Source organism: Yinghuangia sp. YIM S10712 (assembly GCF_051388935.1).
Taxonomy (GTDB): Bacteria; Actinomycetota; Actinomycetes; order Streptomycetales; family Streptomycetaceae; genus Yinghuangia.
Genome location: NZ_JBPKBI010000001.1, coordinates 95283 through 152293, shown reverse-complemented (window position 1 = coordinate 152293; position 57011 = coordinate 95283). Strand labels below are relative to the sequence as shown.

General features: G+C 70.3%; 50 protein-coding genes, 2 tRNA genes, 1 pseudogene and 1 riboswitch (1 of these 54 only partly in view). Of the genes and pseudogenes, 22 read left to right on the top strand and 31 right to left on the bottom strand.

Going from position 1 to position 57011, the window contains the following annotated elements; all coding sequences use genetic code 11:
* A protein-coding gene (locus ACRX5W_RS00755; protein ID WP_436785903.1) for a DUF397 domain-containing protein crosses the window boundary here: on the top strand, positions 1-71 show its 3' end. The gene continues 115 nt to the left of window position 1, outside the view; 71 of the gene's 186 nt are visible here — the last part of the coding sequence; the start codon falls outside the window, past its left edge; its stop codon occupies positions 69-71.
* 218 nt (positions 72-289) lie between these two features.
* Here the strand turns inward: ACRX5W_RS00755 and ACRX5W_RS00750 are convergent, their stop codons facing one another.
* Together ACRX5W_RS00750 and ACRX5W_RS00745 are read right to left on the bottom strand one after the other, a co-directional pair.
* A complete protein-coding gene (locus ACRX5W_RS00750) occupies positions 290-1141 on the bottom strand; it encodes a helix-turn-helix domain-containing protein (protein WP_436785902.1) in 852 nt (283 codons plus the stop codon).
* A 184-nt stretch (positions 1142-1325) separates the two neighbouring features.
* The gene (locus ACRX5W_RS00745; protein ID WP_436785901.1) at positions 1326-1724 is read right to left on the bottom strand and encodes an SseB family protein; all 399 of its coding nucleotides are present in this window, start codon (positions 1722-1724) and stop codon (positions 1326-1328) included.
* Between the two features lie 130 nt (positions 1725-1854).
* Here ACRX5W_RS00745 and ACRX5W_RS00740 point away from each other — a divergent pair, with 130 nt between their 5' ends.
* The 3 genes from ACRX5W_RS00740 (at position 1855) to ACRX5W_RS00730 (ending at position 6357) form a co-directional block, all read left to right on the top strand.
* On the top strand, positions 1855-3690 hold the full coding sequence (locus tag ACRX5W_RS00740) for an acyl-CoA dehydrogenase (protein WP_436785900.1): 1836 nt from the start codon (positions 1855-1857) through the stop codon (positions 3688-3690).
* Between the two features lie 136 nt (positions 3691-3826).
* Entirely contained in the window at positions 3827-4972 is a 1146-nt protein-coding gene (locus tag ACRX5W_RS00735) for a hypothetical protein (RefSeq protein ID WP_436785899.1), read from the top strand.
* 95 nt (positions 4973-5067) lie between these two features.
* Positions 5068-6357 carry a M18 family aminopeptidase gene (locus ACRX5W_RS00730; protein ID WP_436785898.1) on the top strand — a complete coding sequence of 430 codons (1290 nt, stop codon included), beginning with the start codon at positions 5068-5070 and terminating at the stop codon, positions 6355-6357.
* Between the two features lie 6 nt (positions 6358-6363).
* Here ACRX5W_RS00730 and ACRX5W_RS00725 read toward each other — a convergent pair whose 3' ends face one another.
* Entirely contained in the window at positions 6364-8265 is a 1902-nt protein-coding gene (locus ACRX5W_RS00725; protein ID WP_436785897.1) for an NHL domain-containing thioredoxin family protein, read from the bottom strand.
* A gap of 70 nt (positions 8266-8335) precedes the next feature.
* On the bottom strand, positions 8336-9112 hold the full coding sequence (locus ACRX5W_RS00720; RefSeq protein ID WP_436785896.1) for a carbon-nitrogen family hydrolase: 777 nt from the start codon (positions 9110-9112) through the stop codon (positions 8336-8338).
* Between the two features lie 174 nt (positions 9113-9286).
* Here ACRX5W_RS00720 and ACRX5W_RS00715 point away from each other — a divergent pair, with 174 nt between their 5' ends.
* On the top strand, positions 9287-10105 hold the full coding sequence (locus tag ACRX5W_RS00715) for a maleylpyruvate isomerase family mycothiol-dependent enzyme (protein ID WP_436785895.1): 819 nt from the start codon (positions 9287-9289) through the stop codon (positions 10103-10105).
* A gap of 34 nt (positions 10106-10139) precedes the next feature.
* On the opposite strand, the gene ACRX5W_RS00710 is transcribed toward ACRX5W_RS00715, so the two are convergent.
* From ACRX5W_RS00710 to hisC, 7 genes are all read right to left on the bottom strand, one after another.
* Positions 10140-11612, bottom strand: a complete 1473-nt coding sequence (locus ACRX5W_RS00710) for a dihydrolipoamide acetyltransferase family protein (RefSeq protein WP_436785894.1) — start codon at positions 11610-11612, stop codon at positions 10140-10142.
* A gap of 23 nt (positions 11613-11635) precedes the next feature.
* Entirely contained in the window at positions 11636-12604 is a 969-nt protein-coding gene (locus tag ACRX5W_RS00705) for an alpha-ketoacid dehydrogenase subunit beta (protein ID WP_436786740.1), read from the bottom strand.
* Positions 12605-12636: 32 nt separating this feature from the next.
* Complete coding sequence (gene pdhA, locus ACRX5W_RS00700) at positions 12637-13899, bottom strand: pyruvate dehydrogenase (acetyl-transferring) E1 component subunit alpha (protein WP_436785893.1); 1263 nt, start codon at positions 13897-13899, stop codon at positions 12637-12639.
* A 260-nt stretch (positions 13900-14159) separates the two neighbouring features.
* Positions 14160-17681 (bottom strand): thiol reductant ABC exporter subunit CydD, encoded by a 3522-nt coding sequence (gene cydD / locus ACRX5W_RS00695; protein WP_436785892.1) that lies wholly within the window; start codon positions 17679-17681, stop codon positions 14160-14162.
* A gap of 64 nt (positions 17682-17745) precedes the next feature.
* Entirely contained in the window at positions 17746-18762 is a 1017-nt protein-coding gene (gene cydB, locus ACRX5W_RS00690; protein ID WP_436785891.1) for a cytochrome d ubiquinol oxidase subunit II, read from the bottom strand.
* 48 nt (positions 18763-18810) lie between these two features.
* Positions 18811-20253, bottom strand: a complete 1443-nt coding sequence (locus ACRX5W_RS00685; RefSeq protein WP_436785890.1) for a cytochrome ubiquinol oxidase subunit I — start codon at positions 20251-20253, stop codon at positions 18811-18813.
* A gap of 262 nt (positions 20254-20515) precedes the next feature.
* A complete protein-coding gene (hisC, locus tag ACRX5W_RS00680; RefSeq protein WP_436785889.1) occupies positions 20516-21604 on the bottom strand; it encodes a histidinol-phosphate transaminase in 1089 nt (362 codons plus the stop codon).
* Between the two features lie 221 nt (positions 21605-21825).
* Between hisC and ACRX5W_RS00675 the strand changes: the two genes are divergently transcribed.
* Both ACRX5W_RS00675 and ACRX5W_RS00670 read left to right on the top strand, forming a co-directional pair.
* The gene (locus ACRX5W_RS00675; protein ID WP_436785888.1) at positions 21826-22890 is read left to right on the top strand and encodes a LacI family DNA-binding transcriptional regulator; all 1065 of its coding nucleotides are present in this window, start codon (positions 21826-21828) and stop codon (positions 22888-22890) included.
* Positions 22891-23163: 273 nt separating this feature from the next.
* The gene (locus ACRX5W_RS00670) at positions 23164-24087 is read left to right on the top strand and encodes a metallophosphoesterase family protein (protein WP_436785887.1); all 924 of its coding nucleotides are present in this window, start codon (positions 23164-23166) and stop codon (positions 24085-24087) included.
* A gap of 66 nt (positions 24088-24153) precedes the next feature.
* Here ACRX5W_RS00670 and thiC read toward each other — a convergent pair whose 3' ends face one another.
* Complete coding sequence (gene thiC, locus ACRX5W_RS00665; protein WP_436785886.1) at positions 24154-25902, bottom strand: phosphomethylpyrimidine synthase ThiC; 1749 nt, start codon at positions 25900-25902, stop codon at positions 24154-24156.
* Positions 25895-26003: riboswitch (TPP riboswitch) on the bottom strand. (Overlaps the previous gene by 8 nt.)
* An 85-nt stretch (positions 26004-26088) precedes the next feature.
* On the opposite strand from thiC, the gene ACRX5W_RS00660 reads away from it, so the two are divergent.
* A complete protein-coding gene (locus ACRX5W_RS00660) occupies positions 26089-26289 on the top strand; it encodes a hypothetical protein (protein ID WP_436785885.1) in 201 nt (66 codons plus the stop codon).
* Between the two features lie 37 nt (positions 26290-26326).
* On the opposite strand, the gene ACRX5W_RS00655 is transcribed toward ACRX5W_RS00660, so the two are convergent.
* A complete protein-coding gene (locus tag ACRX5W_RS00655; RefSeq protein ID WP_436785884.1) occupies positions 26327-27220 on the bottom strand; it encodes a LysR family transcriptional regulator in 894 nt (297 codons plus the stop codon).
* A 91-nt stretch (positions 27221-27311) separates the two neighbouring features.
* Here ACRX5W_RS00655 and ACRX5W_RS00650 point away from each other — a divergent pair, with 91 nt between their 5' ends.
* The gene (locus ACRX5W_RS00650; RefSeq protein ID WP_436785883.1) at positions 27312-27713 is read left to right on the top strand and encodes a YybH family protein; all 402 of its coding nucleotides are present in this window, start codon (positions 27312-27314) and stop codon (positions 27711-27713) included.
* A gap of 259 nt (positions 27714-27972) precedes the next feature.
* Here the strand turns inward: ACRX5W_RS00650 and ACRX5W_RS00645 are convergent, their stop codons facing one another.
* Positions 27973-29352 carry an MmgE/PrpD family protein gene (locus ACRX5W_RS00645; protein WP_436785882.1) on the bottom strand — a complete coding sequence of 460 codons (1380 nt, stop codon included), beginning with the start codon at positions 29350-29352 and terminating at the stop codon, positions 27973-27975.
* Between the two features lie 345 nt (positions 29353-29697).
* The gene (locus ACRX5W_RS00640) at positions 29698-31185 is read right to left on the bottom strand and encodes a VWA domain-containing protein (protein ID WP_436785881.1); all 1488 of its coding nucleotides are present in this window, start codon (positions 31183-31185) and stop codon (positions 29698-29700) included.
* A gap of 336 nt (positions 31186-31521) precedes the next feature.
* On the opposite strand from ACRX5W_RS00640, the gene ACRX5W_RS00635 reads away from it, so the two are divergent.
* On the top strand, positions 31522-31755 hold the full coding sequence (locus tag ACRX5W_RS00635; protein WP_436785880.1) for a hypothetical protein: 234 nt from the start codon (positions 31522-31524) through the stop codon (positions 31753-31755).
* Between the two features lie 135 nt (positions 31756-31890).
* Here ACRX5W_RS00635 and ACRX5W_RS00630 read toward each other — a convergent pair whose 3' ends face one another.
* Positions 31891-32637, bottom strand: coding sequence for a transglycosylase family protein (locus ACRX5W_RS00630; RefSeq protein ID WP_436785879.1), 747 nt, complete (start codon positions 32635-32637; stop codon positions 31891-31893).
* 783 nt (positions 32638-33420) lie between these two features.
* A complete protein-coding gene (locus ACRX5W_RS00625) occupies positions 33421-34425 on the bottom strand; it encodes a Ku protein (protein WP_436785878.1) in 1005 nt (334 codons plus the stop codon).
* 62 nt (positions 34426-34487) lie between these two features.
* On the opposite strand from ACRX5W_RS00625, the pseudogene ligD reads away from it, so the two are divergent.
* Together ligD and ACRX5W_RS00615 are read left to right on the top strand one after the other, a co-directional pair.
* Positions 34488-35423 (top strand): annotated as a pseudogene (gene ligD, locus ACRX5W_RS00620) (non-homologous end-joining DNA ligase); the annotation flags it as partial.
* Positions 35424-35537: 114 nt separating this feature from the next.
* A complete protein-coding gene (locus ACRX5W_RS00615) occupies positions 35538-36383 on the top strand; it encodes an ATP-dependent DNA ligase (protein ID WP_436786739.1) in 846 nt (281 codons plus the stop codon).
* 70 nt (positions 36384-36453) lie between these two features.
* Here the strand turns inward: ACRX5W_RS00615 and ACRX5W_RS00610 are convergent.
* Positions 36454-36586 (bottom strand) — tRNA-OTHER (locus ACRX5W_RS00610).
* Positions 36587-36899: 313 nt separating this feature from the next.
* Between ACRX5W_RS00610 and ACRX5W_RS00605 the strand changes: the two genes are divergently transcribed.
* Positions 36900-37169, top strand: a complete 270-nt coding sequence (locus ACRX5W_RS00605) for a phosphatase PAP2 family protein (protein WP_436785877.1) — start codon at positions 36900-36902, stop codon at positions 37167-37169.
* Position 37170: 1 nt separating this feature from the next.
* On the opposite strand, the gene ACRX5W_RS00600 is transcribed toward ACRX5W_RS00605, so the two are convergent.
* The 3 genes from ACRX5W_RS00600 to ACRX5W_RS00590 all read right to left on the bottom strand — a co-directional run bounded on the left by ACRX5W_RS00600 (position 37171) and on the right by ACRX5W_RS00590 (position 39995).
* On the bottom strand, positions 37171-37989 hold the full coding sequence (locus ACRX5W_RS00600; RefSeq protein ID WP_436785876.1) for a phosphotransferase family protein: 819 nt from the start codon (positions 37987-37989) through the stop codon (positions 37171-37173).
* A 709-nt stretch (positions 37990-38698) separates the two neighbouring features.
* On the bottom strand, positions 38699-38881 hold the full coding sequence (locus ACRX5W_RS00595) for a hypothetical protein (RefSeq protein ID WP_436785875.1): 183 nt from the start codon (positions 38879-38881) through the stop codon (positions 38699-38701).
* Entirely contained in the window at positions 38874-39995 is a 1122-nt protein-coding gene (locus ACRX5W_RS00590) for a radical SAM protein (RefSeq protein ID WP_436785874.1), read from the bottom strand. The genes ACRX5W_RS00595 and ACRX5W_RS00590 overlap by 8 nt, the downstream gene beginning before the upstream one ends.
* A gap of 367 nt (positions 39996-40362) precedes the next feature.
* Here ACRX5W_RS00590 and ACRX5W_RS00585 point away from each other — a divergent pair, with 367 nt between their 5' ends.
* Positions 40363-40776: a DUF4259 domain-containing protein gene (locus tag ACRX5W_RS00585; RefSeq protein ID WP_436785873.1), complete on the top strand. Its 414-nt coding sequence runs from the start codon at positions 40363-40365 to the stop codon at positions 40774-40776.
* 30 nt (positions 40777-40806) lie between these two features.
* Here the strand turns inward: ACRX5W_RS00585 and ACRX5W_RS00580 are convergent, their stop codons facing one another.
* From ACRX5W_RS00580 to ACRX5W_RS00565, 4 genes are all read right to left on the bottom strand, one after another.
* Positions 40807-41514, bottom strand: coding sequence for a RibD family protein (locus ACRX5W_RS00580; protein WP_436785872.1), 708 nt, complete (start codon positions 41512-41514; stop codon positions 40807-40809).
* Positions 41515-41517: 3 nt separating this feature from the next.
* Positions 41518-42366, bottom strand: coding sequence for a hypothetical protein (locus tag ACRX5W_RS00575; protein ID WP_436785871.1), 849 nt, complete (start codon positions 42364-42366; stop codon positions 41518-41520).
* Positions 42367-42510: 144 nt separating this feature from the next.
* Positions 42511-43029, bottom strand: a complete 519-nt coding sequence (locus tag ACRX5W_RS00570; protein ID WP_436785870.1) for an NUDIX domain-containing protein — start codon at positions 43027-43029, stop codon at positions 42511-42513.
* A gap of 29 nt (positions 43030-43058) precedes the next feature.
* Entirely contained in the window at positions 43059-44423 is a 1365-nt protein-coding gene (locus ACRX5W_RS00565; protein ID WP_436785869.1) for a helix-turn-helix domain-containing protein, read from the bottom strand.
* A 179-nt stretch (positions 44424-44602) separates the two neighbouring features.
* Between ACRX5W_RS00565 and ACRX5W_RS00560 the strand changes: the two genes are divergently transcribed.
* The 3 genes from ACRX5W_RS00560 to ACRX5W_RS00550 all read left to right on the top strand — a co-directional run bounded on the left by ACRX5W_RS00560 (position 44603) and on the right by ACRX5W_RS00550 (position 45930).
* Entirely contained in the window at positions 44603-45007 is a 405-nt protein-coding gene (locus ACRX5W_RS00560) for an ATP-binding protein (RefSeq protein ID WP_436785868.1), read from the top strand.
* Between the two features lie 42 nt (positions 45008-45049).
* Positions 45050-45418, top strand: a complete 369-nt coding sequence (locus ACRX5W_RS00555; RefSeq protein WP_436785867.1) for a hypothetical protein — start codon at positions 45050-45052, stop codon at positions 45416-45418.
* Positions 45419-45579: 161 nt separating this feature from the next.
* Positions 45580-45930, top strand: coding sequence for a hypothetical protein (locus tag ACRX5W_RS00550; RefSeq protein ID WP_436785866.1), 351 nt, complete (start codon positions 45580-45582; stop codon positions 45928-45930).
* A 316-nt stretch (positions 45931-46246) separates the two neighbouring features.
* Here ACRX5W_RS00550 and ACRX5W_RS00545 read toward each other — a convergent pair.
* The 3 genes from ACRX5W_RS00545 to ACRX5W_RS00535 all read right to left on the bottom strand — a co-directional run bounded on the left by ACRX5W_RS00545 (position 46247) and on the right by ACRX5W_RS00535 (position 48565).
* Positions 46247-46335 (bottom strand) — tRNA-Ser (locus tag ACRX5W_RS00545).
* A gap of 131 nt (positions 46336-46466) precedes the next feature.
* On the bottom strand, positions 46467-47987 hold the full coding sequence (locus ACRX5W_RS00540) for a S1C family serine protease (RefSeq protein ID WP_436785865.1): 1521 nt from the start codon (positions 47985-47987) through the stop codon (positions 46467-46469).
* 176 nt (positions 47988-48163) lie between these two features.
* Positions 48164-48565 carry a zf-TFIIB domain-containing protein gene (locus ACRX5W_RS00535; protein WP_436785864.1) on the bottom strand — a complete coding sequence of 134 codons (402 nt, stop codon included), beginning with the start codon at positions 48563-48565 and terminating at the stop codon, positions 48164-48166.
* 190 nt (positions 48566-48755) lie between these two features.
* Between ACRX5W_RS00535 and ACRX5W_RS00530 the strand changes: the two genes are divergently transcribed.
* The 3 genes from ACRX5W_RS00530 (at position 48756) to ACRX5W_RS00520 (ending at position 51505) form a co-directional block, all read left to right on the top strand.
* Complete coding sequence (locus ACRX5W_RS00530) at positions 48756-49571, top strand: glycerophosphodiester phosphodiesterase (protein ID WP_436785863.1); 816 nt, start codon at positions 48756-48758, stop codon at positions 49569-49571.
* A 284-nt stretch (positions 49572-49855) separates the two neighbouring features.
* Positions 49856-50338: an ATP-binding protein gene (locus ACRX5W_RS00525; protein ID WP_436786738.1), complete on the top strand. Its 483-nt coding sequence runs from the start codon at positions 49856-49858 to the stop codon at positions 50336-50338.
* Between the two features lie 201 nt (positions 50339-50539).
* The gene (locus ACRX5W_RS00520; RefSeq protein WP_436785862.1) at positions 50540-51505 is read left to right on the top strand and encodes a DUF5926 family protein; all 966 of its coding nucleotides are present in this window, start codon (positions 50540-50542) and stop codon (positions 51503-51505) included.
* Between the two features lie 367 nt (positions 51506-51872).
* Here ACRX5W_RS00520 and ACRX5W_RS00515 read toward each other — a convergent pair whose 3' ends face one another.
* The 3 genes from ACRX5W_RS00515 to ACRX5W_RS00505 form a co-directional block, all read right to left on the bottom strand.
* A complete protein-coding gene (locus tag ACRX5W_RS00515) occupies positions 51873-52571 on the bottom strand; it encodes a hypothetical protein (RefSeq protein WP_436785861.1) in 699 nt (232 codons plus the stop codon).
* A gap of 104 nt (positions 52572-52675) precedes the next feature.
* Positions 52676-53437 carry a hypothetical protein gene (locus ACRX5W_RS00510; RefSeq protein ID WP_436785860.1) on the bottom strand — a complete coding sequence of 254 codons (762 nt, stop codon included), beginning with the start codon at positions 53435-53437 and terminating at the stop codon, positions 52676-52678.
* Between the two features lie 182 nt (positions 53438-53619).
* Positions 53620-54366: a bifunctional DNA primase/polymerase gene (locus tag ACRX5W_RS00505; protein WP_436785859.1), complete on the bottom strand. Its 747-nt coding sequence runs from the start codon at positions 54364-54366 to the stop codon at positions 53620-53622.
* 574 nt (positions 54367-54940) lie between these two features.
* On the opposite strand from ACRX5W_RS00505, the gene ACRX5W_RS00500 reads away from it, so the two are divergent.
* Positions 54941-55771: a glycosyltransferase gene (locus ACRX5W_RS00500; RefSeq protein ID WP_436785858.1), complete on the top strand. Its 831-nt coding sequence runs from the start codon at positions 54941-54943 to the stop codon at positions 55769-55771.
* 35 nt (positions 55772-55806) lie between these two features.
* The coding region (locus ACRX5W_RS00495) for a glycosyltransferase 87 family protein (protein ID WP_436785857.1) at positions 55807-57011 on the top strand (1205 nt) is incomplete at its 3' end.

Here is a 57011-nt window from a genome sequence, read left to right as displayed (position 1 = left end):
CTTCGGGGCCGCAACTGAGCCTCGCGGCCGAAGCGTGGTCCGCCTTCACCATGCGCCTGCATAAAGCCTGAACGGAAGACGGGCATGAGCGCCCCCGTCGGGCGGCTTCGTCTTCTGCCGCACATACCCGCCTCCCCTCACCGGACCACCGACACCCATAAGCGACGGCCACCCAGCGGTCCGACTCCAGGAAATCTGCCAGGTGTCACATTGCCTGTGAACCATTTGAGCGCAAGCAGTATGCTTATGACAAGGGGGAGTTGCCTCAACCCAACCGTCAACCCAACCGTCAACCCAGCCGTTCCAGTGCGTCGTCGAGCATCTTCAACGTGTCGGCGCCGGCGGCCTTTTCCTCCAATGACCAGAACGACTCCAGATACTGCTGCTGCTCGTCGCCGCCCGGGTCGGAGATGATCATGCTGCCTTCGGCGCCCTCGATGTGCAGCACCAAGGCTCCCTCATCAGGGAATTCGAACAGCGCGTAGCCTCGGCGGTGGCGCGGGTACAGGCCGACCGAGAAGGGCACCACCTGAAGCGTGACGGTGGGACGCGTCGCCACGGCCCTCAGCCGCAGCAACTGCTCCCGCATCACGTCGCGTCCCCCGACGACTCGACGGATCACCGACTCGTCCACGATGAAATGGGTCTCGGGCGGCTGCTCGCGCTCGAACAACTTCTGGCGTTCCATGCGGAGTTCAACGCTGCGAGGGACCCGGGCCGGGTCCACGCCCGCGTTCTCGATCACGCACTTCGCGTAGTCCGGTGTCTGCAACAGCCCAGGCACCACGGTGACTTCGAAGTTGCGGATCACCGAGGCGACCGACTCGTAGCTGAGATAGGCGCCGTACTCGCGGCTCAGCACATCGCTGTACTTGTCCCACCACGCCGATCTGCGCACGTCCTTGGACAGCGCGAGCAGCCTCTCCTGCTGCTCGGGGCCTACCTGATAGTGCGTCAGAAGAACCCGCAGGTCGTTCGTCGAGATCCGGTTCCGGCCGCCTTCGATCCTGATCAGCTTGCTCAGCGACCAGTCCATGGCGTCCGCGACCTGCTGCTGCGTGTACGAATGCTGCTCCCGAAGCCGCCGCAGTTCCGCACGGAGGCGCGCGAGCGAAACCAGCGGATCCGGAGTCTGGGGCATGGCGGTGCTCCCCTGCATAGAGAAACCTGATGGGACGTCATCAACGCGTAAGGCAATGTGACCTATGGCAGTTGGCCACGCAGCAGAGCCTAGTACCGCGACGCCCTCGGCACACGTCCGAACGCGAAGCGCAACAGGGTGTTGATTTCGCGGAATCGTCCCGGAAGCACGGGCGGCCGACGGGTCAGCCGTACATCCGGCGCATCGCGAAGTTGATCATCTGCTCGATCGCCTTGGCGTCGAACATCACACGGTGCTCGCCGTCCAGGTCGAGGACGAAGCCATACCCGTCGGGCAGCAGGTCGAGGACTTCGGCGCCGGTGACGGTGAAGTGCCGGGACTCCTCACCGGCATACCGCTTGAGCTCCTCCAGCGAGGAGAACATCGGGATCACGGGCTCGGGTGTGTTGTGCAGTGCCAGGAAGCCCGGGCGCTCGCCGCGGGGGCAGAAGACCTTGGAGGCTATGAACACGGACTGGAAGTCCTCGCCGCTCATCATGCCGGTCGCGAAGGCGCGCACGGCATCGGTCAGGCCGGGGGCCTCCGCCCGCACCTGGGGTTCCTCGGTCGCATAGCCGTACACGACAAACGAGATTAGCGCGTCGGCTGCGCTGTCCGGGCCCGGATGGGGATTGCCAAAGTTACCCGTGGGTAGCATCATTGGGTTACCAGCCAGTACGCACCGAGCCTAAACGAACAGGCGGAGCCACACCATGGGTCACTACAAGTCGAATCTCCGCGACCTCGAGTTCAACCTTTTCGAGGTGTTCGGCCGCGAGCAGGTCTACGGCAGTGGCCCGTTCGCAGAAATGGACGTCGACACCGCCCGCTCGATCCTCACCGAGGTCGAGCGCCTGGCCGTCGGCGAGCTCGCCGACTCCTTCGCGGACGCGGACCGCAACCCCCCGGTCTTCGACCCCGCCACGAACAGCGCGACCCTGCCCGAGTCGTTCAAGAACAGCTACAAGGCCTACATGGACTCCGAGTGGTGGCGCCTCGCGCTCCCGGAGGAGATGGGCGGCACCACGACCCCGCTGTCGCTGCGCTGGTCGGTCGCCGAGCTCGTCCTCGGCGCCAACCCCGCCCTGTGGATGTACGCCGCCGGCCCCGACTTCGCCCACGTCCTGCACGTCCTCGGCACCGACGAGCAGAAGAAGATCGCCGCCCGCATGGTCGAGGGCCAGTGGGGCTCCACCATGGTGCTCACCGAGCCGGACGCCGGATCGGACGTCGGCGCGGGCCGCACCCGGGCCGTGCGCCAGGAGGACGGCACCTGGCACATCGAGGGCGTCAAACGCTTCATCACGTCGGGTGACCAGGACCTGACCGACAACATCATCCACCTGGTGCTGGCCCGCCCCGAGGGAGCCGGCCCCGGCACCAAGGGCCTGTCGCTGTTCATCGTGCCGAAGTTCCACTTCGACTGGGAGACCGGCGAACTCGGGGAGCGCAACGGCGCGTTCGTCACCAACGTCGAGCACAAGATGGGCCTCAAGGTCTCCACGACCTGCGAGCTCACGTTCGGCGGCAAGGACGGCGTGCCGGCCGTCGGCTGGCTCGTCGGCGAGGTGCACAACGGCATCGCCCAGATGTTCAAGATCATCGAGTACGCGCGCATGATGGTCGGCACGAAGGCCATCGCGACCCTGTCGACCGGCTACCTCAACGCCCTCGACTACGCCAAGCAGCGCGTGCAGGGCGCCGACATGACCCAGATGACCGACAAGGCCGCCCCGCGTGTGACCATCACGCACCACCCGGACGTGCGGCGGTCGCTCATGACGCAGAAGGCGTACGTCGAGGGCATGCGCGCGCTGGTGCTCTACACCGCGACGTGGCAGGACCGCATCGCCCAGGCCGAGGCCGAGGGCCGCCGCGACGAGGCCGCCGAGCGCGTCAACGACCTGCTGCTGCCGATCGTCAAGGGCTACGGCTCGGAGAAGTCCTACGAGCAACTGGCCCAGTCGCTCCAGATCTTCGGCGGCTCCGGGTTCCTCCAGGAGTACCCGATCGAGCAGTACATCCGGGACGCCAAGATCGACACCCTCTACGAGGGCACCACCGCGATTCAGGGCCAGGACTACTTCTTCCGCAAGATCGTCCGCGACCAGGGCAAGGCCCTGACGCAGGTGGCCGGCGAGATCCAGGAGTTCATCGCGTCCGACGCGGGCGGCGAGACTCTGGCCGCGGAGAAGGAGCTGCTCGCGCGGGCCGCGGAGGACGTCCAAGGCATCGTCGGGACGCTCATCACCCAATTCATGGCGTCCGAGCAGGACATCACCAACATCTACAAGGTCGGCCAGAACACCACGCGCCTGCTCCTGGCGTCCGGCGACCTGATCGTCGCCTGGCTGCTGCTGCGCCAGGCCGCGGTGGCCCTCGCCCGGCTGGAGCAGGGCCCCGGCGCCCGCGACAAGGCGTTCTACCAGGGCAAGGTCGCCGCGGCGAAGCACTTCGCGGCGAACATCCTGCCCCTGCTCACGCCGCAGCGGCTGATGGCCGAGCAGACCGACAACACGCTGATGGAGCTGCCGGAAGAGGCCTTCTGACCGGCACGCAGCCCCATGTGATCTGACGATTCACCAAAAGGCGTTCCCCCGAACCCGGTTCGCCCCGGGTGCGGGGGAACGCCTTTTCACCGTGCGGTCTCCCGGCGGACACCGCCGCACGCCACAATCTGCCGGTATGACGATCAGTCCGCCCGAGGAAACCGAGAAGTCCGGCGTCGGGGCGCTTGCGCGTGGATTCGGTTCGGGGGCCTTCATCGGGGCCGGGCTCGCCGGCTGCGTCGTCGCCATGGTCATCGGCGAATGGACACCCGCCGCGATCGGCCTGGGGCTGATCGCGGCGAACATCGTGCTCGTCGTCGTATGGCAGAAATACGCCGCACGCGGCCGACCGCCGCGCCCCGAACCGAGGCTCGCGCTCGCGCGGATCGAGAGCCGCCGCGCGCTGTCGTCGGAACACGCCGACATTCCCGTCGAGTTCGTGCTGACCGTCGCCCCCGACGACGCGGCCGGCTTCCGCGCGAAGGTCACGCAGGACATCAACCTCGTCGACATCCCCGACTACAAGCCGCGCACGGTCATCGTCGTCGAGTACCGGCCCGACCGGCCGTGGGACGTCAAGATCGTCACCGAGCCCGACGACCACTGGGCGCGTCGGGCGGAGACGGAAAGCATCGACTCGGCCCCCGAGTCGGCAATGGCCACCCCCGCGGCCGAAGAGGGCTGCGGATTCTGCCTGGTCGCGCTCGCCGGCCTCCTGATCGGCGCCGCGATCGTCGTGTTCGCCTGGCGCGGCGACCTGTTCGACGACGACGAAGGCCCGGGCAGCACGACGACCACCACAGTGACCGGTACCTCGTCAACGCAGGTCACCATCACCGGCGAGATCATGCTGATGCCCGGCCAAATGCGCGGTGCCGTCGAGGAGTTGATCGCGCTCGCGGGGACCGACAAGGCCGTCTCCATCGGCATCGACGAGGACTACGTATCGGTGGAGGCCCCGAAACCCACCGACCCGCGCCTGGTGGACAGCTTCCGGTTCCGCGACGACAAGGCGCGCACGGAAGGCCCCAGCGGTACGCGGTCGGCGTCCGACGAGCCGCTCATCGACCTGCGGGCGCTCCCGTACGAACGCCTCCCGCAACTGGTGATCGAGGCCAAGGCCACGCTCGGGATCGCCGCGCCCACCTCGTGGCACATCTCGTTCGACCACGACCCGATCACCGGGGCGCTGGAGATCGGCGTATCGGTACGCGACGACTACGGGCACGCGTCCCTGACGGCGGACGCGCAGGGCAACGTGACCGAACGCTCTCCGCGCTGACCTGCCCCCAGGCGGCGAACACGGACGCAGGCGTACGCTCGGTCGCGAGCATCAGGACGACCACCCGCGGTCGCGAGAACCGCGGAAGGAGCAGCATGACCTCCCCCCTCGGACACCGGTTCGACCGCGCCCACACCGATGACCTGATCCGGTACATCACCGCCTGCCCGTCGCCGTATCACGCGGTGGCGGGCGCCGCCGAGCGGCTCGAATCGGCCGGCTTCCGGCGCGTCGTCGAAACCGAGCAGTGGGAAGGCGGCCCGGGTGGGCGCTACCTGCTGCGCGGCGGCGCGCTGATCGCGTGGTTCGTCCCGGAGGGGAGCCGCAACACCACCGGCTTCCGCATCGTCGGCGCCCACACCGACTCGCCCAACCTGCGCGTCAAGCCGCGCCCCGACACCGGCCGGGTGGGCTGGCGGCAGATCGCCGTCGAGCTGTACGGCGGCACGCTCCTGAACACCTGGCTCGACCGCGACCTCGGCCTGTCCGGACGTCTCGCACTCCGCGACGGCAGCGAACACCTCGTGCACGTCGACCGGGCGCTGCTGCGCGTCCCGCAACTGGCCATCCACCTCGACCGCGCGGTCAACGAGGGCATGACCCTCGACAAGCAGCAGCACATGACGCCGGTGTGGGGCCTCGGCCCGGTCGTCGAGGGCGACCTCGTCGAATTCGTCGCCAAGGAGGCCGGGGTCGCGCCCGGCGACGTCGCCGGCTGGGACCTCATGGTGCACGACGTGCAGCCGCCGGCGTACCTCGGCCGCGACCGCGAACTCCTCGCCGCGGGCCGACTCGACAACCTCGTCTCCGTACACGCCGGCCTCGCCGCGCTGCTCGCCGCCGCCGCGGGCGACGGCCTGACCCACATCCCCGTGCTCGCGGCGTTCGACCACGAGGAGGTCGGCAGCAACACGACCACGGGCGCGGGCGGGCCGCTGCTGGAGAACACCCTGCGGCGCATCATCGGCTCGCAGCATTGGGACGACCAGGCGCGCGCCTTCGCCGACACGCTGTGCTTGTCCAGCGACGTCGGCCACGCCGTCCACCCCAACTACGCCGAACGCCACGACCCCGACCACCACCCGCTGCCCAACGGCGGGCCGATCCTCAAGGTCAACGCCAACCAGCGCTACGCGACCGACGCCAGGGGCCGCGCGGTGTGGGCGGCGGCGTGCGAGCGCGCGGGCGTGCCGTGGCAGACGTTCGTGAGCCGCAACTCGATCCCGTGCGGGTCGACGATCGGCCCGATCACCGCGACGCGGCTCGGGGTGGAGACCGTCGACGTCGGCATCGCGATGCTGTCGATGCACTCGGCCCGCGAATTGTGCGGCGCGTCGGACCCCTATTTGTTGGCGTCGGCGATGAACGCGTTCCTGGAGAGCTGAGGGGCCTCAGGCCTCGGGTTCGCGCCCATCCCCCGGCTCGGCGGCGGACGCGTCGATGCCGGCCAGCACGAGCGTGAGTTCGTCGGCACCGCCCTCGACCACGCGCACCGGCACACCCCAGTCCTGCTGGTGCACGTGGCACGCCGGATACTCGACCGGCTTGCCGTCGGCGCCGAGCGCGTCGCACGAGGCCGCCATCGCCGAGACGTGCAGCACCCCCTCGGCGACCGACTCGTCGAGCATGAGGATCCGCGCCAAATCGGTGCCCGGGCCTTCGCCGACGAGCAGCATGCCGGGCGGGGCGGCCTCGACCAGCAGGCGCGTCGCGGGCCCGTACCGGTCGTCGAGCCGCTGCCCCGGCGGCACGTCGAAGACCACGCTCAGGCGGACCCTGCCCGGTCCGATCTCGACCGGCGGACGCCCGGTGCGATGGGCCTGCTCGGGCATCGCCAGCGCCTCGTCGGGCATGCGTACGCGCGTCAGCCGGTGGGCGGCCGACTCGACGACCATGACGTACACGCCGTCGTCGTCCGCGACCACCACGGCGTCCGACGGCTCGCGCAGGTCGGCGACCAGGGTTGTGACCGTGCGGGTGGCCGGGTCGAACCGCCGCAGCGCGCCGTTGTAGGTGTCACAGACCGCGACCGAGCCGTCCGGGAGGGTCGTCACGCCCAGCGGGTGCTGGAACAGGGCCTGGCCCGCGTCGCCGTCACGCAGCCCGAAGTCGAACAGGCCTTCGCCGACCGCCGTGGTGACCTGGCCGTCGGTCAGCTCCCGCAGAGCGGACGTCTCGGCGTCCGCGATCCACAGCGTGTGCCCGTCCGGGGAGACCGCGAGGCCCGACGGCTGCGCGAACCACGCGGTGTCGACCGGGCCGTCCTCCAGGCCCTCGTTCGTCGTCCCCGCGAGCACGTCGACCGCCTCGCCGACCGGGTCGAACTCCCACAGCTGGTGAACCCCGGCCATCGCGACGACCACGCGCCCGCCGAACCACGCCACGTCCCACGGACTCGACAGGTCCACGTCGCGCGAGCCGCCCGACGTCGCCGCGCCCTGCCACCACTGCCGCCCGGTGCCGGCGACCGTACGCACGGTGCCGGTCGCCAGCGAGACGCCTCGCAGCGCGTGGTTCGCGGTGTCGGCCACGACCACGTCGTAGCCGACATGCGCGGCCACCTCGGCGGGCAGCAGCGCGAGCCCCTGCGGCTCGGCGAACGACGCGTGCCGGGGGCCGCCGTCCACGAGCCCGCGCTGCCCGCCGCCGATGCGGCGCAGCACCGTGACGCCGTCGTCGGCGAGCTCGACCAGCGAGTGGTGCCCGGAGTCGGCGGCCAGCAGCGTGCCCGACGGCAGCCGCAGCGCCTTTCCGGGGAACCGCAGATCGGTGCGCGGCGGCTCGGCCGGCACGTAGGGGCCGTCGCCGCGGTGCAGCGTGCGCTTGCGCTCGTGCTCGGCGACCAGTTCCGCGACCAGGGCGTCGACGGCGTGGCCGTGGCCCTCCCCGGCGAGCTGGGCGACAACGTAGCCCTCCGGGTCGATCACCACGAGGGTGGGCCAGGCGCGGACGGCGTACTGCCGCCACGTGGCCATGTCGGGGTCGTCGAGGACGGCGTGGTGCACCTCATACCGCTCGACCGCGGCGAGCACCGCCTGGTGGTCCGTCTCGTGGGCGAACTTCGGCGAGTGGACGCCGACCACCACGAGGACGTCGCGGTACTTCTCCTCCAGCTCGCGCAGCTCGTCGAGCACGTGCAGGCAGTTCACACAGCAGAACGTCCAGAAGTCCAGGAGCACGCACTTGCCGCGGAGGTCGGAAAGGGTGACGTCCTTGCCGCCGGTGTTGATCCATCCACCGGAACCCACAAGCTCGGGGGCGCGGACTCGGACGCGGCGCGGGGTGCTGCTCATGAACTCCAGTCAAACACCTGGTGGGGGCAATTTCCCGGAGGTTCGGGCGGGACTGCCCCCACGGCGTGCGTCAGCCGAGGCGGCGGTCCTTCAGGACGGGGAAATCGGCACGCGTCTTGGCGACCAGGGCGGTGTCGATCTCCGCGGTGAGGACGCGGCCCTCCGTGCCTGCCTCGGCGACGACCTCGCCCCACGGGTCGACGACCATGCTGTGTCCGCCCTGCGCGATGCCGGCCTGCGTGCCCGCGGTGTTGCAGGCCAGCACGAACACCTGGTTCTCGACCGCGCGGGCGCGGGCCAGCAGACGCCAGTGCTCGACCCTCCGCGCGGGCCAGGCGGCCGGGACGACCAGGACTTCGGCGCCCGCGTCCAGCAGCAGCCGGAACATCTCGGGGAAACGCAGGTCGTAGCAGGTGGCGAAACCGAGGGTGCCGAACGGGGTCGCAAGGACCACCGGCCCGTCTCCCGGGCCCATGATGGCCGCCTCACCGCTGTCGAAGCCGAAGCGGTGGACCTTGCGGTACGTCGTGCGCAGGCCGCCGTCCGGGCCGAACATCAGCGACGTGTTGTAGCGGGCGCCGTCGGCGTCGCGTTCGACGATGCTGCCCGCGTGCAGCCACACCCCCGCGTCGCGGGCCGCGTCGGCCATCGCCCGGGCGGTGGGTCCGTCGAGCGGCTCGGCACCGGCCTCCCACCCCGAGTAGTCCCAGCCGCCGGCCGCCCACAGCTCCGGCAGGACGACGAGGTGGTCGCCCGCGCGCCCGCGCACGAGCCGGGCGGCCTCCGCGACGCGGTCCGCCGCCGGCACGGCGAGATCGACATCGAGTTGAATCAGGGACACCCGCACGCAGACCACCACATCCCATGAGTGTTGTCCGTCGGACTGGAGGCGAAGCCTGCTCCGCTTCGCGCGAACCGGCTGCCCCAGGCTCTTTCGCAGCGTAACGTGCCTGCACAGGATGCCGGGTCTGCCGGGTCCGGGACGGGCCGCGCCGGGGCACCACGACACCAGAGGTTCGCCGTGAGCAATGATCTCCAGTATCTCGTCGACGCGTGGGAGCAGTCGGTGGACTCGCTCGCCGACGTGTGCGCCGTCCTCACCGAGGGCCAGTGGAACCGGGCGACCGAGTGCCCCGGCTGGTCGATACGCGACGTGGTGTCGCATGTGATCGGCGTGGAACGGGAGTTGCTGGGCGACCCGCGGCCGATCCACCATCTGCCCGGTGATCTGGCGCACTTGCGCCCGGGCAACGAGTTCGCCCGCTACTGCGAGATACCCGTGGACGTACGCCGCTGCCACACCGCGGCCGAGATGACCGGCGAGCTGGCCGACGTGGTCCGGCGGCGGAAGCGGATGCTGCGGGAGAGCAACTGCGCGCCGGAGACCGAGGTGCGCGGCATGATGGGGCGCAGCACGCCGTACCGACAGCTCTTGCAGTCCCGGGTGTTCGACGCGTGGACGCACCTGCAGGACGTCCGCCGCGCGACCGGTCGGCCCGGCGACCTCGACACCCCGGCAGCACGGGTGTCCCGGGACTTCCTGGTCGCGCAACTCCCGCGCGTGGTCGCCGAGAAGGCGGGGGTCGCGCCGGGCCACGCGGTCGTGTTCGACGTGCACGGGCCGCTGGAGTTCATGCGCACGGTCACCGTGGCGCCGGGCGGGCGCGGGATGGTCGGCCAACAGGTCGCGATGGCGCCGCTGGTGGCGCTGAAGACGGACTGGGAGACGTTCGCGCGGATGATGTGCGGACGGATCCGGCCGACCGCCGCGGACCTCAAGATCGAGGGTGATCCGCGGACGGCCGACCGGATTCTGGCGGAGATCACCGTCACGCAGTGACTGGCGGTTCCTTGCCCGGAGCGAGGCGGGTGTGTCAGCTCCAGGCGATGAGCCGCTCGGGGCGTTCGAGGGCCGCCGCGGTGTCCGCGAGGACCTTCGAGCCGAGTTCGCCGTCCACCATGCGGTGGTCGAACGACAGGGCGAGCGTGGTGACCTGCCGGGGTTTCACTTTCCCCTTGTGGACCCACGGCAGTTCGCGGATCGCACCGACCGCGAGGATCGCCGCCTCACCCGGGTTGAGGATCGGGGTCCCGCCGTCGACGCCGAAGACGCCCACGTTGGTGATGGTGACGGTGCCGCCCGCGAGGTCGGCGGGGGGTGTCCGGCCGGCCCGCGCCGTCGCGGCGAGGTCGGCCAGGGCTCGCGCCAGGTCGACGAGCGAAAGCCCGCCCGCGTCCTTGATGTTCGGCACCAGCAGGCCGCGCGGGGTGGCCGCGGCGATGCCGAGGTTGACCGTGTCCTTGACGACGATCTCGCGGTTCGCGTCGTCCCACGACGCGTTGACGTCGGGGTTGCGGCGTACCGCGCACAGCAGGGCCTTGGCGACCAGCAGCAGCGGCGAGACCTTCACCTCGGCGAACTCCGGGAGCACGCGCAGCCTTTCGGCCAGTCTGACGCTGCGCGTGACGTCGACCTGCACCCACTCGGTGACGTGCGGCGCGGTGAACGCGCTGGCCACCATCGCTTCCGCGGTCGCCTTGCGCACGCCCTTGACGGGGATGCGCCGTTCGCCGCCGGGCGGCACGGCCGGGACCTGGTCGGGCGCGGCGGCCCGCTCCGCCGCCTCGTGCACGTCCTCGCGCGTGACGACGCCGCCGGGGCCCGACGGCACCAGGGACGCCAGGTCGACACCGAGGTCGCGCGCGAGCTTGCGCACCGGAGGCTTCGCGAGCACGAGGACGCTGGCGGACGGCGCGGCCTCCGGTGTCGGGGCAGCCGGTCGGGGCTGCTCCGCAGGCGACGCGGCCGAGAGCGGTGCCGCCGCGGTGGGCGCGGCCACGGTTGGCGCGGTCGAAGCTGTCGCGGTCGGCGGGGACGGCGGCGAGCCCGGACGGGACGGGCCGCGCGCCGGGCCGGACGGCTTGGTCCGGGGGCGGCGGTGCGTGCCGCCCGTGCGGACGCCGTAGCCCACGAGGACCGCCTCCCGGCCCGCCCCCGGGTTCTCGGCGCCGTTCGGCGCCGGGCCGCCCGCATCGGCTGCCTCGGCCGGCTCTCCGGTCTCGGCCTCGTCCGCCGGTGCCGCCGGGCCCGGCTCGCTTCCGCCGTCCACGCGCACCGCGATGATCGGCGTGCCGACCGGCACGGTGTCGCCCTCCTCGGCGAGGAGTTCGCTCACCACGCCATCGAACGGACACGGGAGTTCGACGAGAGCTTTCGCGGTCTCCACCTCGACGATCACCTGGCCGTCGGTGACGGTGTCGCCGACCGCGACCCGCCACGCGACGATGTCCGCCTCCAGAAGGCCCTCGCCGACGTCGGGCATGACGAACTGCTGGATCTGCGCCATTCCGTTTCCCCTCACCACGCCGGTCACCACGCCAGCGAACGGTCGACGGCATCCAGCACCCGGTCCAGGTCGGGCAGGTACTCCTCCTCGACCCGGGACGGCGGGTAGGGCGTGTGGTAGCCGCCGACCCGCAGCACGGGCGCCTCCAGGTGGTAGAAGCACCGCTCGGTCACGCGCGCGGCGATCTCGGCGCCGACGCCGTGGTACGCGGGCGCCTCGTGCACGACGACCAGGCGCCCGGTCCGGCGCACGGATTCCTCCACGGCCGGGAAGTCGATCGGCGACACCGAGCGCAGGTCGATGACCTCCAGCTCGCGGCCGTCGTCGGCGGCAGCCGCGGTGGCGGCGTCCAGGCAGGTCTGCACCATGGGCCCGTAGGCGACCAGCGTGCAGTCGCGGCCGGGGCGTACGACGCGCGCGCTGTGCAGCGGGTCGGGGGTCGCGGCCGGGTCGACCTCGGCCTTGGTCCAGTAGCGGCGCTTCGGTTCGAGGAACACCACCGGGTCGTCGGACCGGATGGCCTGCTGGATCATCCAGTAGGCGTCGACCGGGGTCGACGGCGACACGACGCGCAGGCCCGCGGTGTGCGCGAAGTACGCCTCCGGCGATTCGCTGTGGTGTTCGACCGCGCCGATGCCGCCGCCGTACGGGATGCGCACGACGACAGGGACTTTCACGTGTCCGAGCGCCCGCGCGTGCATCTTGGCGAGCTGCGACACGATCTGGTCGTACGCCGGGTAGACGAACCCGTCGAACTGGATCTCGGCGACCGGCCGGTAGCCGGCCAGCGCCAGGCCGATCGCGGTGCCGATGATGCCGGACTCCGCCAGCGGGGTGTCGACGACGCGGTCCTCGCCGAAGTCCTTCTGGAGGCCGTCGGTGACGCGGAAGACGCCGCCGAGCTTTCCGACGTCCTCGCCCATGATGAGGGTCTTGGGGTCGTCCTCCAGGGCCCGCCGCAGGCCCGCGTTGATCGCCTGCGCCATGGTCATGGCGGCCGGCCGGCTGCCCGTGGTCTCGGCCATCACTGCCCGCCCTCCTGCCCGTGGTGTGCGCCCTGGTCGGCGAACGACGCCTGGTAGGCGCTGAATTCGGCCCGCTCTTCGTCGACCAGCGGGTGGGGTTCGGCGTACACGTGGTCGAACATCAGCGTCGGATCGGGGTCGGGCATCGTGCGGACGCCGTTCCGGACGCGCTTGGCGAGCTCGTCGCTCTCCGCTTCGAGCCCGGCGAAGAAATCGGCGTCGGCCAGGCCGTTCCCCAGCAGGAACGCCTTCAGGCGCTCGATCGGGTCCTTGAGCTTCCACGCCTCCAGCTCCGCGGCGAGCCGGTAACGCGTCGGGTCGTCGGAGGTGGTGTGCGCGCCCATGCGGTACGTGAACGCCTCGATCAGCATCGGGCCTTCACCGCGCCGGGCCCGCTCCAGCGCGCCGCGCGTCACCGCGAGACAGGCCAGCACGTCGTTTCCGTCGACCCGCACCCCGGGAAATCCGAAACCCGCCGCACGCTGATAGAGCGGAACCCGCATCTGGCGTTCGGTCGGCTCGGAAATGGCCCATTGATTGTTCTGGCAGAAGAACACGACGGGTGCGTTGAACACCGCCGCGAACGTGAACGCCTCGTTGACGTCACCCTGGCTGGAAGCGCCGTCACCGAAATACGCGATGACCGCGCCTTCCTGGCCGGAACGTTGCTGTCCCATCGCATATCCGACCGCGTGCAAAGTCTGCGCGCCGATGACGATGGTGTAGAGGTGGAAGTTATTGCTGTTGGGGTCCCACCCCCCGTGATTGACGCCGCGGAACATGCCGAGCAGATTCAGCGGGTCGACTCCGCGGCACCACGCGACGCCGTGCTCGCGGTAGGTCGGGAACGCGTAGTCCTGCTTCCCCAGCGCCCGGCCGGAGCCGACCTGTGCCGCCTCCTGGCCGAGCAGCGAGGCCCACAGGCCCAGCTCCCCCTGGCGTTGCAGCGCGGTGGCCTCGGCGTCGAAGCGGCGTACCAGCACCAGGTCGCGGTACAGGCCGCGGTATTCGTCGTCGGTCAGGTCGAGCGACCAGTCCGGGTGCGCCACGCGCTCCCCCTCCGGGGAGAGCAGTTGGACGAGCCCCGGCGGACGAGTCGCGTCCGTGTCGGGGCGAACCGGATCGGTGGGGTCGACGCCCGCCCGGGGCCCTCCCACATGGTCCACTGCCACGTTTTCTCCTCGGTCTGTCCGGCCCCCGGGATCACCGTGGGCCGAATCCGGCTTGCCGTGTCCGGTTTCCGCGCGGGGTGTGCGCGACATACCGGGCCACGACGGGTGGCTGTACTCCCAGAAACAAGGATGTCCTAGGAATTCCCGGGTGAATCCGGGTTGGCACCTGCGCACAGGCATGCGGTTCCCGGAAACACCGGCCCCGCACACCGGAACGTTACCCGCCGGTCAGCTCCGCAGATAGCGGCAACCGCCCAGAGAAACCCGATCCACTTTGCCGAGGACCCACAACAACCCGCGTGGACCACCGGCCTTACGGTCTCCGGCCCGTGCGCGGTCCGAAACACGGCTCAGGGCGTCTGCCGGTCGAGGAGGGAGCGGAACGGACCCGTCGTGGCGGTGAGTTGGGCCCACGTGCCGCGTTGGACGAGGCGCCCTCGGTCGAGGACGAGGATCTCGTCGACGGTGTCGAGGCCGGTAAGGCGGTGGGTGATCAGGACGGTGGTGCGGTGCTCCGTCGCGGTGAGGAGGTCGGCGGTCAGGGCGTCGGCGGTCGGCGCGTCGAGGTGTTCGGCCGGTTCGTCGAGGATGAGGACCTCGAAGTCGGCCAGCAGCGCGCGGGCGAGGGCGAGGCGTTGGCGTTGGCCGCCGGACATGCGGGCACCGTGTTCGCCGACCATCGTGTCCAGGCCTCGCGGGAGGCTGTCGACCCAGTCGAGGAGCCGGGCGCGGGCCAGCACGTCGCGGATCGCGGCGTCGTCGCAGCCGGGGCGGGCGAGGCGCAGGTTCTCGCGGACCGAGCTGTCGAAGATGTGGGCGTCCTGGGCGCACAGGCCGATGACGCGGCGGACGTCGTCGCCGCCGAGGTCGGTGAGAGAGGCGGACGCGGTGTCCGAGGCCAGGTGTACATCGCCGGCGGACGGTTCGAGGAACCGCAGCAGCACCTGCGCCAGCGTGGTCTTGCCGGAGCCGCTGGGCCCGACGACGGCGATGCGCCGGCCGGGGGCCAGATCGAGGTCGATGCCGTCCAGGGCCGCAGGGCCGGTGTCGGTCCAGCGGGCTTGCAGGCCGCGTATGTGCAGGCTGTGCGGGGCGGGCGGCAGGGGATCGGGGGTTGCGGGCTCGCGAACCGGCACGGGCGTGTCGACGACTTCGAAGACGCGCGCGGCGGCGCGTCCGGCGGAGTCCAGGTGGCGGCCGGCGGACGGCAGCACGGCCGTTGCCTCGAACGCGGCCAGCGGGGTGAGGATGACGAGGGCGAGGAGGACGCCGTCGAGGCGGCCCGCCGCGACGGCGGTGATGCCGACGAACGCGCATCCCCAGACCGTCGCACCGGCCGCGAGCGCGGCCAGCCCGGAGCCGAGGCCCGCACCGTGGGCTTGGCGCGTCTCGGTGCGGCGCAGGCGTGCGTCGACGGCGTCGACCGCGGACAGCCGGGCGGGCGCGGCGCCGGCGGCGATGAGTTCGGGCGCGCCGCGGAGGAGTTCGGCGATGTCGGTGGACAGTTCGCCGCGTACGGCCGCGATGCGGCGCTCGGCGCGGCGGGCGAACCGGGCGGCTGCGCAGGGGACGATGATGCCCGCGGTCAGGAGCCCTGCGGCGAGGACGGCGCCGGCCTCGGGGAGGAAGACCGCGGTCGCTCCGACCGCGGCGACGCTGACGGCGGCCGCGACGGCGGCGGGCAGCAGGGCGCGGAGGAAGAAGTCCTGGACGGCGTCGACGTCGGCGACGAGGCGGGAGAGGAGGTCGCCGCGCCGGAAGGCGGGGAGGCCGGCGGGGGCGAGGCGTTCGAGGTGTTCGTACACGCGGGCGCGGAGATCAGCGAGGATCCGGAAGGCGGCATCGTGCGAGACCAGGCGCTCGGCGTAGCGGAAGACCGCGCGGGAGATGCCCAGCGCGCGGACGGACGTGACGGCGACCATGAGGGTGAGCACGGGCGGGTGCTGGGATGCGCGGGAGATGAGCCACGCGGAGGTCGCCATGAGGCCGACGGAGCTGCCGAGCGCGACCGCGCCGAGGAGGACGGCGAGGGCGAGGCGGGAACGGACGGGGCGAGCGAGGGTCAGGAGGCGGTGGAGGGTGTTGCTTTTGGTGTGGGTGGTGTGGATTGTCGTGCGGCGGATCGGAGGGGCGGCGGTTGGGTTGTCCGATGATCGGTTCGCGGAGACGGTCTGGGGATGAGGGGTCGGCGTCGACGGTGGGCCCGCGACCGCCGCGGTACTTCCGTTCTCCTCCCGCTCCAACCGCACGACGTGGTCCGCGATCGCCGTCAGTGCCGGGCGGTGGGTTGCGACCAGGAGCGTCCGGCCCTTCGCGAGTCGGCGTACGGCATCGACCACCACGGCCTCGCTCGCCCCGTCCAGGTTCGCCGTGGGCTCGTCGAGCAGGACGATGGGACGGTCCGCGAGGAAAGCACGTGCCAGGGCGAGGCGTTGGCGCTGTCCCGCGGACAGGCCCGTGCCGTCCTCGCCCAACCGCGCGTCGAGTCCGCCGGCCGCCGCCACGAACTCGTCGGCGTGCGCGGCTCGGAGAGCGGCGTGCAGGCGTTCGTCGTCGGCGTCGGGTGCGGCCATGCGGAGGTTGTCGGCGATCGAACCGGCGAACAGGTACGGCCGTTGCGGCATCCAAGCGATGTGCGACCGCCACGCCTCGGGATCGAGGTCGGCCAGGTCGACGCCGTCGACGGTGACGCGTCCGGAGGCGGGGGCGGAGAACGCGAGCAGCGCGGCGAAGACCGTGGACTTGCCGATGCCGCTGGGGCCGACGAGCGCCGTGGTCTCGCCGGGGCGCAGGACGAGCGACGCGCCCGAGACGGACGGCTCGGTGCGGTCGGCATGGCGTACGACGAGGTCTTCGACGCGGATGACGGCGTCGGCCGCGATCGGCGTACGGGCGGGGTCGGGGGCCTGTGGATTCCCCTCCTCCTCCAACACCGCGAAAACCCGCTCGGCCGCCGCCAGCCCCTCCACACTCGCGTGGTACTCCGCCCCGACCTGACGCAACGGCAGATACGCCTCCGGCGCCAGAATCAGCGCGACGAGCGCGGTGTGCAGGTCCAGGTCCCCGTCCACCAGCCGCAGTCCCACCCCGACCGCGACCAACGCGACCGAGATCGTCGCCAGCAGCTCCAGGGCGAACGACGACAAGAACGCCACCCGCAGCGTCTTGAGCGTCGCCTTGCGGTACTCGTCCGTGATCGTCCGGATCGATGCCGCCTGCGCCTTGGCTCGCCCGAACACCTTCAGCGTCGGCAGCCCCGCGACCACGTCCAGGAAGTGCCCGGCCAGCCGCTCCAGCACCCGCCACTGCCGGTCCATGTACTTCTGCGTCGCCATCCCGATCAACGCCATGAACACGGGGATGAGCGGCAGCGTGACGACGATCGTCACCGCCGCGATCCAGTCGCCCGTGACGATCCGCGCGACGACCGCGACCGGCACGATCACGGCAAGCACGAGTTGCGGCAGGTAACGCGCGAAGTAGCCGTCCAGCGCGTCGATTCCGCGGGTCGCCAGCGTGGTCAGCTCGCCCGTGCGCGTGCCCGTGAGCCATGCCGGCCCCAGCCGCATCACGTGCGCGAGCAGGCGGCGGCGCAGTTGCGATTTGACCGCCGCCGATGTGCGGTGCGCCGCGACCTCCGTCAGCCACGCCACCAGCGCGCGCCCGGCCGCGACGAAGGCCAGTGCGAGCAACGGCGTACGCAGATCGGCCACGCCCTTGCCGTCCTCGAACGCCCCGACGATCAAGGTCGCGAGCAGCCCCGCCTGCGCGATGACGAGGCCCGCGCCCACCGCCCCGAGCAGGACGGTGAGAGCGAGGAAGCCCCGGGTGGCTCGGGCGTGGCGCAGCAGGCGCGGGTCTACAGGTCTCATCGCTCTTCGAGGTCGTGGTTACAGGGCCGTTCACTCGGGTGCGGCCGTCGCGCGGACACGGTCTTCACCCCGCCCCGTGCGGGACGGTCTCCGGGATGTGCTGGGTCCCGATCCGCTTGCGGAAGACCCAGTACGTCCATCCCTGGTAGCACAGCACGATCGGCGTCATGATCACCGCGACCCACGTCATGATCTTGAGCGTGTAGGGCGTCGACGCCGCGTTGTCGGTGGTCAGGTTGTACGCGTCGGCGATGCTGGACGGCATCACGTTCGGGAACAGTGCGAGGAACAGCATCGTCACCGCCGCGATCACGGTCACCCCGGACATCACGAAGGCCCAGCCCTCCCGCCCGGCCCGGTTGAGGGCCAGTGCCGCGAGCAGCGCGGCGACGGCGACCGCCACGGCCCACACGCTCTTGCCGTTGCCGCTCTCGGCCTGCGTCCACACCAGGAACGCGGTGGTCAGGACCACGGTCGCCAGGCCGAGCCGGAAGGCGAGGGCGTTGGCCCGGTGCCGCACGTCGCCGACCGTCTTGAGGCCGACGAAGACCGCGCCGTGGAAGGTGAACAGCACGAGGGTGACCGCACCGCCGAGCAGGGCGTGGGGGCCGAGCAGGTCGGCGAGGTTGCCGGCGTACTCCTTGTCGGCGCCGATCGGCACGCCGCGCACCATGTCGGCGAAGACGACACCCCACAAGAAGGCCGGGAGCAACGAGCCCCAGAAGATGGCGTTCTCCCAGTTGCGCTTCCAGCGTGCGTCGTTGCGCTTGGCGCGGTACTCGAACGCGACGCCGCGGAGGATGAGCGCGACGAGGATGACCAGCAGCGGCAGGTAGAAGCCGCTGAAGAGGGTGGCGTACCAGTCGGGGAAGGCGGCGAACGTCGCGCCCGCCGCGGTGATCAGCCACACTTCGTTGCCGTCCCAGACCGGGCCGATCGTGTTGATCAGCACCCGGCGCTCGGTTTCGTCGCGGGCGAGCACCTTGGTGAGGACGCCGACGCCGAAGTCGAAGCCCTCCAGGAAGAAGTAGCCGGTCCACAGGACGGCGATCAGGATGAACCAGACGGTGGTGAGTTCCATCGCGGATGTCCTCGAATGTCCTCGGAGTCCTTGGGTGGTCCCGCGCCGTCAGTACGCGAAGGCGAGCGGTCGGTCGGCGTCGTCGGCGTCGTCCGAGCCCGGAGGGGCGTCCGGTCCGTCCGGGCGGGCGGTCTCGACGGGGGGCGGTCCGGCCTTGACGTAGCGCCGCAGCAGGCCGAGTTCGACGACGGCCAGCACGCCGTACAGCAGGGTGAAGACGATCAGCGAGGTCAGCACCTCACCGCCGGTGACGTTGGGCGACACCGCCGACTCGGTCTTCAGTACGCCGAAGACCACCCACGGCTGGCGGCCCATCTCGGTGAAGATCCAGCCCGCGGAGTTGCCCAGCAGCGGGAAGGCCATGGTCCACAGTCCGATGCGCCAGACCCACTTGTTGGTCGGCAGCGCGCGCTTCTTGCGGGTGAGCCACAGGCCGGCGGCGCCGACCGCGAACGACGTCATGCCGAAGCCGATCATGAGTCGGAAGCCCCAGTAGGTCACCGGGATGTTCGGGCGGTAGTCGCCGGGGCCGTACTTCTCCTCCATCTGCCGCTGGAGGTCGTTGATGCCGGGCAATTCGGCGTCGAAGTCGCTCTTGGCCAGGAAGGACAGTGCGCCGGGAACCTCGATGGCGACCTCGTTGTGGCCCTTGTTGACGTCGCCGTACGCGAACACCGAGAACGGCGCCGGTTGTTCGGTGTCCCACAGCGCCTCGGCGGAGGCCATCTTCATCGGCTGCTGCTCGTACATGATCTTGCCTTGGAAGTCGCCGGTGATCGCGACGCCGAGGCCGGCGACGACGGCGACCCACAGGCCGAGGCGGAGCGACGGCCGGAAGACGTCGACCTCGTTGCGCTTGCGCAGGTGCCAGCAGCTGATGCCGACGAGGAACGCGGCCGAGGTCAGGAAAGCCGCGGTGATGACGTGTGCGAACGCGCTGACGGCGGTGTTCTGGGTGAGCACCGCGACGAAGTCGGTGAGTTCGGCGCGGCCGGTCTCGGGGTTGATGCGGTAGCCGGTCGGGTGCTGCATCCAGGAGTTCGCGGCGAGGATGAAGTACCCGGACAGCATGGTGCCGATCGCGGCGGCCCAGATGGACGCGAGGTGGATCCGGCGGGGCAGCTTGTCCCAGCCGAAGATCCACAGACCGAGGAAGGTCGATTCGAGGAAGAACGCCAGCAGTGCCTCGATCGCGAGGGGTGCCCCGAAGACGTCACCGACGAAGCGGGAGTAGTCGGACCAGTTCATACCGAACTGGAACTCCTGCACGATGCCGGTCACGAGGCCCATCGCAAAGTTGATGAGGAAGAGCTTCCCCCAGAACTTCGTCGCGCGGAGATAGTGCTCCTTGCCCGTGCGGTGCCAGGCGGTCTGGAGGCAGGCGACGAGCGTCGACAGGCCGATGGTCAGGGGAACGAACAGGAAGTGGTAGACGGTCGTGATGCCGAACTGCCACCGGGCGACGTCCAGCGGATCGAGGGCGAGGTCCACGGACGACCTCCTCTGAGAAGAATCGTTTTGACGGCCGGGGCGAACCCTGACGAAACATGACGCACCGGCCATCCGAAGACGGCACGACTTTGTGCATGGATTCACAAAGTCGAGCTTGTGCATCCGTTCACAAACTCTAACGAGGGGGGTCCGGCGCCTCGCGCGCGGGGTATCCGGAGGCCTCGGACGAAGCGGGGAGGCGAGGGCCGCTGCGGACCCTCGCCTCCCCGCTCAAAACCGTCGGCGCGCAGAACCGTCGGGCTCAGCGCAAGCGCGCCGCGACCTCCAGGAACAAGTCGTTGGCTTCCTTCTCGCCGATCGTCACGCGGCAGCCCTCGCCCTCGAACGGCCGCACCGCGACCCCCGCCGCACCGCACGCCGCGGCGAACTCCGAGGTCCGGTCGCCGAGCCGCAGCCAGACGAAGTTGGCCTGCGTCTCCGGGACCGTCCACCCCTGCGCGCGCAGCGTGTCCACGACCCGGGTCCGCTCGCCGACCAACGCCTCCACGCGCTCCAGCAGCTGCGCCTCGGCGCGCAGCGAGGCGACCGCGGCGTCCTGGGCGAGCTGGCTCACCCCGAACGGCACCGCCGTCTTGCGCAGCGCCTCGGCCACCGGCTCGTGCGCGACGGCGAACCCGACCCGCAGCCCGGCCAGGCCGTACGCCTTGGAGAACGTGCGCAGCACCGCGACGTTGGGGCGGTCCCGGTACAGCTCGACGCCGTCCGGGACCTCCGGGTCGCGCACGAATTCCTTGTACGCCTCGTCGAGCACCACGAGGACGTCGGACGGCACGCGGTCGAAGAAGCGCACCAGCTCGTCACGGCGCAGGGACCTGCCGGTCGGGTTGTTCGGGTTGCAGACGAAGATCAGCCGCGTGCGCCCGGTGACCGCGGCGGCCATCGCGTCCAGGTCGTGGCCCTCGTCCGCGAGCAGCGGCACCTGCACCGACGTCGCGCCGGAGATCTGCGTGATGATCGGGTAGGCCTCGAACGACCGCCACGCGTAGATCACTTCGTCCCCGGGACCGGACGTCGCCTGCAGCAGTTGCTGGGCCACGCCGACCGACCCGGTGCCGGTCGCGACGTGCGCGGGCGGCACCCCGAAGTGCTCCGCGATCTCGGCGATGAGCTCGCCGCACGCCATGTCGGGGTAGCGGTTGACCGAGCCGGCGGCCTCGGCCACCTTCTCCAGCACGTCCGGCAGCGGCGGGTAGGGGTTCTCGTTCGACGACAGCTTGTACGACGGAGCCCCGCCGCCCGCGGCGGCCGGTCGGCCCGGCTTGTACGCCGGCAGGGTGTCGAGCACGCCGCGCAGCCGGGGCCCGGTCGTACCGGCGTTGTCGTGGGTCACCGCAGTCCTCCAAAGGTGCCTGTGCCTCGTGTCGCGTCCGCGCGACGCACTTCGCCCCCGACCTTACGTTTCCGGTCCCGGCCCGTGTCGGGCCCGTCCGCCGGCCCCGCCCGACCCGGGTCGGGCGGTCCTCGACGCCAGGTATGCGGAAAACCGTTTCTTCGCAAAAGGAAGACCATGCCAGGCGCTTCGCCACCCGAACGGCCCTAGTGTCGGTCCCGATGACTGTTGACCAGGGGGTGCCCCGGCGGCGTCCCGCACGCGTCGGCATCCGGGACGTGGCGGCTGCGGCCGGGGTGTCGATCACGACCGTATCCGATGCGCTGAACGGCAAGGGCCGGCTGCCCGAATCCACGCGCCTGCACGTGCGCGAGATCGCCGACCGGCTCGGCTACCGTCCCTCCGCCGCCGCCCGCACGCTGCGCACCGGACGCTCCGGGCTCATCGGTCTGACCACCACGAACCACGCCGCGGAGCCGTTCGCGCTGTCCGAATACGGCTGGTTCACCGAGCTCGTGCGCGCCGCCACCGGTGCCGCACTCGACCGCGGCTACGCCCTGGTCGTGCTGCCCACATCGTCGCGCCACGACGTGTGGAGCAACGTCGCGCTCGACGGCACGATCGTCGTCGACCCCGCCGACGACGATCCGATGGTCCGTGAACTCCTGCGCCGGGGCGTACCCGTGGTGACCGGGGGCCACCCCGGCGCGAGCGTGGTGCACGGCTGGGTCGACATCGACCACGCGCTCGCGATGGACACGGTGCTGGACCACCTCGCCGAAGCCGGCGGGCGCCGCATCGCGCTGCTCGCGGCCGAGGACGGCAGGTACGCGCGGCGGTGCGTCGAGGCGTACCGGGACTGGTGTGCGGCGCACGGAGCCGTGCCGCTCGTCGAGACGTACCCGCTCGGCAGGTCGGGGGCCGCGTCGGCCGCGGCCGGGCGGCTGCTCGACCGCACACAGGACGACCGCCCCGACGCCGTGTACGGCCTGCACGAGGGCTGTGGCCCCGAACTGCTCGCGGCGGCCCGAACACGCGGGCTGCGGGTGCCGGACGACCTGCTGGTGGCGTGCTGCGGCGAGGACGCCCCGCACGCGTCCGCCGAACCACCGCTGACAACGCTGAGCCTGCAACCCCGGATCACCGGCACGAGCGCGGTGGAACTACTCGTCGGTGTGATCGAGGACCACGCGGCACGGACCGGAAGGCCGTCGCCCACACGCCACACCGTCCCCATCCGACTCACCGTTCGCGCCTCGACACGCCGTGGCGGTACAGGCTTCTGACGGTTTGTCCGGCATCTTCGCGGTGGCCCGCGACCACCCGGTCTGCCGGGGTTCGCACGCCCGATTGCGCGGGACGCGCGAGGTCTCTGGCCCGGACCGTTCCCCGATTCGCCCGCGCAAGATACCGTCGCGGCACGGTATCCGTTTCGGACGGTGTTCGTATCGCGACCACCGCAGCCGTACAGCTCCGCGGTGCGTCATGCTTCATGACAGCGTCACCCCCCACCGCGGGGGCTGGCAGGGCGTGGGGGCGCGGAAGAAAGGAATCGTCTCGTGAGCATCGCCTCGGGAGCGTCGAGTACGACCGGCGCAGTCGACGTCGAGGACGCGCCGCTGTATGTGGTGGGCGACGTGCACGGCCACCTCGACGAGCTCGAAGCGGCTTTGCAGGAGCAAGGCCTGATCGACGACGAGGGCCGCTGGACGGGCGGTGCGTCGCGCCTGTGGTTCCTGGGCGACTTCACCGACCGCGGCCCGGACGGCATCGGCGTGGTCGACCTGGCCATGCGTCTCGCCGACGAGGCCGCCGAAGTCGGCGGCAGTGCGCGGATGTTGCTGGGCAACCACGAGATCCTGCTGCTCGGCGTCTACTTCTTCGGCGACCACCCGGTGCCGGTCGCGGGCGGCGCGACGACGTTCCGGGAGATCTGGCTGCGCAACGGCGGCCTCCAGTGGGACCTCGACCGCTTCACCGAAGCGCAGGCCCAATGGCTCGTGTCCCAGCCGGTCGCCGCGGTCGTCGACGGCTACCTGCTGATCCACTCGGACAGCAACGCCTACCTCGAATACGGCAGCACCATCGAGGACATCGACGGCGAGATCGCCGAGATGCTGCGCGACCCGGAGCCCCTGCCGTGCTGGGACCTGTTCCGCAACCTCACGCGGCGCGGCGCGTTCATGGGCGAGGCCGGCCCCAACGCCGCGGCCGATCTGCTGGGCGAGCTCGGGGGCCGGCACATCGTGCACGGGCACACCCCCATCCCGTACCAGACCGGCCAGGACCCGGCGACGATCGAGGGCCCGAGGGTCTACGCGGACGGCCAGGTCATCAACCTGGACGGCGGCATCTACCTGGGCGGGCCGTGCCTGGTCACCCGGCTGCCGCTGCCGGATCCCGCACCCGACGAGGAACCGGCGACGGACGACGAGACCCTCAACATGGTCTACGACATCAGCGCGCCGACCGAGTCGAACTGACGGCCGGGTGCCGTCCCGGGGCCTCCCGGAACGGCACCCGTCGGCAGGCGCCGGCGGACCGGTGCCTCAGTCGGCGATCGGAAGATAGACCCGGTTGCCCTGGGCTGCGAACTCCTCGGACTTCGCCCGCATCCCTTCCAACACCTCGGGGCCGTAACCGCTTTCGACGGCCGACGACCCGTCACCGTGCTCGTCCCGGATCTGCTGTGAAATCTTCATCGAGCAAAATTTCGGGCCGCACATCGAGCAGAAATGCGCGGTCTTCGCGGGCGCGGCCGGGAGGGTTTCGTCGTGGTACGTGCGGGCGGTGTCCGGGTCGAGGGCCAGGTCGAACTGGTCCTGCCAGCGGAACTCGAACCGGGCGTCCGACAACGCGTCGTCCCACTCGTGCGCGGTCGGGTGGCCCTTGGCCAGGTCGGCGGCGTGCGCGGCGATCTTGTACGCGATGACCCCCGCCTTGACGTCGTCGCGGTCCGGAAGGCCCAGGTGCTCCTTCGGGGTGACGTAGCACAGCATCGCGGTACCCCACATGCCGATCATCGCCGCGCCGATCGCGGAGGTGATGTGGTCGTATCCCGGCGCGATGTCGGTGGTGAGCGGACCGAGGGTGTAGAACGGCGCCTCGTCGCAGATCTCCTGCTGGAGGTCGACGTTCTCCTTGATCTTGTGCATCGGCACGTGGCCGGGGCCCTCGATCATCACCTGGACGTCCATCTCCCGGGCGATGCGCCCGAGTTCGCCCAGCGTCGTGAGCTCGGCGAACTGCGCCTCGTCGTTGGCGTCGTAGGTGCTGCCCGGACGCAGGCCGTCGCCGAGCGAGTAGGTGATGTCGTAGTCCCGCAGGATCTCGGTGAGTTCGCGGAAATGCGTGTAGAGGAAGTTCTCCTCGTGGTGCGCGAGGCACCACGCCGCCATGATCGAGCCGCCGCGCGAGACGATGCCGGTCTTGCGCCGCGCGGTGAGCGGCACGTACCGCAGGAGCACGCCCGCGTGCACGGTCATGTAGTCGACGCCCTGCTCGGCCTGTTCGATGACGGTGTCGCGGTAGAGCTCCCAGGTGAGTTCCTCCGGCTTGCCGGAGACCTTCTCCAAGGCCTGGTAGAGCGGCACCGTGCCGATCGGGACCGGCGAGTTGCGGACGATCCATTCGCGGGTGCTGTGGATGTCGGCGCCCGTCGACAGGTCCATGACCGTGTCGGCCCCCCAGCGGATCGCCCACACCAGCTTGTCGGTCTCCTCCTCGATCGAGGAAGTCACCGCCGAATTGCCGATGTTGGCGTTGACCTTCACCAGGAAGTCCTTGCCGATGATCATCGGCTCGATCTCCGGGTGGTTGATGTTGGCCGGCAGCACCGCCTTGCCCGCGGCGATGGCGTCGCGGACCGTCTCGGCGGGCAACCCCTCGCGGATGGCGACGAATTCCATCTCCGGGGTGACGATCCCCCTGCGGGCGTACGCGAGTTGGGTGACAGTCTCGCCCGCGCGGGCGCGCCGCGGTCGGATGGGCCCGGTGCCGGGGAGGGTGCCGAGCGCCTCGATGCGGCCGTCGTACCTCTCGGTGTCGGAGCGGGCGTCGATCCACGCCTCGCGGATCGGCGGGAGGCCGCGGCGCACGTCGACCTCGTACGCGGGGTCGGTGTACGGGCCGGACGTGTCGTACAGCCGCACGGTGGCGTCGTTGGTCAGGTGGACGGTCCGCACCGGCACACGCAGGTCGTCGCGCGAGCCGATCAGGTACTGCTTGTGGTGCGCGGGCGAGATGGCGCCCGTGGTGACCTTGCCCTGGGCGGACAGGGCCGAGTGGTGCGTCGACATGGAAAAAACTCCCTACGCCGGCATTACCCGGTCAGGTTCTGCGGTCGGCGCGGCCTCAGCGCCCTCTCAGCCCGATGCCCCGAGCTCCCGTGTATCTGTCGACATACACCCTCGCACAGCCCGGGACCGCGGACCAGAGGGGGATCCCAACTGCGCGTCACCGCCTGCCGTGACGAGAAAAAACCCATGGTCGGCATGCGGGGCAAGGTGACCGGGCGCGTCGGCCCGAGGCTGGTCGGGGAGATCATGGTGCAGGTGCGCGGCGGCTCCGAGGCGTTCTTGGCGTACCCCGTGAATCCCGGAGAGCCTTTCGACATCGGGCAGTTGGTGACGGTGGTCGATTACCAGGCGCCGCGGACGGTGTACAAGCAGGGCGCGTGCGGCTGATCCCGACGGCAGGGCACAGGGCGGCTGTGACGGAACGTCAGGCGGATTTCGCGGCGCGTGCCATCGCACGCGCCCGTACCACCAACTCCCGTCCCGCCGGGCGCGCGGGGCCGTCCGCGCGCCACGCGAAGACCAGACGGCCGCGCAGGGCGGGGCGTTCGATCGCCACCGCGCACAGCCGGTCCGCGCGGGTGAGCGCGAACGAGCGTGGCAGCAAGGCGATTCCGAGGCCGCGTGCGGCAAGCTCGGCCAACACCTCGGGGGCGCCCGCCTCGAAGGCGATCCTCGGTGCGAAACCCACTGCGGCGCACGCCTCGTCGAGCCGGGTCCGCAGCCCGGTGCCGCGCGGCAGGCTGATGAGCGGACGGCCGCGCAGCGTGTCGAGCGAAATGGTGTCGTGCGGGGCGAGTTCGTGGTCGGGCGCGACCGCCGCGACGATCGGCTGGTCGGTGACCACCTCGTAGTCGAGGCCGTCGGGGACCGTTTTTCCGACGCTGACGATCGCCAGGTCGAGGTCCCCGGCGCGCAGGCCGTCGACCAGGGCGTCGCTGTGCGCCTCGGCCAGCGTGATGTCGACGGCCGGGTGGTCCTCGTGGAACGCGGCGAGGAGCGCGGCCACATCGACGTTGTGCGATGTGACGGTGCCGACCGCGACGCGTCCGCGCATGAGCCCGGTCAGCTCGTCGACCGCGAACCGGGCCCCTTCGACGGCGGCGAGGGCGGCCCGGGCGTACGGCAGCACGGCTTCGCCGGCCTCGGTCAGGCGCACGCCCCGGCCGCTGCGGTCCAACAACTCCTGCCCGAGCTCGCGTTCGAGCCTCCTGATCTGGGCGCTCACACCGGGCTGGGCCACGTGCTCGCGCTCGGCGGCGCGGGTGAAGTTGCGTTCCTCGGCCACGGCGACGAAGTACGCGAGCTGACGCAGTTCCATAACCAATAATTCTAGTGGTGATACGGACTATCTCTTGGACTTCTGGTGGGAACCGGCGGAGGGTGGAGTTCGAAAAACATAGGGAGGAACCATGGATACCCCGGCGAAGAACACCCGGCCGACGAACACCGCGCGGGAGACCGCGAAGACGCCCGAGGACCTGGCCCGCCTGTTCGTCGAGCGGGCGAACGCCAAGGACGCCGACGGGCTCGCCGCGCTCTACGAGCCGGACGCAGTGCTGGCGTTCCCGCCCGGTTCGACCACGGTCGGCCGCGAGGCCATCCGCGCAGTCTGCGAGCGCCTGGTCGAGTACGCGACGCAGCCGTTCGCGGTCGAGGAACCGCTGCCCACCGTCCGCTACGGCGACCTGGCGCTAACGTCCACCAAGCCGGCCGACGGCACAGGCGGTCGGGTCCAGGTCGCCCGTCGGCAGCCGGACGGGACGTGGCTGCGCATCATCGACCGTCCGGAGGCTGCGCCGAAGGATGCCTGACAGTTGCGGGCGGGCAAATTCGTACGACCCGAAATTCACAGGGGAGAGCCTGTGGAAAACAGTTGTCCACAGGCTGTGCACAGTTGCCCGGATCAGTCCGCGAGCCCGACATGTACAGCATCCTCGCAGGTCACATCCATGCTGTTGATGCCGACCAGGCTGCGCCGGAGTGCACAGCGCACTCCGGCGCACACCGGCGCGCGACAAGTTATCCACAGGCTTGGGACCGGCCTTGAGCCGCCGGCCCCGAGCCTGTGCGTCATGACACCGCCTGCCCCGCGGAGGCCACACGCGCGGTCAGATCGAGGAGCGGCCCGAGGCTGCGGACCGTCGACAAGGCCCGAATCCGGGCGGCCAACTGATCGGATTCCGGCGTCATCCCGCCCGCGTTGGCGTGGAACTTCGCCGCCAGCGCGGTGTCGGAGAGCGTCGCGACCGCCGCCGCCTCGACCCGCAGCTGACGACCGCCCTTGAACCGCAGGGTCAGCCGTGCCGGTGCCGTCGCGGGAGGTCCGTCGCCGCGCACCTGCACGAACCGCACCCGCTGAGCGAGCAGGCTCACCTGCGTGCGCCGCGTACAGCCCTCCGAGTATGTGTCGACTCCCACCGACCCGTCGGTCAGCATCGCGGCGAGCGACCAGGCGAGCGAGTACTTCGCCTCGTGGACCGTGCGCGGGTACGCCTTGTCCGGCCCGCAGACCAGCGCCAACGCCTCCCGGGGCACCGAGACCTTGATCGCTTCGACGGAGTCGGCGCCGAGCCCCGCCTCCGCCATGTGCTCGACGGCCCGGGCACCCGCGTTGAGCGACGCGTGGATGAGCTGGGCGCACGGATACGGTTTCGCCGCGATGTCGGCCAACTCCCAGCGCTCGCCGAGCCCGCCGAGGATCTGATGCGGGCTCAGCTCGCGGTCCGCGTGCACCCGGTAGAAACCGAAATCCCCCTCGAAGACCGTCTCGGGTCCGGACGCTCCCGCCGCCGCGAGCCGCGCCGCCAGGATGCCGTTCGCCGCCGCCTGCCCCGGATGGAGCTGCATCGTCGACGCCCCCGTGTTCAGGCACTCCAGCAGCCCGCCCGCCGAACTCCCGGCGATGCCCAGCGCGTTGACGGTGCGGTCCATGCCCAGTCCCATCAGGCGCGCCGCGGCCAAGGCCGCACCGAAGACCCCGGCGGCGCCCGTCGCGTGCACCCCCCTGGCGTGGAAGGCGTGCGGCGCGGCGGACGCGATACGGCACACCGCTTCCAGACCCGCCACCGCGGCGAGCACGACCTCCGCCCCCGACGACCGCGTCTCCTGCCCGACCGCGAAGGCGGCCGGCAGCACCACGGCGGTGGCGTGCACGAGCCCGGCAGGGTGCGCGTCGTCGAAATCCAGCGCGTGCACCAGCGCCCCGTTCGCGAACGCCGCGGCCGGCGGCGAGATTCGCGGCCCGGTCGACCCGATGACCGATGCCTTGCGCGGCCCGCCGAGCCCGGCCGCGACCGTGACCGCGGGCTGCGCCGCACCGAGGCGGAACGCCGCGATGGCGTTGCCGACCCCGTCGAGCAGGTGCCGGCACGCGGCGTCGCGGACATCATCGGGGGTGTTCTTCTCCGTCAGACCGAGCGCCCACAGCGCGAGGTGGGTGGCGACGGTCATGCCTGCCTCCCCGCGTCGTCGACGGCGACGACACCGCCGGCACGGGCGACAACGCAGATGGCGCAGGCAGCGCAGCCAGCGCAGGCGTCGATGGGTCTCGCGGCCATCGGACCACTCCCTCGATTCGGCTCGATGCCGCCTGAAGCGGCTCGGCTGGGCTCGATTCGGCTCGATGCGGTCGGTGAAGCGGTGGCGCGCGAGCTCCGGGGGCGGGCGGGTCGTAGGGGCGCGGTACGCGTACGCCCCCGCCCCACAGGGTTTTACCCGACTGCGAGCGCGTTCATCGCGGCTGTACCGCCCCATGGCGACGGCGGCGAAGGCGGCGGTCGGGCACGGGCGCCGCCGTCACCGCACGATGCCCTGGGCGCGCGCCGCCGTGAGCCACTGCGGGAATTCGCCGAGCAGCCGGTCGTACAACTCCCCGTCGGAGACCGCGTCGAAGTCGTCGACCCGGAAGAAGCCCGCGTTGTCCACCACACGCCCCGGCATGGTGTCGAAGCGCTCCAAGATGCCGTACTCGGCCCGGCCGAGCCCCACGAACTGCCAGAAGATCGGCAGGCTCGCCGCCGCGGTGAGCAGCTCGCTGATCTGCCTGCTGCGGTTGACGCCGCCGTCGGAGTAGAACAGCACCAGGACGGGGTCACCGGGCTCGGACCGGTAGAAGTCGATGATGTCGCGGATGACCAGCGGCTCGTTGTTGCCGCCGAACACGCGCGCCAGATGGTCGGGTTGGCGCGAGCCGCCGCCGGGCAGCGGCGGCAACTGGCGGCCCCGCGACGTGATGTAGACGTTCGCGTCGATCCACGCGGGCAGCATGGGGATGCGCAGGGAGGGCAGGCGCGCGAAGTCGTCGGCGAAGATCCACGCGTCGAGCGATCCGTCGGAGTCGAGCTTGGCGGCGATCGGCGCCATGCGCTCGATGAGGCGGCCGACCGTGCCGCCGTTGTAGAGCTGCTTCATCGACCCCGACCGGTCCAGCACGACGGCGACCCGCGCCCGCACGCCGGTGAGACCCTTCTTCTCCAACGTGACCCGCACGGCCTCCTTGCGCAGCGACACCATCGCGCCCATCTGCGGTGGCAGCCCTGCGGTGTCGGGATCGGCCGCCGGGTTGGGCAGCCTCATCGTCGTGTCGTCGGCGTACGCCGGCGGCGCCCAACCTGCGCCGCCCACCTGTGCGCCGGCGGGCAGGATGCCGGGTGGCGGGGCGCCGAAGGCGACCGCGGCGGCCGGGACGGCCCCTGCGGGCGCGGTGGGTGGCGGGATGAACGCCGGGGGCGGCGGCGCGACCATCGCCGCCTCGGTGTCGTCGGCGATGGTGACGCCGTAGTCGGTCGCAAGGCCGGCGAGGCCGGTGTCGTATCCCTGACCGATCGCGCGCAGTTTCCACTGGCCTTGGCGGCGGTAGAGCTCGCCGAGCACAAGGACCGTCTCGGTGCCGCGCGGTGCGGTGACCGGATAGGTCGCGACCGGGGTGCCGGATGCGTCGACCACGTCGAGCGCGAGCCCGACGACCGAGCCGAACGTCCCCGAGTGCACCGACGCCGCGACGACCACGCGTTCGATGTCGGGGGGCAGGGCGTACGGGGACACTGTCAGGAACTCGGTGCCTGCCTGCCCTACGTGGTGCGCCACCGCGCCGCCGGCGGACTGCGGCTGGTTGTAGAACACGAAGTCGTCGTCGGAGCGCACGCGTCCGGACGCCGTCACCAGCAGAGCCGAGGCGTCGACGGCCGCGGCGCCGTACCCGTACGTGCCCGGTGACCAGCGGATCACCAGGGTGAGGTCCCCGGCGGGGACGGCGAGATTGGCGCCGGCGATGAGGGTCGTCATGGACAGCAGTTTGACCGGCTCCGGGCCCCTCCCGCTGAGTGGTCCGGGAATTCACGCGTCCTGGTGGAGGCGTACGGCTCGTTCGAACGGAACGAACTCGGATGAATCATGCCGAACGGACCCCTCAACCACCGCGAAAGCGGGACAACGGCACGCTGGTTCGCACGCGCGAGCACATCCCCGCCAACTGGCCTGTCAGACACGCCGGTTGGCGGTTCCGGCGGTCAACTTCCGCGGCGCGCGTGTTTCATGGCGATCACGGACGTGATCGGAATCACGCATAACGATCCATCAGAAGACGTATGAGTCCCTGAAAGTTGTGGAATTCGACGGAACATGGACGAGATCGCGCGCCGCACACCCGAGGTCGGCACCGGGCCTGCCGAGGGTCGCCCGCGGCCCGGGCCGCGTCCTGCGGACGGATCCGACGCGCTGGAGTGGCGCGAACGCGATCGCGAGCGGGCGTGCCTGCTCCTCGAACGCGTCGGCGACATAGCCCGCCGCATGGAACGCGCGTGCGGCCACCTGGTCGACGGCCCCCTGCCCATCGGCGGCCACGTACGACGCTGAGGCGTCGCCGAAAGTTCGGGCGCGCCTCGACTCGACCCGCGCGCCGAATGCCCCGCGTCATCCGGGAACCGGCGCGGTCGGACAAACCGAAGGGCCGGCACTGGTGGTGCCGGCCCTTCGCGTGTCTGCTCCGGGTCAGCGCAGCGCGAGCGTCTGGCCCGGGAAGATCAGGTCGGGGTCGGAGCCCACGACGGACTGGTTCTTCGCGTACAGCGCCTGCCAGCCACCCGGGACATCGTGCGCCGCGGCGATCTGGCTCAGCGTGTCACCCGACTGGACGACGTAGTCACCGGTCGACGGAGCCGTGGGAGCCTGCGCCGGAGCCGTCTGGACCGGCGCGGCCTGCGACTCGGTGACCGCGGGCTTCGTCGTCGGCTTCGTGGTCGACGGCTTGGTCGTGGTCGGCTTCGACGTGCTGGGCTTCGTCGTCGTCGGCTTGGTCGTCGGCTTGGTGGTCGACGGCTTCGTGGTGGTCGACGGCTTGGTCTGGGTGCTGGGCTTGGTCGTCTGCACGCTGCCGAGGTCCGGGCTGCCGCCGCCCTTGGTGAGGCCGGCCTTCTTGCTGCACACCGGCCAGGCACCCGGGCCCTGACCCGCGAGCACCTTCTCGGCGACCCGGATCTGCTCGGACTTCGACGCCTGGTGCGGCATGCCCGTGCCGCCGTAGGCCCGCCAGGTGCTCAGCGTGAACTGCAGGCCACCGTAGTAGCCGTTGCCCGTGTTGATGGACCAGTCGCCGCCACTCTCGCACTGGGCGACCTTGTCCCACGTGGAGACGCTCGCAGCCTCGGCGGACCCGGCGGCTGCGACACCCGCGAACGGTGCGGCGACCACGGCACCGGCGACGGCGGCGGTACGCAGGCGGCGCTGGGTACGGCCCATGCCGCGGTGGGTGTTGTCGCTACGAAAAGCGTGACGGAGAGACATACATTCCTCTCGGAATTCCCGTGGGGCGGCGGGCGGCGCGAGCCCGAAGGCCGTGCCACACCGGGGCCGGAACGTGCCCGCCTTGCGGCGGACGGTGTTCCGGCAATCGCTGGTTCCGCGTCCCTCCCAGGCGCGGATCTCGGCACCAATGACCGAGCCGAGAACCCACGGGGTGCGATTTGCACATGGCCGAGACCATAAGCAGGTTATCGGGGCGTTATCAACCTCCTTCGATGTTGTCGCAGGTCAGCCCGCGTTTTTCCGATGCACCCGAACGTGTCTTTTTGCGTTCTTGGGGTTTGCTGAAGTGATCTGTGGGGCACGTTTCGTCCCGTTTGAGCAAACATGATCAACGGTCCGCGAACAATCAATCACCCAGTGCAGTGAGATGACGGCAAGTACGCACGCCGTTACGCCTCATGCGCCGCCGTCGCGGCCGACACGAAGGGCCTAACGCCCTTCTTTGTCCGGATTGTTATTTGCGCGTGACCGAGTTCACACGACCCCGGCGCTTGTCGTTCGCCCAAATAGGGATTACTGATTCCGCTCGACCGGGGCACGTCCCGCTCAACTGCGAAGATTCGCCAAACGAATGAAACCGATCATGTGCCGACAATGATCGGGAGAATGATTCCGGACCACTCGGAATCTGTGATTCCGGACACTTCGCACACGAAAAACGGGCGGCTCCCGGCAAGCCGCCCGTTTCCTTACCAACCGGTTTGTCTCACCCGACGCTCACCCGGTCTTGCGCGCGGGGCGCTTCGCCGGGGTCTTCGCGCCCGACTTCCCGCCGCCCGAACCGGACTTGGCGGTGCTCTTCTTCGCGGTCGACTTCGTGCCCGCCGTGCTCTTGGCCCCCGTGCTCTTGGCGGCCGTGCTCTTCCTCGCGGCGGTCTTCTTCGCAGGCGCCCGCTTGGAGACCGTCTTCTTCGCGTCCGTCTCCTTCGGCTCCGGCTTCGCCCTGCCGCCCTTGGCCTCCTCGACGCTCTGCCGCAGCGCGGCCATCAAGTCGATCACCTTGCCGCCGGCCTCCGCCGACGGCACCTCTGCCTCGACCGGTTCCGCGCCCTCCAGCTTCGCGGTGACCAACTCCTCGACGGCCGCCTGGTATTCATCGTGGTACTCCGAGAGGTCCGCGGTCCCCAGTGCGTCGATGAGCGTGTCCGCCATGTCGAGTTCCGCGTCCGTCACGCGCACCCTCTCGGTCGGTGCGACACCCTGTGTGGAGTTGATCTCGTCCGGCCAATAGAGCTGGTGCAGCACGAGCACGTCCTCCTGCACGCGGACCAGCGCCAGGATCTCGTGGCCGCGCATCGCCAGCTTCGCGACCGCCGCCTTGTCCGCACGCCGAAGCGCCTCGCGCATCAGGACGTACGGCTTGGCGCCGGAGGTGTCCGGCGAGAGGTAGTACGGCTTGCCCAAACGCAGCGGGTCGATGTCCTCCGCGGTGAGGAACCCGTGCACCTCGATCGTGCGCGCGGTCGGCAGGGGCAGGTCCGCGAGGTCGGCGTCGGTGACCACCGCGACACGCCCGTCGGCGGCCTCGTACCCGCGCACGATCTCGTTCGGCGCAAGCTCCTCGCCGTCGAGCTCGCACACCTTGCGATAGCGGACGCGGCCTTGGTCCTTCTGGTGCATCTGGTGGAACTTCACCGTGTGCTCGCCACCGATGGCCGAGACGACTTTGACGGGGATGCTCACCAGCCCGAAGCTGATCGCCCCCTTCCAGATAGCGCGCACGACTGCTCCGTTCATCGACCCCGGGAGTAGTCTCGATTATCCCAAATGTCGACTTTTTCGACATGCTGCGCGCGGGTCGCGGGACGGGCGGGACGCCGAGGCTGGAGGAAACCGTGCCGGTCATCATGGTCGAGGGCCGACGGCTGACCCTGACCAATCTCGACAAGGTGCTGTATCCGGCGACCGGAACCACCAAGGCCGAGCTGGTGCACTACTACACAGCCGTCGCCTCGGCGATCCTGCCGCACCTGCGGGATCGGCCCGTCTCGTTCGTCCGCTACCCGGACGGGCCCGCCGGCGGCACGTTCGTCGCCAAGAACCTCCCGCAGGGGACACCGTCTTGGGTGGCGACCGGCGCGACACCGTCGCGGAGCCGGGGAGAACCGATCCGGCAGGTGCTGATCCAGGACCTCCCGACGCTGGTGTGGGCCGCGAACCTGGTCGCCGAGCTGCACACGCCGCAGTGGCGCAAGGACGAGCCGGGCATCGCCGACCGGCTCGTGTTCGACCTCGACCCGGGCGCGCCGGCCGACATCCTGGCGTGCCGCGACGCCGCCCGGCTGCTGCGGGAGCGGCTGGCCGCCGACGGGCTGACGGCGTACCCGAAGACCTCGGGCTCCAAGGGACTGCATTTGCTCGTGCCCATCACGTCGACCCCCTCTTCGGAGGTCACGGCGTACGCGAAGACCCTCGCCGAGGAGCTGACCGAGGCGCACCCCCGGCTGATGACCGCGACCATGGCGAAGTCGGCCCGGCCCGGCCGCGTGTTCGTGGACTTCTCACAGAACGCGGCGGCCAAGACGACCGCGACCCCTTATACCGCCCGCGCGCGCGACACCCCCATGGTCTCGGCGCCGGTCACCTGGAACGAACTGGAGGCCGCGACCGCGGCGGCCGATCTCGTCTTCACCATCGACGACGTGCCCGACCGCGTACGCACGCACGGCGACCTCCTGGCCCCGATGCTGAACCCACGACGGGCCGGCTCCCTGCCTGCCCCCGGACGTGCCGCCCGGCCACCGGGACGCACACGCACACCCCGCGGACGCCCGGCACCCGCCCGCCCGCCCGAACCCGCGCTCGAACGCGTGCTCGAACCACCGCTTCCGGTCATGCGCCCGAAGCCGGTACGCGACGTCCCCGCCGAGGACGCCCTCCCCGGCGGCACGCAGTACTCGATCAAACTGGACGGATGGCGGGCCCTCGCCTTCGCCCGCGGCGACGAACCCGCCGTACTCCAAGCCCGCTCGGGCCGCGACCTCGCCCCCGGCTTCCCCGAACTCGACGACGCGCTGCGGTCCCTGCCCGACGGCGCCGTCCTCGACGGCGAATTGTGCGCATGGCACGAAGGCCGGTTCGCCTTCGGCCAGTTGATCCGCCCTCCGAAAGCCCGCGCCCGCGACGGCGCCCAGATCGCCTACGTCGCCTTCGACCTCCTCGCCCTGCCCGGACACGACATCCGCGACCGCACCCTGCGCGAACGCTGGGAACTCCTGACCACCCTGCTCGCCGGCGTTGAACCGCCCCTGCAACTCGTCATGGCCACGAACGACCGCGCCGAGGCCATGAGTTGGCGAGAAGCTCTGGCCCCGACCGGCGTCGAGGGCCTGGTCGCGAAAGGCCTCGGCACGCCCTACCGCCCCACGCGCCACGGCGGTTGGCTCAAAGTCCGCGACCGCGAAACCATCGACGTGCAGGTCACCGCCTTCTCCGGCAGCCCCCGCCGACCCCGCACCCTCGTCACCGAACTCCCCGACGGCACCCAGGCCCTGACATCCCCTCAGCTCGACTCCCGGCAAGCCCGAGAAGTCGCCGCCGCCCTCACCGACCGCATCCACCCCCCTGTGGACCACGCCGACCTCGGCTCCGTCCACCCCATCACCCCCCTCACCGCCGAAGCCCAACGCGACCCCGGCCGCTCCCCCTACCTCCGCTTCATCCGCCTCCGCGGCGACTGACCCACAGCCCCAAAAACAACAGAGCCGGCCCCGCCCGACCGATCATCGAGCGGAACCGACTCTCCACCAGCGGAGGGCGTGGGATTCGAACCCACGAACTGGGTCACCCCAGTTAGCGGTTTTCAAGTCGCCCATCCCCATCACGCAGACTGACGGGGTGTGCCGCGGCATACCGCCTGATCTGCGCAAACAACATTCCCCCCACTGCCTCGTCACACCCGCTGACTCACTGTTTCACGGCGTCCGGGCACACCGCGGGCTCACGCGAGCCCGCGGTGGCCTGCCCTCGCTGCACACCGAGTACGTGCCTCCGGCGATAGACAAAGCAGCCCGGCGGGAACGACGGCGGCTCTGTGAGACGGGTGGTCTCGCCCTCCGGCGAGACCACCCGTGACGTGTTCAGCGCCAGATGCAGACGGCGTCATGCACGGACCTGTAGGCGTCCAAAGTCGACGAGTCGCATGACGCCGTGATTCGGTGATCTCCCGCCGGCGGAGCATCCCCGCGGGTGCGGGGATGCTCCCTCCTCCCGCCGTCCTGCCACGCGAAGTTCCGGGTCGGGTGTCGATCCACACAGCGGTGGCAGGCGGTACCGCCGTGATCCTGACGCTGACCTACGGCCCGGTCCTGGCGATCACCGCCCCGGTCGTCGCCGTCGTCGGCTGGTCCCGCGTCATCCTCAAAGACCACACGACCGCCCAAACCGTCGTTGGCGCGCTGATGGGAGCTGCTGTCGCCGCCGGAATCTTCACCTGGCGAACTGAACCGGGCGGGCAACACCCTTGAATCAGGAGGCCGACGCGACCCTTCGGTACTCCGCCCACGCCGCCGATGCCTCGGCCATCGACCGGGCCCATGCCGCCGGACTTTGCTGCGCGATCTCCGACCACAACCGGGCGTTGGCCGCCGAAAAGACGGACAGAGCTTCATCGTTTGCCTCAACCCACACGGGCACCTCGCGGGCGAGGGCCTCGGCTGTCTGCGGCGTGTGTCCAAACGCGATGAGCCAGATCACCCAGTACGCAGCATCAAGCCACGCTGCACCGCGGGTGGCCCAGCCCCAGTCCACCATGCGGGTACGGCCGTCGGCGGTGATGAGGATGTTGGTGTTGTTCCAGTCGGTGTGCAGCAAGGCGTCACCCTGGAAGTGGCTTGCGTCGGCTGGATCGTCCACGTAATCGGCCAAGCGTTGTGTAGCGTCGCGCAGTTCGAGGCCAGGTGCTGTTACGGTCGCCAGGCGGGTGAGTAGGTCGACGACGAGCGGCAGGTCCTCGGAGTCCGGATGGTAGTCGGCATGTCGGCCGTCGATGGCTTCGAAGCACAGCAAGTCCCATCCTGCGGTGTCGCTGTGCCAGAGCAACCGCGGGGCGACACCGGCGAGATACGGGTTGAGATCGGCCTCGCGCTGCTGTGTCCACGCCTGGGCGTGGTCGGTCCGCAGGCCCTTGACGAACACGGCGCCGGTCGACATGGCGAGGCGCGCGGAGATGTGGCTGTTCCTTCCCGCAGCGTGGTCCTGCGCGTCGATGATCGGTCCCGTACGCTGCTCGATTTCCGCACGTACGGAGACCGGGAGGTCAGCGAAAGCCTCGCGGTTCGCAGGCATCGTGGGATGTTCCTTGTCTTGGTTGCGGATGGGTTCACACGGTGGCGGAGCCGGCCATCAGGCGACGGTGCGATCTCCAGGGGACCGATGGCTCCGGCGACGCGGTCGTGCTCGACGGCCGCGAGGATCGGCCCGCCGAGCGCACCGGCCGCGTACTTGTCGGCAAGGAAGGCAAAGCCGGCATTCTCGGGTTCGAGCCGCAGGCCGATGCTCGTCGAAGTCCTTAAGCAGTACGTTGACCGCCCTTGCGCCCGGCAGGGCAGCCGTAGTGAACCAGACGGCACGGACGTCGGCTGCCCAACGCCGTCCGCCACCCGCCGGGCCAGGGCCGACAAGCGCGTACGCCGAAGCTCGGAGCCGTACAGATACACCCGCAGCGTCGGCGGTTCCTGAGTACCAACGGTGCCGAAGACCGTGTCGGTGGAGCCGTGTGCGAGGGCTTCGGGAAGTATGCGCTCGGACTTGCCGATGCCCCAGCGCCGGTCCTTGTCGAAGGGCAACAGGACACCGGTACGGGCCGACTCGGCGACTGCTTCGAAGAGTTCGGCCGATAAGGCATCCGGATGGACCGGCCCGAGACCGGGAACGTATGGCACGGTGATCTGCGCGGCCAGCCACTCCCACCGAAGCTGCATGCCGCCACGCTATAGGTCGCCCGAGGACGGGCCCGGCTCCGAGCCGTGGCGCATCGGGGCCGGACCCGTGTCCGTCAGTACGGGTTGTCGTCGCTGGCGGCGCAACTGCAGCGGTTGTCCTCCGACAGACCCTCCAGGTCAGCGATGACCTCGATGTCGAACGTGTCGTCGCTGATCTCGGCGCCGTCGAGGTCGACGATCTCGATGTCTGCAGGTGTGACCGCATGCGGCTCGATGGACAGAAGGACGCTAGACATTGACCTCTTCCTTTGCGTGTTGGCAGTAGTAGGACAGCGGTGCCCTCGCCTCCTGGTAGACCTTCGCCATCGGCCGGCACGTTCCGCAGGTCGCGGACAGGGCGCAGCCGGAGCAGCCACCGGTGCGAAGCATGAGGGAGTCGGCCACGGCGCTGAGTTTCGTCAACGCACCAGGACCGTCGTGGAGCAGGTCGAACTGGGGATCGCGTCCGATCTTGCAGATGCTGACCAAGCCCATCGGATCCGCGTGAAAGTGCGTGATGCCGGCGTTGCAGCCGGTGAACGGCTTGCGGGGACGCAGCTTCTGCTCTGCCTGGGCGGCCAAGACGTCCGCATCGCCGTTGTAGGTCGGCGTGATGTTGACGTACTCAAGCCCGGCGGCTCCGTACTGCTCGGCAAGCGCGCGCATGGCTTCCGCTTCGTGCTGGTTGTGGCGCGTGACGATCGTGTTCAGGCGCAGCGGCAACCCGGCCTCATGCGCTGCTGCCAGCCCCTTGCGAAATGCTTTGTACGCGCCGCGCGTCCGCGTCAGGCCGTCGTACGTCTCCGCCGACGCGCCGTAGACACTGAGCGTCAGCCGGTACGGGCGGAGACTCGTCAGCAGGTCGAGGATTCTCGGACTCGCGAGCCGCGAGCCGTTCGAGCTGATCTGGATCATCATGCCCAGCTCGTAGGCCAGAACGTACGCGTCCGGAAAGTCGCGGTCCACCAAGGGCTCGCCGCCGGTGATCTGGAGCCACAGCACCCCGGACTCGGCAATCCGCCGCAGCAACAGTTCTTTGTCGGCGAACGGCAGCCCCCGGAACGGACGTTCCGGCAGGTAACAGTGTTCGCAGTTGTAGTTGCAGCCGAGGTTGATCTCCCAGGACGCCCGCGCGTACCCGGCCGCCGACTCGTGACGAACGTTCACCACCGAACCGACCGGTCCGTCGCCGAGCTCGATGCCCCAGGCGTCGGATGCGCCGGCTTTCAGCCACGCCGGTGCTACGGCGCCTTGAACGCTTGCCTGCTCAAGCTGCCGATAGGCCCGGGCAGGTATGCGTAACCCCTGTTCGTGCCCCGGCCTCAGGACCACGTACTCACCCAGGAACGGGCTGGCGATCAGTGTGTGCACGACGACGTCTCCCTGATTCTTCGGGCGCGCGGTGGTCGGTGCTCAGCACCTTCGTCGTCGCAGCCGCAGCAACGCCCGGATACGACTTCAGCACCGGCCATTACGCGCCGCTTGAAGCAACAGCATCGTGCGGGATGCACGTCAGGGAAATGGACGCGTGCCGCAGCACGATGCCGTGGAACGCGTCCAACACTGCGCATCTCTGCCGCGCGCCGGCTCTGCTGGAAGCACCGCCTTGGGCGGGGAAGTTGATCACGACAGGAATTCACCGACCGGAGCATCGCCACCCAAGGTGGGCAAGTCAGCCCTCCACGAGTCGTGTGTCGGTAGCTGATGCGAGCATCCGCGTGGATCACGAGGGGAAAGCATGGGTACCTGGGACATCGGCCCGTTCGACAACGACATGGCAGCCGATTTCGCCGACGCGTTGGACGAAGCTCCGGTACCGGCTCGCGAGGGCATCATTCGTAACGCGCTGGCTGTCACGATCGGCACTCGCGGCTACCTTGATGCCTTCGAAGGCGCGGAAGCCGTCGCTGCTGCGGCGGTGATCGCAGCTCAATGTCCCGGCGGAGAGCCGGTTGGTTCCGTCTTCGGACCGCAGAGTCCAGTACCGATACTCGCCTTGAACATGCGACCTTTGGCGATCGAAGCGCTCGACCGGGTTCTGGCCGAGGACTCGGAACTCGCCGCACTCTGGGATGAAGCGGGTGGAGGTCCTCAGTGGCGCCAGGTGATCGCCCATATTCGGATGATCCTCGATGCGTGCTGTCACCCCTGACGATCACAGCCACAAGCCCTATGACACCGCTCAACCGGACGTGATTGAGCCGCCTGCGGCTCTTCCCAACTCGTACCGCAGAAGCACCACGTCACCGATCTGCCGGGTCTCCGCCAGAACCATGCGGTTGTTGGGGCCGTGAGGGAAGACGCCCTCGTTGACGAAGCGCGGCGCGGCCGGGTCGCCGACGAAGAACGGCGCGATCACTGCGTGAATTTCATCGACGAGCCCGGCAGCGAGGAACTGCGTGTGCATGGTTCCTCCGCCCTCCACCATGAGGCGGCGTACTCCGCGCTCGTACAGGTCGTCCAACACCAGTTCCAGGTCCAGCGGGTCACCGGCATCGACCACGTCGGCGACCGAGCCGAGCCGGGACTTGGCGAGACCTACGCCGTCGCCGACGCAGTAGACGACCTTGCCCACAGCCCCGGCGGTGAAGAACGCGGCTGCGGGATCCAGGTCCCCTGAGCTGGACACCGCCACTTTGATCGGGCTCTCGGTCAGGCCGTCGGCGACCCGCGCGGCGCGTCGGTCGGCGGAGCGCACCAGCAGTCTGGGGTTGTCCCGGCGTACCGTGGTCGCCCCCACCAGGATGGCGTCGCAGGTGGCGCGGACTTCGTCGACGCGATCGAAGTCCTCGTCGTTGGACAGCAGCAGGCGTCGGTCGGTGGCGTCGTCGATGTAGCCGTCGAGCGAGGCCGCGAACGACAACAGCACGTAGGGACGTTGGAACGACACAGCTCACGCTCCCGGCGTTACGAGGGTCATCAGGTACTCGATGTAGCGAACGCCGTCCTCGACTTGCCGGCAAGCGTCAAGCGCCGAGAACTGATCCTCCGTCATCCATGGTCGCAGTGACGGATCTTGACGGGCCACATCATGGAACGCCTTTGCGGCGCCGCCGGATCCTGGAATCGACACGACGCGGCGTTGCATGGCCAACGCCAGCTCGACCTCCGTCTGGGTACCCGGGCCTCCGCCCACAACGATCACCATGTCTACCCCTCGGACGACGTTCGAACGTCCGAAAACGCCTACCACGCGGTCAAATTCGGCCGGTCGGTAGTGATCGGCGATGTACGTCATCACCTCAATGCCGACGCCGACCGGCCCGTGTACGACCTCCGGTTCGCGCCGCAGCACCATGCGCGATAACGCCCGAACCGCCCGATCGATAGCTTCATGGTCGCAAGCCCCCGCGCGACTACCGCACAGGGCGACCCGTAACGAGCGGTCCGCAAGATGTCGCGAAGGAACAGCAACCGCATTGACGGCACTGATCACCACGTCTTGCGGCGCGATGCCCAACAACACCCGTGCGCGGTCGGGCATATGAAGCCCGTCCGCGATACGGGTCAGCACGTCGATATCCGACACCGTTCCGGAACGGACGCCCCGGACCCAGTTCGACACATCCGAGCGGTCATGCAGCGTGAGCTGCGCCAACCGAGTCTGCGTGCACGCCGGATGGGAGGTCAGGTAGAGCTTGAACAGCCCGCCGATGTCACGGCCGACCAGGCACACGTGTACCTCCGGCCTTCCCCAAAACCCCGTTTCCGCGTTGCGCGGATCGAAGGCCTGCGGCCGCACATCACACCTCCGGCAGTGCGCCGACCGCTGAGGCAGCCGGATCCTTACGATAACGCCTTCCCAACGTCCCTCAAACTGCCCGGCGTTGCAGGTGACGTGGCGTCACGCGCGAGCTTGAGTTGGTCTGTCCCGTGAGCGATGGGGTTACTGAGTGCGCCCGAACTCCAGGTATCGGGTCGAACCATCTGCGGCGGCCTCGACGGCCTGTTCGAGCCGCCGGTTCATGGACGGACGCAGATGGTCCGTGGCCTGGTCGAGGGGAAGGAAGCGGATCCCCGACAACTCCTCGGCAGGCACGTTCGCCTTGGACGCAAAATCATCAGGCAACGTGCCGCCGTCAAAAATGAACATCAGCCCGTCGCCCCAAACACCGTGCGTCGGCATCCAGTCGACGACGAGAAGCCGCCCGACCGTCACATCGAGCCCAAGCTCCTCCTGGAGTTCCCGTTCGCATGCCGCCCGCGGCGACTCATCCGGTTCTGCGATACCGCCTGGGATCTCCCACGTCGGCTTGTAGACCGGGACGACGAACAGCACATGCCCGGAGCTGTTGCGGAGCAGCGCACCGCCGGCCGTCCGTTTCCGGGGCATGCACGCCGCGACTCCGGCGTGAAACTCCTTCTCGGGCGCGCCTTCGGCCCGCAGGTCGTCTTCAAGCGTCACGGCTTCACCGTACTGATTACCAGGCTGCGTTACGCGGTCATGCCCAAACGCCCACGGGCGTGATCGGCGAACGCCTGCACGCTCGCGCATTGAGACCACGGTTCCATGCGGCTGACCAACTCCTCGACGTGCCTGCGGGAGCGCGCGGAATTGAGTTCGCCCGCGATGGTCGCCGCTTCCGTCCCGAAGCCGGCCGCAGCCTCGACGTCACGCCGCAGCAGGGCGACGTTGGCCTGCTGGACCAGGCCAAAGACGCGCCTGCGTGATTGACCGGATGACGGTTGGGCCGTGGCCACCTCGATCGCGGCGGCTGCCCTTTCGGCGTGCCCGAGATCTGCCCAGCACGCTCCCACGTGACTCGTGAAGACGATCTCGTTGAATGACACCGCCCATGTCGGACTATCGCCCGCCCCTGTGCGTTCGTACGCAGCATCGGCGCGACCGAGTGCTGCTTCGGCCGCCTCGGCGTACCCGAGCGCGGCGAGCGAGCGGGCCTCCAGCAAGGCCGCCTCGGTTGCCACAGCCGGGGCTGTCGACCGTGCGACGCCTTCGGACGCGGCGCGGGCCAGCCGCAGAGCCTGGACCGGCTTCTTCAGATAGAGCGCCTGGTCGCTCATGCTCGTGAGGATGTAGCCACCGTAGGCACGATCACCTGCGGCCTCGGCAAGGCGTAGGGCCTGTACGAAGTAGCGCTGGCTCGTGCCGTGGCGGCCACTGTCGTACGCCATCCAGCCGATCAACTCCGTGAGTACCGAGGCCGCTTGGAAGTAGTCGGTACGCACCTTCGGCGAGACCGCCTCGCGGAGTCGAGGGACGACTCGATCACGGAGGTATCGCGCCGCGAGCTCCCGCGACTGGTCGCCACCGAATTGCCGATCCAGCGCGTCGAACGTCTCGGTCATCGAGTGGAGTTCGCCAACGCTCGCCGCCGTCAGCGTGATGGATCCATGTGTCGTGGTGGTCTCCACCGTCGTCACCAGCCAATCCAGGCAAGCGGCTTCGACGGCTTCGGGCTCGTACGCGGTCGCGCGCACCGACGGCGAACGATCGACGTCTCCTTCCGCCACGCTGAGTAACGCGTCGAGCGCTGCTGCGAATTGCCGATGGTACGTAAGCTGGTGGCGGTCGCTGCCACGTTTATCGGTCGGCGAAGTTCCCCCCTGCTTCACCACTGGGCGTGTACCGTCGTCCTCGACCCCAGCCAGCAGCCGGTCGAGTTCGCCGTTGGTCACGTCGAGCGCGGCGGCCAGTCGCCGCCGCATCCACGGCTGCGGTCGGCTGCGGCCGGTCTCCCAGCGGGCAATGGTCGTTCGGTCCACGCCGAGTTCCTCGGCGAGGGATTCTTGCGTGAACCCTTGAGCTTCGCGTTGGCGCACGAACAGGTGGCGCTTCATGGCGTCCTTTCCCCCGACCGCTTCATCAAGCCAAATGCGCAGGTCGGCTCCCACGATGCCGCATCGACGCCACAAAAGTGCATGGATTGTGCCCTGTTTCCTCCTTACAGGCAGGCGTTTTCTGGTGTCACGCCAGATCAGGCGGCTACCCGACGCCGCCGGAATAGGGAGGCCTCGTCGTGCGCGCAGCAGAGCCAGCGACCACCGTGCTCCTGCACGAGCTCTTGGACCCCGTTCCGACGGCAGCGTCCCAGGCACGCCGCCTCACCAAGACGGCATGCCGCGGTTTGATCTCCGACGCATACGAAGTCGTGCTCGTGGTCGACGAGTTGGTCACCAACGCGGTCATCCACGGGCTGGCGCAGCCGATCCACTTGTGGATCTACCGCAGCGGCAGCCGGCTGTGGGTCGAGGTCGACAACGCGTCACACCCGTGGCCGGGATTGGCCCTCGTCACGCGCCCCGACGATGACATGCCGTGCGGCCGAGGCCTGCTGATCGCCCTGTCCCTCTGCAAAGCCCTCCAGGTCCACGTGAATCAACGCAGAACCGTCGTCTCAGCGGCATTCGCGACCACGCCCTGAAGCCGCCCACAGCTCATCAGCTTCCAACCCACAGGGGAATCCATGTTCGAGGCGACCGCACCACATATTCGCCAGAACCCCGCAGCCCCCATCCGCCTGGCCCCCGCACTCATCGCTCCGTCCTGCGCCGCCCTGGTGTTCGAAAGCGACGAGTACGACGGCGAGTTCGACGTGCGGGCCTGGTCATACGTCGTGGTGACCGCCCGGCACGTCCAGGACCTCGTACGCAACCTCGTCCCGTGGGCTGGCGACACGGACGCACAACGGCTCACTGCCATCGACGTGTGCCACCAGGTCGCAATCCTCCTCGAATCAGACCGAGAACGCGACGCCTTCCTCTCAGAAATCGCGGGGCGACTCGGCCGATCACCATCTGCCGCACAACGCCACCACGACGCCCGATCGCGCTGACAGCCCGCGTACAGCGCCGCAGCTGAACCGCCTGTCCGCCACGGCGGTAAGCACCAAGCCGGGGCAGGCGGCGAACCTCATACCCCCGAAGGTTCGACGGCCACCCCACCTGGCGCGATCGCAGGTAGTGCTCGTTCCAAACGCAGAGGAAATCCACAATCATGCTCGGCTTGCCCACTTATCGCGACTTCGTTCCCGGCCGCCTCGACGTCACAGTCGTCCGATGCCCCTCACCCGATCAACCGATCGTGCTGCGAGGCCGAACCGACGTCCAGCAGCACCTCGGTACTCACACACCGCAGCCGGCGCTGCCCTTGTTCCTCAGCATTCCTGCGGCAGTGGAGTTGACAGCACAGCTCGCCCTTGCCTTGGTGGATTTGGATGTGGCGCACGCGCAAGTCGTCAACAACCGGCTTACCGGTGCAATCGAGGCGTACCGGCAAGGCCGCCCCATCCCGCCGGGCATCGGTCTCGCCTCAGGCTGGTTCGAACGCCCCGCTCGGTTCCGTTGATCTGTCGAATCAACACTTGGGCGAAGTCGCGAAGTTACTGCCCATCCCTTTTCGTCGAGGTCGCAACCTCGTGCGGGTCGATACCCAAGCAGTCGCGCGCCAGGCAGCCGCCTTCGGCCAAGAATTCCCAGCGTCGAACTCGTGAAGTTGAATGCCGCGTGGCGCTTCGGCGTGTTCCGGTGATCCGCCACCCGTGCCCCTCGCGTGCCCGATGACACAGGGAGCCGGGGGATACAGCGGCGTCTCGCGGTGAGTCAGGCAACGCCGAGGCCCCCGACCGTTGTTGCTGGTCAGGGGCCTCATATGGCCTGTCACGCGGAGGGCGTGGGATTCGAACCCACGAACTGGGTCACCCCAGTTAGCGGTTTTCAAGACCGCCGCCATCGGCCGCTAGGCGAGCCCTCCATGCCCGTGGTCCCGGGTGCGGGCGGGCGTGGACAGTGTCTCATGGGGTGGGGGTGCGGTCACCGGGGATTTGGGGTGGGGGAGGGGTGGTTGTGGGGCGACCCGGCTGTGGGGCAGGGTCGCGGTGGGGGTTACTGGTCGCCTTGGCGTTGGCCGAGGGTTACTTCGGTGGTGGCTTCCTTGCCGTCGCGGAGGTAGGTGATTTTGACCTTTTCACCCGGCTTGTGGCTCCAGATTTCGCTGAAGAGGTCCTCGTAGGCCGTGATGGTGTGGTCGTTGAGCTTGGTGATGATGTCGCCGGCCTTCAGGCCTGCCTGGTCGGCGGGGCCGTTCGGGGTGATGGGGGGCTGGCCCTGGACGGAGCTCTGCCGGATGCGGGCGCCGACGCCGCTGTACTCGGGGTCGGGGATGACGCCGACCTGGGCGTACACCGGCTTGCCGGTCGCGATCAGGGTCTCCGCGACCCACTTCGCCTGGTTGATCGGGATCGCGAAGCCGAGGCCGACGCTGCCGGTCGACTGCTGGCCGGAGAACGGGTCGGCGCTGCCGCCCGAGCGGATCGCCGAGTTCACGCCGATGACGTTGCCCTGGGCGTCGAGCAGCGGGCCGCCGGAATTGCCGGGGTTGATCGACGCGTCGGTCTGCAGGGCGTTCATGTACGACACCTGCTGCTGGTCCCCCGACGCGACCGGGCGGTTCTTGGCACTGATGATGCCGGTCGTGACGGTGCCGTCCAGCCCGTACGGCGAACCGATGGCGAGGACCGCGTCCCCGACCGCGACGTTCGCGCTGTCGCCGAGCGGCAGCGGCTGGAGGTTCTGCACGCCGTCGACCTTCACCACCGCGAGGTCGTAGCCCTCGGCGCGGCCCACGATCTTGCCGGGCACCGTCTTGCCGTCGGAGAACGTGACGGTCAGCTCGCCGCCGTCGGCGGCGAGGGACACGACGTGGTTGTTCGTCAGGATGTGGCCCTGGGTGTCCATGACGAACCCGGCGCCGGTGCCCTCCTCCACGCCGAGGCCGGTGCCGCTCTTGGTCTTGATGGTCACCGTGCCGGGCAGCGCCTTGGCCGCTATTCCGGCGACCGACTCCGGTGCGCGGTTGATCGACGCGGGGTTCACGGGCGGATTGGATGTGGTGACACTCGACGAGGCCGTGTCGTCGTCGCGGTCGGCGACCCACGCGCCAATCCCGCCGCCGATACCACCCGCGAGGAGCGCGGTGAGCACGGCGGTGGCCACCAGCGGGTTCGGCCGACGGCGCTTTTTGGGGGCGGGCGCGCCGAATCCGGGGTGACCGGGGTACGGCGCGGCCGGGAAACCGTAGGGCGGCGTGCCGCCGGCGCCTGCCGTGCCCGCGGCGTTCCCGTCGGGCGCCGGGGCCGCGAACGCGGTGGCCACCGGGTCCGCGGCGGGCGGCTGGGCGGCAGGCTCGGCCGGCGGTGACGCAGCCGGTGGCGTGGACGGCGGCTGGACCGGCGGCGCGGGCGGCCGGGTCTGTTGCGACGGCTCCCCGGCCGACGACGGTGTGCTGTGCTCGGCGGCGGGTCCGCCACCGTCCGATCCGGGGAACGCCTCGGGCTCGGACGGCGCGATGGGGTTTTCCTCCCCCGGTGCCGGTGCGCCACCGGCGACCTCGCGTTCGTCGTTCACTCGGACCTCCACTCATCGGGGACTCTGCGCCTCCAGGGTCCCCGAAGCCGTGTCGGAACACGGTTAGCGGACGGGCGCCGGAGGCACGGTCTTCTTTATCCCGGGATTATCCGCGGGCCGAGACGCAACCGCCCGGCGCGCGCGACGGCCGGCGGCGGCAAACGGCGGGCCGGCGATCAGTCGAAGAGCTGCTGGATGAAGCTCTTGCGGTGACCATACCCGTGCCGCCCGTGGCCGTAGTAACCGTGGCCGCCACGCCGGTGACCGTAGTAACCGCCGTGCGAACCGTGCTTGCCGTGGCCGTAGTAGCCGTGGCCGCCCTGCGGATGCGGCGCGGGCGCCGGCGCGACGTAGCCGGGCGCGGGGGCACCGTACGCGGGGGGCGGGCCCTGCTGGGGGTAGCCCTGCTGCGGGTACGGCTGCTGCTGCACCCAGTTCTTCTCGGCGTTGAGGATCTGCTCCAACTCGCCGTGGTCCAGGAAGATCCCCCGGCAGTTCGTGCACTGGTCGATGGTCACACCGACGCGCTGGAAGGTCTGCATCATGCCGCGGCAGCGCGGACAGGTCAGCGTATTCATGCCGCCAACGTACTCGCGGATCGCGCCCGGCGTGCCCGCGCGCGGGAAGGCGTCCGGGAACATGCCTCCGGCAAGGGGAAGTTGGCCCGGCGCCTCGGTCACGCACCCGACCACCCGGTGTCGACGTGCGGTTACCTGCTGTTGGCAACACGTTGGCAACACGCGGGCGACGAGGTGGCACGATGACCGGGTGAGTCCTCATTCCGGGCCGGCCGTCCAGGTGGTCGCGCATCGCGGATCGTCCGAAGACGTCCCCGAGCACACCCTCGCCGCGTACCACAAAGCGATCAAGGACGGCGCCGACGCGCTCGAATGCGATGTGCGCCTGACCGCCGACGGCCACCTGGTGTGTGTGCACGATCGCCGCGTCAACCGCACGTCGAACGGCCGCGGCCTGGTCTCCACTCTGGAACTCGCCGAGCTCTCGGCGCTCGACTTCGGCTCGTGGAAGGCGGACGCCGCACACGCCGAGGACCCCGAGGCGCCGGAGTGGGACCGTACGTCCGTCCTGACGCTCGACCGCCTGCTCCAACTCGTCGTCGACGCCGGCCGGCCGGTGCAACTCGCGATCGAGACCAAGCACCCGACGCGCTACGCGGGCCTGGTCGAGCGGCGACTCGTCGAACTGCTCGACCGTTTCGGGCTCGCCCATCCGATCGCGGACCGGCCCTCGCCGGTGCGGGTGATGAGCTTCTCGCAGATGTCGCTGCGGCGGATCCGGAACCTCGCGCCGCGCCTGCCCGTCGTGTTCCTGATGGAGCGGGTGCCGCTGCGCTTCCGCGACGGCACGCTGCCCAAGGGCGTCTCCATCGCCGGGCCCAGCATCGAGATCGTGCGCGCCCATCCGCGCTTCGTCGCGCGCCTGCACCGAGCCGGGCAGCGAGTGCACGTGTGGACGGTCGACCGTCCCGAGGACGTCGAGCTGTGCGTGCGCCTGGGCGTCGACGCCATCATCACGAACCGGCCGGGAAGCGTCCTGGACCAGTTGGCCGGCCACAGGAAATAGTGCCGCCTCCCGGGTTTTGGGCGCGACTGTGACGCATCGCACTGCCTCGCGGCGCACTGCCGTGGCTGCCGGCTCTTGCGAATGGGTCGGGGCGTACGGGTAGAAATAGGACTCCGTCCCGTCCGCCAATCCGTGCATCCGATCAAAAGCGCGCAGAAACCGGCACTGCCGGGCGTTTTCCCTCCGGTCGCGGGTGCGCGGGCTGACGGAGCGACAGTTTCCGATCCAGGCGCACCGGGCATCCCTTGGCCGACGTGTGCTGCGAAGGAGGTCCGGGGGTGGCAATGGTCGTGGCCCGTGGGGTGCCCGATTCCGAAGCTGTACTCGTCCCGCACGCCTCCGTGGGTGTCGGCACCGCCCGGCGCCGCCTGATCGCCGGACTGACCGATCGCGGTTTCGACTGTGCCGTCGTCGACGACGCGGCGCTGGTCCTGTCCGAACTTCTCAGCAACGCCCTCAAACACGCCCGGCCGTTGCCGGACGGGAGCGTCCGCGCGGCATGGGCGGTGCGTTCCGACCGCGTTCTGGTCATCGAGGTCACCGACGGCGGCGGACCCACTCTTCCCCGGCAGCCCAGCCCGTCGGTGACCGCGCGCGGCGGGCGCGGCCTGTCGATCATCGACGCGCTGGCCGCGGACTGGGGGGTGCGCGGTACGGCGGACGAGGTCACCGTGTGGGCGCTGCTCCCCATCCGCGTGGCAACCGGTGAGCAGACGGACGAAGTCTGGGATTTCGACTTCGACGCCGTCGAGCCGCTGGACGGCTGACCTGTCCGACCCGGCCGCGACGTCGCGGAATGGGTTAAATGCACGGAGCGGACTACGCTCGCGGTCGTCAATCGTCCAGAGCACGTACGGAAGTCCGAGTCGGACGTCCGCGTCGACGGCCGCGCCGGGCCGGTACGCGGATCCGGCGGGATCCCCCGCAGGCCCTGGATCCGCGATCTGCGACCGGGAGAGATCTCAAGCATGGGCAAGAAGGCCGCGCGGAAGGGCCGCTACACCACGAACGCGACCACCGCCACGGACACCGTTCCGGTGGTCGGCGGACGCGAACCCTGTCCCTGCGGCTCGGGCCGCCGCTACAAGGCGTGCCACGGTCGCGAGGCGTCGACCGCCGCTGAGACCCTGGTGCACCGGCCGTTCGAAGGCCTCGCGGACGAGTGCGACTGGGTCGCGCTGCGCGAACTGGTACCGGCCGCGACCGCGCGGCTCACCCTGGCCGGTGCGGAGGCGGACCGCTCGGTCACGCTGGCGACGGTCCTGCCGATGGCGTGGCCCGCGCTGCGCCGCGACAATGGGGCGATCCTCATCGGATTGCAAACCCACACGAGTTCGGGTGATGTGAGCCGCGACCTGGCGGACGCGCTGGAACGCGCACTCATGGCCGAGGACGGCTCGCCGGTCACGCCCGGGCCGCTGCCGGGCCCGGGGCCGCGGCTCCAGGACCTGCTGGACGTCACCGCACCTTTGGAGGTGACGGTGCACGAGGGGTTCGACTTCTGGGTCGAGGACGCCGAGTCGGCGACCGGCGAGGTGGCCGCGTCGCTGGAGCGCGCGAACGCCGCCGCCACGCCCACCGCCCGCCTGACGTCGGTGGATGCGGCCTACTGGTGCAGCATGCGTGAGAAGAATCACCTGCGCTGGGTCATGCCGCACCCCGAGGAGAAGCTGCTGGACGCCATCGCGCGCCTGCACGCCGCCGACGCTTCGTCGCTGGGCGAGGGCACGCGGTTCGTGGGCTCGTTCCGGGCGCACGGCCTGCTGGTTCCGGTGTGGGACCTGCCGGGCGGGATGTCCGCCGACGACGTCGAGAAGCCGGCGACGGAATTCGGCGCACGGTTGGCTGAATCCCTCGCCGACGAGAGCCCGCTGACGCCACGTCAGCGCAGTGCGCGGAACGGTCTGCTCAATCGGCAGATCACGCTGAACTGATCTCGCCCGGCCTGGCCCGGGAACGACCTCGGGCACGGCCGGCTGTCGGAGACTCTCCCGCGCTTACGGGAGGCGGCGCCCCGACAGCCTCAGCAGGCCCGGCTCCGGGGCGGGTTTCCCGAGGGTGGGAGGCCCGCGACACATTGGACCTGGTCCAATTCCACCCCGGACTTGGGTACTGGCAAGTTGCCTGTTACCTTTGATCCTGCCCGGCCGCTGATGCATCCCCCGTCTTCAGCGGCCGGGCCCTTTTCTTTGTTGGGGCTGTTTCCGGGAAGGCCTCGGGCGGGCACGCGCCGACGCGCGCGGACGGCGGAAAATGGCTGGATTCCGCCCCTGCCCCGCGGCGCCGACCGCAGCGCCGATCTCACTGGGCCGAGGCGGTTCCGGCGCGCAGCACCTTGCGGGACTCGTCCGCCGTGGCGATCTCGGCGATCGCCGACCACAGCGCCAACGGCTCGTCGGTACGCAGCCGCGGCGTCTCGCACTGGCCCTCGTCCGCGCCCGCGTCGATCGTGCAGCGCATCTCGACCGTGCCGTTGTCGGGGCGCAGCAGCACGAGCGCCACGACCAGCGGCTCGGCGGTCGGGTTGCGGTAGTGAACCCGGGCCCAGACCTCACCGCCCTCGCGCGCGACGCAGGCCTGCGCCCGCACCCCGCCGGGCGCCTCGGCGGCCTTGCCGCACACGGTGTTCGCCGACGCGGTGGAGGCCGCGGCGGCCGGGGTGGCGGCGGCGGGCGGTGCGGCAGGCGCTGCGGGCACTGCCGTCCCACCCGGGGCCGGCTTGCTCGGTGTCGGGGAAGTCCCCTTGATGGCAGGGGAGTTCGTACCGGCCAAAAGCTGCTTCACGACATCGGCGCCGTCGGGGGCCTCCGGGTCGACGCCGTTGCCGAACTCGTACGAGCCGGACGGACGCGGCGTCGGTACGACGGAACTCCCGTCGGCCGTGGCGGACTTGGACCGGGCGGAATCGGCCGAGGCCGCCGCGAGGGGAATGACCAGGCAGATACCCACCGTCGCGGCGAGCGCCGCGGTGCGAACGCGTGCCGAACGTGCCCGCTGCATGCTGTCTCCTCGCGCAAAGTCCCGCCCGTTGCACGCGGTTCGCGGAACCCGGTCATTGGCGGAAAGGAGCCTATCGCCTGGCGGGTTCCGCGACGATCTCTCGTTCAGCCCGCGGTGGGTCCGGCGCTGAGCCACCCACCGGGGGCCATCCCGAGGACCACGCCGTGGCAGCCCTGGGCGTACGCGCGCAGGGAGATGTTGATGCCGGGCTCGCCGGCGGACACCGGCGGATCGAGCCGCGCCTGTTCGTCGACGAGTTCCGCGAGATGCAAGTGCGCCTGACTCCAGGGGAGTTCCTGCTCGCCCGCAGCACCGAGGGCGCGCAGCACTGCCCGGTGCGCGCGGCCGAGGACGTCGTCGACCTCGTTGTTGCCGGTGATCGGGCGCGGCAGCATGTCGCGCAGCGCGGCGGCGTCGTCCAGGATCCGCCGGACCTGGTCGGGGTCGCCCGCCGGGACCAGCTCGGCGTCACCGGGGACGCGGCCGTCGACGATCGCCTGGAGCACGGACGCGGCGGCGAGCGCGTAGGCGGCGTTGCGCTCGAACGCCAGCCGCCGGATGCCGTTGTAGTGGGTGTAGACGAGGCATTCCATCTGCCACGCGACGGCCGTCCTGGGCTGGAACGTCGCGCCTGATTCGTCCTGCCGGGCGCGTTCGTGGGCGACGCGGACCTTGCCCACCGCGAGGTCCGCGCCCTCCAGGGCGAGGTCCAGGTCGACGCACAGGCGTGCCAGGCTCTCCAGCCCGGCGGAGACCGCGGCGGGAAGCGGGGAGCCGTTCCGGTCGTTCGGTACGGGCCCACGCGCGCCGTGCGCGCCTGCGAACCCCCGCGTGGCACCGGCTTCGTGCCCTTCCGGCTGACGCATATCCGTCCTCCCCGAGCCGCCCCGACCGCCCTCACGCTACCGCCGTCTCAGGGGCCTTGGGAGTCATGCCGCGCGGTCGGGCGGACACACGTCAGAACAGGAACGCGACACTCCGTATCCGCCGCATGCGGCACGAAAGTTTGCGTGCCAGGGCGTGCGCCCGGCGCGTTTCCGGCGCGCGTTCAGGCTGATCGGCGAACCTGGGTGACCGAATGACAGGTGTCGACCAGGGTGCGCACGAGGTCGGCCACATGCGGCAGCCACGGCGCGGAGGTTCCCGGGACGGCGGACCCGGACGGCTCGACCGCCCAACGCAGCGGCCCGCCCGGCGCGCGCGACGGCGGCAGCGCGAGATAGCCGTCGTCGCCGTGGCAGCGCAGTGTGAAGGGAACCGTGCCGTACCGGTCGAGGCCGTAGCGGTCGAGCAGGTCGCCGAGCTCGTCGAGAGTGTACGGCGCGACCAGGAACGCGAACCGCCCCGGCGAAGCCGCCACTGGTCCCGTCCGTACACCGAGCATCCGCAACTGCCCCAGCGCGCGGACGCCGGCTTCCTCGGGCACGCTCAGCGCGGCGACGCGGCGGCCGGTGGCCAGCACGACCGGGGCGTCCGGGAAGCGGCCCCACCACCAGCGCACCATGCGCTCGTCGGCACTCGCGGCGATCAGCGGCGGCCTCACGGTCGCAGGCGAACGACCTGGTGAAAGCCCCGAAGCCGGTCCGGCCACCGGGTCGAGCGGGAGCGCGGAGGCCGGCGGCTCGGGATGCGCCCCGGGCAGCGCGCAGTCGTCACGGCCGCAACTGCACGTGCACGCCCACCGGTCCAGGCCCACGCCGGGGACCACGGGCCAATCCCATCGGGCACACGCCACCGCGGCGGACAGCAGTGCGGATCGTTCCCTACGTCGCTTTCCGAGGATCTCGCGCAGCATGGCGCTCGTTCCCTTCCGTGAGCCTGCCGGAAATGCCGGAAACTGCTGGAAACTTCGCTTGACCTGCCAGGGCATTGCCTGTGTGGTGCGCCGGGCCGCGACCACCCGTCGGGCGGGCCGCGTCCCTTCCGGAACCGGTTCCGTTTTGAGCTGTCTTGAGCTGTATGGGACTTGTGTCCGCAAGAGTGTCCCGATCGACGCCCGACACTCTGTCGAACAAGTTTTGCAGCGCGCCATACGCGGGCCGGGTGGCGGGACATGGCGCACGGTGGCGCGGACAGGCGTAGCTCTCGTGCGGGTGAAACCCCGGGCGGCGGAGCAGCATCGCTCCGTGGCATGTCGGAGGCCATCCGGGACCACTCAAGACCACCCGGCCAAACCAATCCGGCGGATGATCCCGATCAGCTCTTCACTTCTGCAAGGACGATGCGCCACGCCGTGGGGTTCCACCGGAGGTATGTGACGACCTCCACTTTCTTTCTACCCGTTCCGCGGAACCCGGGCACGCCGCCGCGCCGCAGGCCCCGGGTGCGAGAGACATGGCACGCCTGCCCAGGTTCTACGATCCCTTGCCATGGCACTTGAGGCATCCGGAATCGGCGGATCCGACGAGGCGAACGGCGCACCGGCGCCGACCGCGGTGGTGATCCCGGCGCACGACGAGGAGCGCAGGATCGCCGCGACCGTGCGTGCGGCGCTGGGGATCGACGGTGTGGACCTCGTCGTGGTCGTCGACGACGGGTCCCGGGACGCCACGGTGGCGACCGCGGCGGCGGCGGGTGCGGTCGTCGTCCGGCACGGCCGGAACCGGGGCAAGGCGGCCGCGATGGAGACCGGGGCCGCCGCGGTGGCTGCGATCGACGCGCGCGAGGGGCGCGGCGGGTCGGATACAGCGCATCTTCTGCTGTTCCTGGATGCCGACCTGGAGGAAAGCGCGGCGAACGCGGCGGCGCTGATCCCGCCGGTGCGCGACGGCGCGGCGGCGATGACGATCGCGATCCTGCCGCCGCAGAAGCAGGCCGGCGGCGGGCGCGGATTCGTGGTGCGTGCGTCCCGCGACGGCATCCGCCGGGCCAGCGGATTCGCCGCGACGCAGCCGCTGTCGGGGCAGCGTTGCCTGACCCGCGACGCGTTCGAGGCGGCGCTGCCGCTGGCTGCCGGCTTCGGCGTCGAGACGGGCCTCACGATCGACCTCGTCCGGCAGGGGTACGCGGTGCACGAGGTCGAGGTGGACCTGCACCACCGGGTGACCGGAAAGGACTGGGCCGCGCAACTGCACCGGGCGCGGCAGTACGCGCATGTGGCGCGCGCGTTGGCCACGCGCGGAGCGGTCGGCGCGCTGCCGGGCGCGGTGCGCGGACGACGTGGCGGAACACCGGCGGATCCTTCGGAAAGGACAGGCTGACGCGGTCGGCCACCCGGCGAGCGCGGACGTTTCACGTGAAACACGACGAGGCGGTGAAGAGCGGGGTGGCGCCCGCCTGCCCGGAAACCGTGAGTGCGAACGCGGGCGGACGCGCCTTTCGGGCCTACGGCGTCGCGGCGCTGACGTGCCTCGGCCTCGGCATCGGCCTGCTGCTCGCCACTGGCCTGCTGGGGCCGAGCGCCGCGCAGCCGCCGGTGCCGGGGAGCCCGGGCCGGCTGCCGCCCTACCACCTGGGCGCGGATCCGTCGGCCGCTGTGGTGACCGGATTGCTCCTGGGGTCGGCGCTGGTGGGCGCGGCCGGGCTGGGCCTGGCGATGCTCGCGCTGCGTCGGGGCTGGGCACCGGATCCGCGGCGCCTGACGATCGTCGGCACGGGCGCGGCGGTGGCCGCGGTGCTGGTACCGCCGATGGGGTCGGCGGACCACCTGGTGTACGCGGCGTACGGCCGACTCGCGGCGACCGGCCGGAACCCGTACCGCGACACCGCGCAGGACCTGGCCGACAGCGGCGATCCGGTGGGGATCGCGGTCGAGGCGCCGTGGCAGGACACCCCGTCGGTGTACGGCCCGGTCGCCACCGCCGAGCAGTGGTTCGCCGCGAAGGTCGCCGGCCCGTCCCCGCACACGGCCGTCTTGGTGTTGACGCTGATCGGCGCGCTCGCGTTCGTCGCCACGGGACTGCTGCTGCAACACGCGGCCGCCGGCCGCGCGGAGCGGACCGGCGGCATTGCCGCGGCGAACCGAGCGCGGACGCGGGTCGCGGTGCTGTGGCTGCTCAATCCGCTGCTGCTGTTCGTCGGGGTCAACGCCGGGCACCTCGACGCGCTCGCGGTCGCGCTCGCGGTCGCGGCACTGGTCGCGGTGCGCCGCTCGGTGCCGCTCGCGGGCGTGCTGATCGGCCTGGCGTGCGCCGCGAAGATCACCCTCGGGCTGTACGTCCTCGCGTTGGTGTGGGGGCTGCGGCACCGGCGCCGGGACGCCGGCGTGCTGCTGGGCACCGGCCTGGCGGTCGGCCTCCTGGCGTACCTGCCACTGGGGACGCAGGCGTTCGGGCAGATGCGGGAGAACAGCAGACTCGTCTCCCTCGCGATGCCGCTGCGGCTGACGGTCAAACCGCTGGAGTCCGCTCTCGGCGCCGACGACGCACGCACGCTCATCGGTCTGATCGGCTGGCTGTCCCTCGCCCTCGTCGCATGGCTGCTCGCCCCTGTGCTCGCGCG

Coding starts and splice junctions, on each gene's coding strand:
- ACRX5W_RS00750 (WP_436785902.1), bottom strand. CDS start 1,141: ATGCCCCAGACTCCGGATCCGCTGGTTTCGCTCGCGCGCCTCCGTGCG.
- ACRX5W_RS00740 (WP_436785900.1), top strand. CDS start 1,855: ATGGGTCACTACAAGTCGAATCTCCGCGACCTCGAGTTCAACCTTTTC.
- ACRX5W_RS00735 (WP_436785899.1), top strand. CDS start 3,827: ATGACGATCAGTCCGCCCGAGGAAACCGAGAAGTCCGGCGTCGGGGCG.
- ACRX5W_RS00730 (WP_436785898.1), top strand. CDS start 5,068: ATGACCTCCCCCCTCGGACACCGGTTCGACCGCGCCCACACCGATGAC.
- ACRX5W_RS00725 (WP_436785897.1), bottom strand. CDS start 8,265: ATGAGCAGCACCCCGCGCCGCGTCCGAGTCCGCGCCCCCGAGCTTGTG.
- ACRX5W_RS00710 (WP_436785894.1), bottom strand. CDS start 11,612: ATGGCGCAGATCCAGCAGTTCGTCATGCCCGACGTCGGCGAGGGCCTT.
- ACRX5W_RS00705 (WP_436786740.1), bottom strand. CDS start 12,604: ATGACCATGGCGCAGGCGATCAACGCGGGCCTGCGGCGGGCCCTGGAG.
- pdhA (WP_436785893.1), bottom strand. CDS start 13,899: ATGTCGCGCACACCCCGCGCGGAAACCGGACACGGCAAGCCGGATTCG.
- cydD (WP_436785892.1), bottom strand. CDS start 17,681: ATGAGACCTGTAGACCCGCGCCTGCTGCGCCACGCCCGAGCCACCCGG.
- cydB (WP_436785891.1), bottom strand. CDS start 18,762: ATGGAACTCACCACCGTCTGGTTCATCCTGATCGCCGTCCTGTGGACC.
- ACRX5W_RS00675 (WP_436785888.1), top strand. CDS start 21,826: ATGACTGTTGACCAGGGGGTGCCCCGGCGGCGTCCCGCACGCGTCGGC.
- thiC (WP_436785886.1), bottom strand. CDS start 25,902: ATGTCGACGCACCACTCGGCCCTGTCCGCCCAGGGCAAGGTCACCACG.
- ACRX5W_RS00660 (WP_436785885.1), top strand. CDS start 26,089: ATGGTCGGCATGCGGGGCAAGGTGACCGGGCGCGTCGGCCCGAGGCTG.
- ACRX5W_RS00655 (WP_436785884.1), bottom strand. CDS start 27,220: ATGGAACTGCGTCAGCTCGCGTACTTCGTCGCCGTGGCCGAGGAACGC.
- ACRX5W_RS00650 (WP_436785883.1), top strand. CDS start 27,312: ATGGATACCCCGGCGAAGAACACCCGGCCGACGAACACCGCGCGGGAG.
- ACRX5W_RS00645 (WP_436785882.1), bottom strand. CDS start 29,352: ATGACCGTCGCCACCCACCTCGCGCTGTGGGCGCTCGGTCTGACGGAG.
- ACRX5W_RS00640 (WP_436785881.1), bottom strand. CDS start 31,185: ATGACGACCCTCATCGCCGGCGCCAATCTCGCCGTCCCCGCCGGGGAC.
- ACRX5W_RS00635 (WP_436785880.1), top strand. CDS start 31,522: ATGGACGAGATCGCGCGCCGCACACCCGAGGTCGGCACCGGGCCTGCC.
- ACRX5W_RS00630 (WP_436785879.1), bottom strand. CDS start 32,637: ATGGGCCGTACCCAGCGCCGCCTGCGTACCGCCGCCGTCGCCGGTGCC.
- ACRX5W_RS00615 (WP_436786739.1), top strand. CDS start 35,538: ATGCGCCCGAAGCCGGTACGCGACGTCCCCGCCGAGGACGCCCTCCCC.
- ACRX5W_RS00605 (WP_436785877.1), top strand. CDS start 36,900: ATGCTCCCTCCTCCCGCCGTCCTGCCACGCGAAGTTCCGGGTCGGGTG.
- ACRX5W_RS00600 (WP_436785876.1), bottom strand. CDS start 37,989: ATGCCTGCGAACCGCGAGGCTTTCGCTGACCTCCCGGTCTCCGTACGT.
- ACRX5W_RS00595 (WP_436785875.1), bottom strand. CDS start 38,881: ATGTCTAGCGTCCTTCTGTCCATCGAGCCGCATGCGGTCACACCTGCA.
- ACRX5W_RS00585 (WP_436785873.1), top strand. CDS start 40,363: ATGGGTACCTGGGACATCGGCCCGTTCGACAACGACATGGCAGCCGAT.
- ACRX5W_RS00565 (WP_436785869.1), bottom strand. CDS start 44,423: ATGAAGCGCCACCTGTTCGTGCGCCAACGCGAAGCTCAAGGGTTCACG.
- ACRX5W_RS00555 (WP_436785867.1), top strand. CDS start 45,050: ATGTTCGAGGCGACCGCACCACATATTCGCCAGAACCCCGCAGCCCCC.
- ACRX5W_RS00550 (WP_436785866.1), top strand. CDS start 45,580: ATGCTCGGCTTGCCCACTTATCGCGACTTCGTTCCCGGCCGCCTCGAC.
- ACRX5W_RS00535 (WP_436785864.1), bottom strand. CDS start 48,565: ATGAATACGCTGACCTGTCCGCGCTGCCGCGGCATGATGCAGACCTTC.
- ACRX5W_RS00525 (WP_436786738.1), top strand. CDS start 49,856: ATGGTCGTGGCCCGTGGGGTGCCCGATTCCGAAGCTGTACTCGTCCCG.
- ACRX5W_RS00520 (WP_436785862.1), top strand. CDS start 50,540: ATGGGCAAGAAGGCCGCGCGGAAGGGCCGCTACACCACGAACGCGACC.
- ACRX5W_RS00515 (WP_436785861.1), bottom strand. CDS start 52,571: ATGCAGCGGGCACGTTCGGCACGCGTTCGCACCGCGGCGCTCGCCGCG.
- ACRX5W_RS00510 (WP_436785860.1), bottom strand. CDS start 53,437: ATGCGTCAGCCGGAAGGGCACGAAGCCGGTGCCACGCGGGGGTTCGCA.
- ACRX5W_RS00505 (WP_436785859.1), bottom strand. CDS start 54,366: ATGCTGCGCGAGATCCTCGGAAAGCGACGTAGGGAACGATCCGCACTG.
- ACRX5W_RS00500 (WP_436785858.1), top strand. CDS start 54,941: ATGGCACTTGAGGCATCCGGAATCGGCGGATCCGACGAGGCGAACGGC.